The sequence below is a fragment of the Metapseudomonas phytobenefica genome, assembly GCF_043392685.1.
In the GTDB taxonomy this organism is placed as follows: Bacteria; Pseudomonadota; Gammaproteobacteria; order Pseudomonadales; family Pseudomonadaceae; genus Metapseudomonas.
In genome coordinates this window covers 112,751-170,421 of the sequence record NZ_JBHZGM010000003.1, presented here as the reverse complement: position 1 = coordinate 170,421, position 57,671 = coordinate 112,751, and the positions used below count along the sequence as shown (strand labels likewise).

Sequence of the window (57,671 nt, the reverse complement as noted above, 5' to 3'; positions counted from 1 at the left end):
CCCAGGGCGGTGGCAATGGGATAGCCATAACTGGGCGGCGGCGGATAGTAGGGGGGCGGGTAGGACGGGTAGGACCAGGTGCCGTAGACCACGGTCGGGTTGTAGCTCGGTACGTAGACCACCTGCGGGTTGGTGGGCTCGATGACGATGGTCTGGCTGCTCGCGGCCGGCTGCACCACGGTGGTGGAGCTGGTTGGCGGAGCCGCCTGCACGGTGACCGTCTGCTGTTCGTTGGACTCCAGGTTGCCGGCGGCCTGGGCCTGGCGGCGCAGGCGCTGGACCGAATCCATCACGTCATTGGGCTGGGCGAGGAAGGCATCCCCCACGCGCTGCACCCAGGCCGGGTCCTGGCCAAGGGTGGCGAGCACCTGCGGAAAGGCCACCAGGGACTGCACGCTGGGGTCCCAGGGCTGCTCGGCCACCTGCTTCACGGCGTCATCGCCCTTGGCATCCGGGTGGGTCTTGGACCAGGCGACTGCGTCAGCCACGTTGCCCGGGTAAGTCGCGGCCATCAGCACCTGGGCCAGCAGGGAATCGGGGTAGAGGGCGATGGGTGCCATCATCTGGTCGAGTTCTTCGACACTGAAAACCGCCTGGGTGGCGGCCGGCTGGGGAGCCGGTGCGGGGGCCTCTCCCGGAACAGCGGAAACACCGGCAGCGGGCGCGTCGTCTGCGGCCGCCGAGATGCCAGCATCCGTGGCGGCAAGAAGCGGACTACTGGCCAGCAGGGCAAGCATGACAACACTGAATCGGTTGCGGATCGGCATGATGCAACTCCCGCCGTTGGGCTGGTTGTCGTGAAACCGGGCAAGGGCCTGCGCGCTACCACTGCCGTTGGAAAACAATAGCCCAGCGGCCGCCACTGGGCCGGCCAAACTGACAGAAATGTAATCACCTGCCGATTACCGATGTGGCAGCTTTGCACTGGAACCGTGCAGCGACCGATTGCGCGGTGCCTCTTTCGACTGACTGGATTGAAACGGCATGCAGTGCAAAACCTCGCGGCGGACCTTCGTCAAGGGCCTGGCCGCCAGCGGCATACTCGGTGGCCTCGGGCTGTGGAAAACGCCCGTCTGGGCGGTGACCAGCCCCGGCCAGCCCGCGGTACTCAGCGGCACCGAGTTCGACCTGTTCATCGGCGAGACGCCGGTGAACTTCACCGGCAAGGCGCGAATCGCCAAGACCATCAACGGCACCCTCCCCGGCCCGCTGCTGCGCTGGCGCGAAGGCGACACCGTGACCCTGCGGGTGCGCAACCGCCTGGACGAAGACACCTCCATCCACTGGCACGGCATGATCCTGCCGGCCAACATGGACGGCGTGCCGGGCTTCAGCTTCGCCGGCATCGCCCCGGACGGCATGTACGAGTACCGCTTCCAGGTGAAGCAGCACGGCACCTACTGGTACCACAGCCATTCCGGCCTGCAGGAACAGGTGGGCGTGTACGGCCCCATCGTGATCGACCCGAAGGAGCCGGAGCCCTACCAGTACCAGCGCGACTACGTGGTGATGCTGAGTGACTGGACCGACGAGAACCCGGCCCGGGTGATCGCCAAGCTGAAGAAGCAGTCGGACTACTACAACCGGCACAAGCGCACCGTCGCCGACTTCATCGATGACGTCAGCAAGGACGGCTGGGCCGCTACCGTGGCCGACCGCAAGATGTGGGCGGAAATGAAGATGAGCCCCACCGACCTTGCGGACGTGAGCGGCGCCACCTACACCTACCTGCTCAATGGCCAGGCGCCGGACGGCAACTGGACCGGGTTGTTCCAGCCGGGCGAGAAGATCCGCCTGCGCTTCATCAACGGCTCGGCCATGACCTACTTCGACGTGCGCATCCCCGGCCTGAAGATGACGGTGATCGCCGCCGACGGCCAGCCAGTGGAGCCGGTGAGCGTCGATGAGTTCCGCATTGCCGTGGCCGAAACCTACGACGTGCTGGTGGAGCCCGCCGGCGACGAGGCCTACACCCTCTTCGCCCAGTCCATGGACCGCTCCGGCTACGCCTGCGGCACCCTGGCCGTGCGCGAGGGACTGAGCGCCCCGGTACCGCAGCCGGACCCGCGCCCGCTGATCAGCATGGCCGACATGGGCATGGATCACGGCAGCATGGGACATGGCGACATGGCGGGAATGGATCACTCCCAAATGGCCGGGATGGACCATTCCAGCATGGCGGGCATGGTCCATTCCCAAATGGCCGGGATGGATCATTCCAGCATGGCGGGCATGGATCACTCCCAGACAGGCGGCCAGATGCAGACCCATCCCGCATCGGAAGCCAACAACCCGCTGGTGGACATGCAGACCATGACGCCCACGCCGAGGCTGGCCGACCCCGGCATCGGCCTGCGCGAGAACGGCCGCCGCGTGCTGACCTACGCCGACCTGCGCAGCACGTTCCCCGACCCGGACGGCCGCGAACCGGCCCGCACCATCGAACTGCACCTGACCGGGCACATGGAGCGCTTCTCCTGGTCGTTCAACGGCATCCCCTTCGCCGATGCCGAACCGCTGCTGCTCAAGTATGGCGAGCGCCTGCGCATCACCCTGGTCAACGACACCATGATGACCCACCCCATCCACCTCCACGGCATGTGGAGCGACCTGGAGGACGAGGCAGGCAACTTCCTGGTGCGCAAGCACACCATCGACATGCCACCCGGCACCCGCCGCAGCTACCGGATCACGGCCGACGCCCTCGGGCGCTGGGCCTACCACTGCCACCTGCTGTTCCACATGGACATGGGCATGTTCCGTGAAGTCCGTGTGGTCGAATGAAGGAGATCCCCATGAACGAATCGATGAAGTCCCTCAGCGCCGCCACACTGGCCTTCACCCTGCTGGCGCCCGCCGCCTGGGCCGGGCAGGACGCGCCTGCAGCCCAGCAGAACGCCCCGGCGAGCGAAGCGGGAAAGATGGGCCATGGCCAGATGAACCACGAGCAGATGGATCACAGCCAGATGCCAAAAATGGACCACGACAAGATGCCGCACATGGGCAACGGTCAGATGCAGGACATGGATCACGGCGCCATGCACAAGGACGCCAAGCCCAAGGCGGAAAGCAACGATGATCGATAGTCCCAGGCACCCTGCCCTGCTCGCCCTGGTCGCGGCCCTTGCATTGGCGGGTGGCGTGCAGGCCGCCGAAAGCATGGATCACGACGCCATGGGGCATGGGCAGATGGACCCCGGCACTCTGGATCACAGCCAGATGAACCACAGCCAGAAGGCGCAGACCAGCGACTATGGCAGCCGCACGCCCATTCCCGTGCCCACCGATGCCGACCGCGCCGCCGCCTTCCCGGCGCTGCCGCCCCATTCGATGCACGCCGGTAGCATCAACAGCTTCTTCCTGCTGGATAAGCTGGAGTATCAGGACGCCGACGATGCCAGCGTGCTGAGCTGGGACGCATCCGGCTGGGTCGGCAGCGACATCAACCGCTTCTGGTTCCGTTCCGAGGGCGAACGTGCCAACGGCAAGACCGAGGAAGCGGAGGTCCAGGCGCTCTACGGTCGCGCCATCAGCCCCTGGTGGGACCTGGTGGCCGGCGTGCGCCAGGACTTCAAGCCGGGCTCGCCGCAAACCTGGGCCGCCTTCGGCGTGCAGGGCATGGCACTGTACGGCTTCGAGGCACAAGCCACGGCATTCCTCGGCGAAAACGGCCAGAGCGCCCTGCGCCTGGAAGGCGACTACGACATCCTGCTGACCAACAGGCTGATCCTGCAGCCCACGGCTGAAGTGAACGTCCATGGCCGTAACGACCACGAACGCAGCGCCGGCTCGGGCCTTTCCAACACTGAAGTGGGACTGCGCCTGCGCTACGAAATCGTCCGCGAGTTCGCGCCCTATATCGGCGTGACCTGGAACCGCAACTACGGCAACACCGCCGACTTCGCGCGCGAAGAAGGGGAAGACAACAACGAGGCACGCCTCGTCGCCGGCATCCGCATCTGGTTCTGAGCCAAAGGCATGCCCCGCACCGGACAAACCACAGGATGGATTGAACCTGCGATACCCAGCCTACGAAGCTGTGGGAGCGAATTCATTCGCGAATGAATTCGCTTGTATGACCATGGGCGCGCCAGATTCGTAGATACCGTCTTGCCCGCTAGCGGGCAAGACGGTATCTACGCACTCGCTCTGCCTGCAACAGCCTTGTAGGAGCCAGCTTGCTGGCGAACAGGGGCCATTCGCTGGCAAGCCAGCTCCTACGGGCCATCCAGTTCTACTTCGCGCCGATATCCCCACTCGCCCAGCGTGACTCGTTGCTCTGCAGCGCGCTGGCGATGGTGGCCAGCTTGTCGTCCGGCAGGGATTCGGGCAGCGGATCGACGCCGGCGCTGACGAACAGCTGGGCATAGGCATTGCGCAGTTCGGCATAGGCCAGGTCGCGCTTGAGCTGCGCCTGCAGGGTATTCAACTCGCCCTGGATCAAGTCCAGTTCGCCGATGCTCTGGGTCTTGTAGCGGTTGCGCAGCTGCTCGGCGATCTGCCCGTCCAGCTCGGCCAGTTGCTGGCTGGTCTGGAACTGGCGCTGGGCCTCGTGGTAGTTGGCGTTGGCCACGTAGAGCTGCGCCAGCACGGCCATCGACATGGCCTGGCGGCGCGCCGCGGCAACCGACTCGCCGGCCTTGGCGACCTTGATGGCGGTCGGCGCGGAGATCGCATTGAACAGGTTCCAGGTGACCTTCACGCCATAGTCGGCCCAGCTCTGGTTCACCAGGAAGGAGTTGCTGTCGTAATGGCCGCCGGCGGAGAACTCCAGGCCCGGCAGCAGGCGCAGCATGGCCTTGCGTGTTTCGGCGGCGCTGATGCGTGCCTGGTAATCCTGCTCGCGCAGCTCCGGGCGGCTGGCCAGGGCTTCTTCTTCCAGGCGGGTGAGGTCCACCTTGAGCTCGGGCACCTGGTAGCTGTCATCCGCTGCCAGGGTGATATCGGTGTTCAGCGGCAGGTTGATCAGCGCGGCCAGCTCGGTCTTGGCCAGCGACAACGCGCGGCGCTGTTCTTCCAGCTGGCGGGTGGCTTCGATCAGGGCCCGCTGGTAGCTCAGCGACTGCACCGGGTCGCCGATGCGCTCGCTGCTCATGCGCTGGCTGCTGGTGCGCGCGTCGTCGACGCGGGCCATCAGGCTGTCGATCTGTTTCAGCAGGCGCTCGGCGGCCACGGCACGCCAGTAGGCCGAACGCACGTCCTGGATGATGGTGTGGACCACCTTGCGGCGACGCTCCTGCACGATCAGGCGCTGATCGGCCTGCTGCTTGGCGCTGACGTAGCTGACGCCGAAGTCCAGCACGTTCCACACCATGGTCAGGTCCGCCACGCCACGGTCGCGGTCCTGGGAGGTGGACGGTTCCAGGGACTGGGTGTTGGTCAGCACGCTCTGGCTGCTGGAAGCACTGACATTGCTGCGCCCGGCGTAGCCCGCTTCCATGGCCATGCGCGGCAGCATGTCGAAGCTGGCCAGATCTACCTGGCGCTTGGCCAGGGCTTCCTCCATCACCTTGAGGCGCGCCTCGAGGTTGTACTTCACGGCGCGGGCCATGGCCTCGTGCAGGGTCAGGGGTCCGTTGAGGGGTTCCTGGTCCTTGAACATGCTCGCCATGTCCTGGCGGGCACGCTGCTCGCTGACGCTGCGGTCGATGGGCTGGCTGGTCACCGCGCATCCGGTGACTGCCAGTGCCAGCACGCTGACGGTGAATAGCTTCGCTGCTTTGCTCATCCTTGGGCCGCCCCCTAGACACGGCACTTACAGTTCTCTGATTCGTTGTTGTTCAAGCCTGCAGGCGATCCGCCTGGATCTGTCCCAGTGCCGTGGCCAGGTCCCGCAGCTGACGCAGCTCCTGTTCCTGCATGTCGTGCAATTGCTGCGTCAGCGTCGGCGCGCCGAAGCCGCCACCGATCCCCTGGCCGCCCTCCCCGGCGCCACGCCATTGCTTGCCATCGAACAGCTTCATCTCCTCACCGTCCTGCGGCATCGCCCTGTTGAAGAAGCCGGACAGGCTACTGCTGCCGAACACATTGGCATCGCCGCCACCGAAGCCGAGGAAGCCCCGGCCCGAACCGTCGCCGAAACTGCTGCTGCCGGCGAATACCTGGGCGATGACACTGGGTACCGGGGTCTCCCGATTACCGAAGATATGGCTCAGCGTCGGAATGTCGCTGCCCAGGGTCGGCTGCTCGAACAGTGGCTGCGGAACGAGCGGCGAATCGAAGAGTGACGGCGGCACGCTCGGTGGCACCGGTTTGACAAGAGGCATGGGCTCCGGCCGTGACTTGAGCGGCTCATAGGCGCGGAACTCCGGATCGCCATCATTCTGCGACGGGATGTAGGTCTGCGCGGCAAGCCCGCTGACTATGGCGTTGCCGGCGTTATCGGTGATCAGGGTGCCGGTGGCGTTCAGCGCCAGGCTGAGGGTACCGGCGCCGGCGACGTTGCTGACCGTGACCAGGAAGGTCCGGCTGTCCACTTGCACCAGCGATTGCAGGGTGCCGGTGACGTTGCCGGTGGTCACCAGGTTGAAGTCTCCCAAGTCCACGCCGCTGACATTCTCGTCGAAGGTCACGGTGTACTGCACGCTGCCCGGCGTGGCGAGTCGCGTGACGGTCGCGCTGGCGTTGGGCGCCGTGGTATCGACGAGCACGCCGCTGGTGTCGCCGACGCCGTCCAGTGTGAGGTCCATGGCATTGCCGGTGGCGTCCCGCAGGGTCGCGCCGTTGGCCACCAGGCCAGTGATGGCGATGCCGTTGGCATCGTTGTCGCCCGCCTGGACGCTGTACTGGAACACCAGGGTCGAGGTTCCGGAACCCGCCACGTAATCGGCGAACACCGTGGTGCCCCCCATATCGATAGCCAGGCGCGGGGTGCCGTTGACGATCACCGCTTCGCTGGCATTGACCACGAAGGTCAGGGTATCGCCGGCGTTGTAATGCACGCCGGCCGGTACGCTGACGCTGGCCACGGTCGGGTGCTGGGTATCGATGGCGTAGTTGTTGGAGGTGGTGTTCGCCCCGGTGTTGCCCGCTGCGTCGGTGTAGCCGTTGCCACTCAGAGTGATCAGGTTGGCGGTGGAGGTCACGCCTGCGGTCGGCGTCAGCACTGCGGTCCAGGTGATACCGCCGTCGCTGGAGCTGAGATTGCTCAGCACGCCATTGGCCACGGTGAAGTCGGCTGTGGTCAGGCCCGTGACTGCCTCGCTGAAGGTGATGGTGACGGTGCTGGTCTCGCCCGCCGCCAAGGCAGTGTCCGCGACCGTGATGGTGGCGGTTGGGCGGGCGGTATCGATGGCGTAGGCGTTGGAGGCGGTAGTGCTCAGCCCGGTGTTGCCCGCCGCGTCCTGCACACCGGTGTTGTCCAGCGTGATCAGGTTGCCGGTACTGGTCGTACCCGATGTCGGCGTCAGGGTGGCGGTCCAGGTGATACCGCCATCGCGGGTGCTGAGGTTGCTCAGCACGCCATTGGCCACGGTGAAATCGGCGATATCCAGGCCGCTCACTGCCTCGCTGAAGGTGATGGTGACCGTGCTGGTCTCACCCGCCGCCAGCGCGCTGTCCGCGACCGTGATGGTGGCGGTCGGGCGTTGGGTGTCGATGGCGTAGGTGTTGGAGACGGTGGTGTTCGCCCCGGTGTTGCCCGCTGCGTCCTGCACACCGGTGTTGTCCAGCGTGATCAGGTTGCCGGTACTGGTCGTACCCGATGTCGGCGTCAGGGTGGCAGTCCAGGTAATGCCGCCGTCGCGGGTGCTGAGGTTGCTCAGCACGCCATTGGCCACGGTGAAATCGGCGATATCCAGGCCGCTCACTGCCTCGCTGAAGGTGATGGTGACCGTGCTGGTCTCACCCGCCGCCAGCGCGCTGTCCGCGACCGTGATGGTGGCGGTTGGGCGGGCGGTATCGATGGCGTAGGCATTGGATGTGGCGGTGCTAGCCCCGGTGTTGCCCGACGCGTCGGTGTAGCCGGTGGCGTCCAGGGTGATCAGGTTGCCCGCACTCTCGCTGTTGGCCGTTGGGGTCAGGGTCGCGGTCCAGGTGATACCGCCGTCGCTGGTGCTGAGGTTGCTCAGCACGCCATTGGCCACGGTGAAATCGGCGATATCCAGGCCGCTCACTGCCTCGCTGAAGGTGATGGTGACCGTGCTGGTCTCACCCGCCGCCAGCGCGCTGTCCGCAACCGTGATGGTGGCGGTCGGGCGTTGGGTGTCGATGGCGTAGGCGTTGGAAACGGTGGTGTTCGCCCCGGTGTTGCCCGCCGCGTCCTGCACACCGGTGTTGTCCAGGGTGATCAGGTTGCCGGTACTGGTCGTACCCGATGTCGGCGTCAGGGTGGCGGTCCAGGTGATGCCGCCGTCGCTGGAGCTGAGATTGCTCAGCACGCCATTGGCCACGGTGAAGTCGGCTGTGGTCAGGCCCGTGACTGCCTCGCTGAAGGTGATGGTGACCGTGCTGGTCTCGCCCGCCGCCAAGGCAGTGTCCGCGACCGTGATGGTGGCGGTTGGGCGGGCGGTATCGATGGCGTAGGCATTGGATGTGGCGGTGCTAGCCCCGGTGTTGCCCGACGCGTCGGTGTAGCCGGTGGCGTCCAGGGTGATCAGGTTGCCCGCACTCTCGCTGTTGGCCGTTGGGGTCAGGGTCGCGGTCCAGGTGATACCGCCGTCGCTGGTGCTGAGATTGCTCAGCACGCCATTGGCCACGGTGAAATCGGCGATATCCAGGCCGCTCACTGCCTCGCTGAAGGTGATGGTGACCGTGCTGGTCTCACCCGCCGCCAGCGCGCTGTCCGCAACCGTGATGGTGGCGGTCGGGCGTTGGGTGTCGATGGCGTAGGCGTTGGAAACGGTGGTGTTCGCCCCGGTGTTGCCCGCTGCGTCCTGCACACCGGTGTTGTCCAGGGTGATCAGGTTGCCGGTACTGGTCGTACCCGATGTCGGCGTCAGGGTGGCGGTCCAGGTGATGCCGCCGTCGCTGGAGCTAAGGCCGCTCAAGACAGCATTGGCCACGGTGAAGTCGGCTGTGGTCAGGCCCGTGACTGCCTCGCTGAAGGTGATGGTGACGGTGCTGGTCTCGCCCGCCGCCAAGGCAGTGTCCGCGACCGTGATGGTGGCGGTTGGGCGGGCGGTATCGATGGCGTAGGCATTGGATGTGGCGGTGCTAGCCCCGGTGTTGCCCGACGCGTCGGTGTAGCCGGTGGCGTCCAGGGTGATCAGGTTGCCCGCACTCTCGCTGTTGGCCGTTGGGGTCAGGGTCGCGGTCCAGGTGATACCGCCATCGCTGGTGCTGAGATTGCTCAGGCTGCCATTGGCCACGGTGAAGTCGGCGATATCCAGGCCGCTTACCGCCTCGTCGAAGGTGATGGTCACCGTCGCTGTCTCGCCCACCTTCAGGTTGCTGTCGCTGAGCGAGATGCTGGCGGACGGCCGTACGCCGTCGACCACCAGGGCCTTGTTGGCCCCCAGAGAACCCGCGGCGCCGGGGGCAGCCAGGGTGAGGATAGCGTCCTGGCCGGCAGCGCCCTTGATAGTGCCGCCGTTGAGGGTAAGCGCTGTAGTGGCGGCATAGTCGAGATCGGCCGAAACGTCACCCGCCTGCACCGTGTAGCTGAAGGTCAGGGTATTGCTGCCCGAACCAGAAACGTAGTTGAGGGTCCGGTCGGTGACACCGGTCTCCAACAGCAGCTGGGGGGTGCCGGTCACGTTGACATTGGTGTCGAAGGACACCGTGATGGTGATGACATCGCCGATGCCGTACTGGCCATTGCCGTTGCTGGACGTCACGCCCGTCACCCTCGGGAAGCTGGGTGCAGTCAGAGTGACGTCATTGCCGGTGCCGCCGATGTAGCTGGCGCTCAGCACGGTGCCGTTGCCAGCGGAGGCCTGGATGCCGCCTTCGGGGAGACCACTGAAGTTGCCGGTCATGCCATCGGCGAGATCATTGTCGATGATGGTGTAGGCATCGCCCTCCCCCGCCGCGTAGCCGTGGGTGACGGCCAGGGTGGCGCCGCTCACGTCCACGGCTCCGTTCACCACGATCTGGTCATGGCCGGAGCCCGCGGTCGTGCCGTTGATCTGCAGCGCCAGGGTGCTGCCGGCAGCCATGCTGAGCGGGCCATTGATGGTGAGGATGCCCGTCGCGTTACCTCCCGGGGCCAACGTACCGCCGCTCTGCACCGTCACCGCACCGCCCAGCGTGCCGATACCGGCCAGGGTGGCACCGCTGCCCACGGTGGTAGCGCCGGCCGTGCTGCCGTTGACCACCAGGGTACCGGCGGAAACATGGGTGGTGCCGCTGTGGGTCTCGGTGCCGGTCAGCGTCAGGGTCTCGCTGCCGCGCTTGGTCAGCGTGGCGCCGCCGGAAATCACGCCGGACAGCGTGGTCGCCGCATCGGTCTGGATGGTCGCCCCGCCCAACACGTTCACGTTGTTGTCGATGGTGGTAGCGCCGCCGATGGTCAGCGTTCCGCCGGCAAGCACCAGGTCGCCGCCGCCAAGGTTGGCGTCGGACGCCACCTTCAGGGTGCCGCCGAGCAGCGTGGTCGTGCCGGTGTAGGTGTTGTTGCCGGACAGGACCACGTCGGTGTGGTTGCCGGCGACCGAGTAGCCGTTCACGGTCAGGTTGCGCGCGCCGCCGCTTTCGCTGATGACGCCGCTGAAGGTGATGTTGTCGGCGCCCGTGGCCGGGGAGCCGGTGCGCAGCGTGGCATCACCGAGCAGCACGATGTCGTTGCTGAAGGTGCGGCTGCTGCCGGCCACGCCGAGCGTGGAGCCTGCGGTCAGGTTGATCGTGCCACTGCCCAGGGTGCCGGAGCCGATTGCGGCCACCAGGCCGGCGCCGCCGCTCGAGGACAGGGTGAGATTGCCAGTCAGGTTGCTGGCGTTGCTCAGGTAGATCTGGCTGTCGCCGGCATTGAGGCTGAACGCGCCACTCCCGGTCATCGGGCCGCCGAGGCTGATCACCACGCCGGTGCCGCTGCCGGTGGCGTCGATGGCGACCGTGTCGATCACCTGGGTCGTGCGGTCGAGGGTGAAGCTGCCGTTGGTGTTGATAGCCAGGGTGCCGCCGGCGAGCTTGAGGATGCCACCACCGATCTGGTTGGCCGAGGTGACCACCGTCTTGCCGTTGACCTGGCCGAAGGTCCAACCGCTGGCGCTGTTGCCAGTGTTGGTCAGGTTGAGCGTGCCGCTGCCGCTCTTGAAGAAGTCGCCGCTGCCGGTGATCAGGCCCGACAGCGTGGCCTCGATGCCGAAGCCCAGTTCGATGGCGCCGGAGCGGCTGGTGATGTCGAACGCGTTGTCGATGGTCTGACCATTGGTGGTGACCGAGAAGGTGCCGCCATAGACGCTCACCAGGCCGCTGCCGAGGTTGCTGTCGCTGCCGACCGCCAGGATGCCCTCGCCCAGCGTGGTGGTGCCGGTGTGCGCGCTGGTGCCGCTCAGTGTCAGGGTGCCGAAGATGCCGGTCTTGCTCAGTGTGCCGCTACCGGAGAACACACCCGAGGCGGTCCAGTCGACGTTGGCATTGAGCGTGCCGCCGCCGCTGCCGAAGGCCATGGCGTTGTCGACGGTTACGCCGCCGCTGGTAACGTCCAGCGTGCCGCCGTCGAACTGCAGCGCACCGCTGCCGAGGGCGTCGTCGTTGCCGATCGCCAGGGTGCCGCCGTTGAGTGCGATGACGCCCGAGTAGCCGGCCTCGTTACCGGTGCTGGTCAGGGTCAGCGTGCCGGCGCCGGTCTTGGTCAGCGTGCCGCTGCCGGCCAGCGTGCTGGCGATGGTGGCCGTGTCGGCCTGGCCGTTGTTAAGGGTGAAGGCGCCGCCCAGGGTGATGGTGCTGCCGGTGATGACGAGGCCGTTGGCGCCGTCGAGGTCGAGGGTATCGCCCGCGCCGCCGGTGACGCCACTGCCCAGGGTGATGGTGCTGTTATCGGCCAGTACCACGCGAATAGTGTCGGCGCCGCCCTGGGCCGCACCGCGCGCCAGCGCTTCGCGCAGGCTGAAGCCGTCCGCCGCGTCGCCGCCGGCGTCATCGTTGCTCTGGTCGACGTAGATGGTGTTGCAAGTGAGCGTGACGTCGCTGTTGACTGTGCCGCCCAGGCTGTCGGTGAGCGCGAAACGGATGTTCGCGTCGCCGTAGGGCGTGGCGTTGCTGTAGCTGATGTGGCGGACCACGTCCTGCACCAGCGCGGTGGACGCCGGAACGCCGCTGCCGGTGAAGCTGATGGTGAGCACGCCGCCGGCGTAGTTGTAGGTCGCGAAGGTGAGACCGGAGAACTGCAGATTGCCGCTGAAGGCGTTGCCACTGACGCTGAAGTTGGCGTTGCCGAGGTCGAAACCGAACAGGTCGTTGGCGCTCGGGTCGGCGCTACCGCCGGTATAACGCTGCACCACCAGGCTGCCGCCGTTCCAGTTCGCCAGGTCGTCTTCGGCATCGCTGACCACAGCGTCGCCGCCGGCGTCGAGCACCACCGTGGTGCCGGGGGTATAGGGCGTGCTATCGCCGTCGAGGCCCGTCACTACCGGCGTGCTGTTGGTGGGTGCCGTCAGGGTGAAGTCGTTGCCGGTGCCGCCGGCGTAGCTGGCAGTCAGCACGGTACCGTTGCCGCCGGCGGTCAGGGTGCCGCCTTCGATGAGGCCACTGAAGTTGCCGGTGACGCTGTCGCTGAGATTGTTGTCGATCAGGGTATAGACGTCGCCGAAGCCGGGCGCGTAGCCATGGGTGACGGCGAGGGTGGCGCCGGAAACGTCCACCGTGCCGTTGACCACCACCTGGTCGTACTGGGTGCCCGCCGTGGTGCCGTTGATCTCGACCGCCAGGGTACTGCCCGCGCCCATCACCAGGTTACCGTTCACCGTCAGGGTGCCGGCGCTATTGCCCGGCGACAGGGTGCCGCCGCTCTGGACAGTCACATTGCCGCCCAGGGTGCCACTACCGGCCAGGGTGGCCCCATTGCCCACAGTGGTCGCACTGGTGGTGGTGCCGTTCACCGACAAGGTACCGGCGGAAACGGTGGTGGTACCCGAGTAGTTGTTGCCTCCCGACAGGGTCAGCGTGCCGCTGCCGGTCTTGGTCAGGGCGCCGCCACCGCTGATCGCACCGCTCAGGCTGACAGCCAGACCGGAACCTACCGAGATACTGCCGGCGCTCGCCCCCAGCGTGATCGCATTGTCGACGGTCCCGGTGCTGGTGACCGACAGCGTGCCGTCGTTCAGTTGCACAGTCCCGCTGCCCAGATTGGCGTCGCCGGCGATCGAAACCGTGCCGCCGCTCAACACCTGCATTCCCCAGGCCTGTCCACTGTTGGTGCCAGACAGCGTGAAGGTGCCGCCGCCATCCAGCGTCAGGGTGCCGGAACCGGTGATGGCGCCGGAGAAGGTGCTGCTGGTGCCGTTGATGCCGATCGTCAGCGCGGAAGTGCCAAGGGCCACGGTGCCGGCGCCGGACAAGGCGTCGATGGTTTCGCTGGCAGCGACCGTCAGGGTCGCGCCGGACGCCACCGTCACCGACGTGTTGTCGTTCAGCGCGCCGCCGACGCGGTTGAGCGTCAGCCCGCCCGCCGACACGTTGGTGGCGCCGGTGTAGCTGTTGTTGCCGGTCAGCGTCAGCGTGCCGCTGCCCAGCTTGGTGATACCGAACCCCGAGCCCGAGATCACACCGGCATAGCTGGTGCTGGTGTTGTCGCCGCCAGTGGTCAGCGCGGCGTTGAGTACCACGCTGCCGGTACCTGCGAGGGAGCCGATAGTCTCGGCGGTAGAGACGGTCAGCGTGGTGCCGGCCGACTGCGTCACCGCACTGCTGTTGCCGAGCGCCGAGCCGCCGCTCAGGGTCAGCCCGCCGGCTGTGAGGTTGACGGAACCACTGTGGGTGTTGCTGCCGGAAAGGGTCAGCGTGCTGGCGCCGGACTTGGTCAAGGTGCCGCTGCCGCTGAGTGTGCCGCTGACGGTGGCATTGGCGCTGGTGGAAATGGCCGAAGCGGAGGCCAGCGCGATCGCATTATCGATCGTGGTGGCCCCGCTGATGCCCAAGGTGCCGCCGTTCAGCGTGATCGTGCCGGAACCCAAGTGGTCGTCGTTGGCGATCGACAGCGTACCGCCGGTGACGGTGGTGTCGCCGCTATGGCCCGCCTCGTTGCCGCTGTTGGACAGGACCAACGTGCCGGAGTCGGTCTTGTTCAGGCTGAACGCCCCATTCAGGGCGCCGTTGAGAGTCAGGGTGCTGCCGGAGGCCGCGCTGATGTCGGCAGCCCCCGTCAGCGTCACTGTGCCGCTTACGGTAGTGCTGCCGCTCGTCAGGTGTAGCGCGCCGTAGTTGACGGCAGACACCGTCTTGCCGGTGCCGGCGATACTGAAGGACTCGGCGACCGTGAGCGCTCCGGCAAGGCGCACGGTAGCGCCACCGCTCACCGTGGTAGCGCCAGCGGTGGTGCCAAGCGCGTTGGCGTGGCTCGCGATGACGGTGCCGGCAGTCACGTTGGTGGCGCCGGTGTAGGTGTTGTTGCCGCTCAGTTCCAGGATGGCCTGGCCATTCTTGGTCAGGCTACCGCTGCCCGAGATCGTGCCGGACAGCACGACCGTGGTGGCGTCACTGCCCCCACCGATATTGAAGGTACCGCCGGCCGCACCCAGCACGATGGCGTTGTCGATGGTCATCGCGGAGGTGTTGTTGGTCAGCGTGCCACCGTTGAGCGTCAGCGTGCCGGAGGACAGGTGATCGTCGCTCTGTACCTGCAAGGTGCCGCCGGTGACGGTAATGCCACCTGACATGTTCGCCTCGTTGCTGACGCTTGACAGTGCCAACGTGCCAGCGCCGGCCTTGCTCAACGCACCGCTGCCGCCGAGCGTGGCGGCGATGGTGACGGTGCCGGTGGAATTGGTGAAGCTCAGCGTGGTGCCGCCACCCAGGGTGATGGTGTTGCCGCCGTTGATGGTCAGGCCCGAGGCCGAATCGGCATTGAAGGTCAGGCTTTCGTTGATGGACAGGTTTCCGGCCAGCGAAACGGGGCCGCTGAAATTGCTGCCGAAAACCAGCGTCTGGCTGCCCGTGGCGTCTGCAGCGGCAATCGCCACCGCCTCGCTGATGCTCACGCCGTTAGACGCGTCGATCGTGGCGGTGTCGGTGGTGTTGGTGACGTAGATGGTGTCGCTGGTGACCGTGGTATCAGCCGTGGCGCTGGAGGCGCCATCGCTCAGGGTGAAACGCACCGTAGCATCGCCCGCCGGGGTGTCGTTGCGGTAGGTGATATGTCGCGCCACGTCGTTGACCAGGGCGGTGGTGGCTATTGCGCTGCTACTGGTGAAGGTGACGGTCAGTACACCGCCGGTATTGGTGAAGGTGGCGAAGGTGTTGTTATTGAACTGCAGGTTGTTGCCGCTGACGGTGAACAGCGCGTCCGCGGTATTGAAGCCGAAGATATCGCTGGCAACCGCGGTGCCGGGGCGCTTCAGGGTGAGGCTGGCGCCCGCCCAGTCACCGTTGCCACCGTTGAGGGCGTCGAACTCGGCATCCGCCAGTACGGCATTGGCACCGTCATCCAGCATCACGACATTGCCGACGCCCGCCCAGGCGACGCTGCCATCACTGACGTTGACGATGCTAGGCGCGGCATTGGCGGGCGAGGTGGTGAAGTTGAGGAAGTCCATGTTGGAGGGCTCGCCCTGAAGCGAGCCCGTGTCGACGAAACGTATGGTGAAGGACGTGATGTTCAGCAGATTTGTGCTGATGGCGATGGGCTGGTTGGGCTGGTTGCTGATCAGGTCGCTGGTGACCTTGGCCGCATAGTTGCCGGTGGGATAGATCTCGAACTGAAAGTCGTTGCTGTCGTTGAACGGGCGTACCGTAATGCTGTCGAGATTGAACGCAGTGCCGGAAACACTGGAGATGGTGAACTCGACGGGTGTCGGACCAAACGCACTGGTATTGACGTTCAGATAAATGCCATTACCCTCGCTCTGCAAGTCGCCGGCGGTCTGATTGTCCGAATAGCTCCAATCGTCGGCGTTATTGTCCAACCAGCCCTGGTTCAGCGTCACGGTGGCCAGCAGGCCGTCATAGCCGGGCGCCGCATCCTGCCAGAGCGAAGCGGTCTCCAGGCTTCCCACCTGCGCCTCAAGTGACCAGTCCCCACCCTTGGCAAGCCCCCCGGTGGCATCGCTGGAAGCCGCCACATCGGCTGCCGTGAGGCTGGCGATCTGCTGGATCAGGGTCTGCCCCGAACCCTTGGCCACGTCGCAGCCATAGATCAGGATGTCGCCATCGGCCTTCAGCGAATCGCCGATGGCGGCCAGGTCATCCGCACGCTGCTGGACGCTGCCCATATCCAGCACCGAAGTGCCGAGCAGCACCTGCCCTTCCGAGCCATGGCTGATGATATGGATGGCATCGATGCCACTGCGGCCGTCCAGGTAGTCGGCGATCTGCTGCAGACCATCCTTGCTGCCATCCAGCACTACCACCTCCGTGCCCGGCTTGATGGCCGCAACCAGTTGCTGGTAATCCTTGACGCCGTTGTCGACGAACACCACTTCCTGGCGCTGGTCGCTGGTGCCTCCAGTGGGGGCGGCGGCCAGACTGTCATGGGACGAGTTCCCGGCCGCAGCGGTGTCCTGCGCATCAGGGGTGTCGGTGGGCTGGCTCGCCGCGGTATCGGCGACAGTGGCAGCGACAGCGCCGTCGAACATCATGCGAGGTTCGAGGGGCAGAGCCAGGGGAGAACGGACGTCGGCCTGGGACGGGCGGCCGGATACTTTATTCTTGTTCGACCAGAACATGCTGTGCGCTCCCTGTCGGTGACTCTGCACTGCCTGAATAGTCCGACGATGTTATTTGCTTTTTCCTACTCTGAAAATGGCTTTCAGCCATCAGCCCGCCATCAATGACCAATGAGTCTCAAACAGTCCCGCCTTACTTCGTTTGAATCACAGAATCGACGTATCCCTGTGCTAAAGAACATGAGGCGAAAGGAAATTTCGTCTATCGTTCACCGCGCGCAGGGAAGTGCCAGTCTATCGCCAGTACTTCCTTGCCTATTCCAATAAAGCCTCACATACGCAAGGAAGGAATCAGTTCATGAGTGACCAGTCCTATCTCGGTTCCATCAGCGGTTGGGCCCCCAACTTCGCGCCCCGTGGCTGGGCGTTCTGCCAGGGGCAGACAATCTCCATCGCTCAATACAGCGCCCTGTTCTCGCTCCTCGGCACCGTCTACGGCGGTAACGGCCAGACCACCTTCTGCCTGCCGAACCTGCAAGGTCGCGTGCCCGTCGGCGCCGGCCAGTCCCCCGGCACCTCCATGTACACCCTGGGCGAGATGGCCGGTACCGAGTCGGTCACTCTGACTACTGGCCAGATGCCCGCCCACACCCACGTCGCTACTGCAACCGCCACCGCCTCGCTGCCCGCCAGTACCGATGCGGCGACTTCGGCGACACCAGATGCCAACAGCGTGCTGGCCGCCGCCAATGGCGCTTCGGGCCGCACGCCCGTGGATGTGAAGATCTACGCCCCGGCCCCCGGCTCGGTGAACCTCCCCCTGTCCAGCTCAGCCACCGTCAACGTCCAGGCTGCCGGCAATAACCAGCCTTTTTCCATCCTGCAGCCGTTCACCGTGATCAACTACATCATCTGCATGGAAGGGATCTTCCCTTCCCGCAACTGACGGCGCGAGGACTCAAGAATGGATATCGAAAGTTACCTCGGCGTGATCGCGCCCTTCGCCGGCAACTTCGCACCTCGGAACTGGATGACCTGCAGCGGCCAGTTGTTGCCGATCCAGCAGAACCAGGCGCTATTTGCCCTGCTGGGTGTCACCTACGGCGGCAATGGCGTCCAGACCTTCGGTCTGCCCAACCTCAACGGACGAGTAGCGGTCGGGCAAAGCGACCAGTATCCGCTCGGCCAGGTGGCTGGTTCGGAAAACGTCACGCTGACCACGCTCAACCTGCCCACCCATATCCACGGCGCTACCGCCGAGGCGACCGTGGTACTGCAGTCGTCCACTACCGAGGCCGCCTCCGATCAGCCTGCGGCGGACGCCACCCTGGCCCAGGCGCAGGGCACCTCGGGCCGTACCGGCGTAACCGTGCAGATCTACGCTCCGGCGCCGGGAAGCGTGGAACTGCCAGTGCAGGCGAGCCTTGATGTGCAACTGGGCCTCAGCGGCCAGAACCTGCCCATCGGCGTGATGCAGCCGTTCCTGGCACTGACCCAGTGCATCTGCACCCAGGGCGTATTCCCGAGTCGCAACTGACTCAGGCTGTCCGCTGCCAGGCCTAGTTGAACTGGGCCTGGTAGTGGCGCTGACCGTCGAGGGGAGAAACGATCGGGCTCAGATGCAGCAGATACTCCTTGCCGCTGGCGCTCTTCAGGCGGTACTGCGCTTCCAGCAGGAGAACGCTCATCGGCGTAGTGAAGATCAGCGAGAACGGCGTGCGGAATCCCGGGTTGGGAGCACTGCCTTCCACCAGTCTCAGCAAGGTCAGCTGCACAGGTTCGGGCACCGTCTCGGCGGTGAAGACCTGGCCAACCTCGGAGGCGAACATCTTTGCGGTAAGGCCCTGGGTTTCGATGAACATCTGGTCACTCCCTGATCGTTAGGAATTCAGGCACGGGCCTGAGCGGTAGAGGAAAGTACAGCAGCGCATGATCGAGATAAAGACGGCTGAGATGCTGACCAAGCGGGTAGCCAATGCGGCCGACGAGCCCTGGATGCGTCAGCTATTCGCCCAGTTGCGCGGGCTGGACCCGGCCATGATTGCCGCCTGCCCCGCCCTTCTCGAACAGCAGTGGCAGCTCCAGCAGCAAGTCTTCGCCAGCCACTATCCCGAAGCCCATACGGAACTGGTGCTGCTGGACGACGCGCCCATCGGGCTGATTACCCTTCATGAAGGCGCCAGCACCATTCGCGTGCTGGAACTCGGCCTGGAAGCCCGTTACCGGGGGTGCGGCTACGGCCAATGGCTGCTGGAAGAGCTCACCCGCCGCGCAGACCGGCAATGCAAGGCGCTGGAACTGGCGGTCATGGCGCACAACCCAGCCATTCGTCTTTACCAGCGCCTGGGATTCCGCACCCTGCCCGCAAGCGCGGTCGAGGTGCAGCTGCAGATGCGCCGCGAACCCGTTCAGCGCAACTGACCCAGACGCAGCGCCTCCAGCGCCTGATACGGCCGCTCCGCCCAGCGGGACACCGCATCGCGCAATGCCGCCGGGGCCGAATCGCGTTTCTGCTGCGTGTCCGCCGCGAACGTCTCGCCCGGCCGCTTGGCATTCTGCCGGCTGGCAGCCATGACCACTTCCAGTTGATCCGGAGCCAGCCGCAAACTCTCGCGCAGCCGGCCCACCGCAGCGTGGGGCAGCTCGCTGTAATTGAGCGCCAGCCCGCCGTAGTCCCGGCACATCACGGCCGCCTGCTCCAGCAGGCGCCCCAGCCGTCGGGCGATGTAGTCCTCACGTGGCACCGTGGCTTCTTCCGCCTCGTTCAGTGGTGAAGCCCCGAGCTGTCCGGGAATCATATGCATGCCGGGCATCCGCAAGTGCGACGCCGCGATCTCCAGAGGATCGCGATAGAGGAACACCCAGGGCGTATCCGGGAAGCAGCGCCGCAAGATAGGTAATTCGAACAGGTTCCAGGCATCCAGTTTCACCACCAGGTGCCGCGCCGAAGGCGATGGAGCCTGCCCCAATGCCGAAAGCATCGCGACAACGGCAGCCTCCTGGGCACAACCGGCAAGTTCGTCCTCATAGTGCCCACGCAGCAGGCTGTCCAGAGGCGGAGGCTCGGACAGGACCACATGGCTGTCCAGGCAGGCCAGCATCTGTGCGATCAAGGTGGAACCGCAGCGGGAGGCATGAAAAACGAAAGCATCAGGCGCCAGGCCGGGGCTGGCGGCCTGCCAGTCGAGCAGCGCCTGGATGCCGGTCTCGCGCCGAAACGCCTGGTTGAAGGGCAGGCGCAGCGCCAAGTCGACGTCGTCGCGGAAGAAGGGCCGGGTCAGCCGCTGTTCACCGAACCAGCACCAGTCCAGGCACCATTCGCCATCGCGGCGCCAGGCGCGGATGGGCAACCAGCCATGCATGTCCCGCACACTCATGCCTTCCACTGCTCGCTCCATGCCTGTTTGCCCTGGCGCATGGCGGAACGGACTTCCGCCTCGGAAAAGTGCAGATCATGCGCTGCGCCCAGCGCTACCGATTCCCGCAGGAAGTCGCGGGTATCGGTCAGCGCCTGCAACCGCCGCGCAAGCTCCGGGTCCCGCTCCAGCAATCGGCGAAAGGCAGCAAAGGCCTGCCCCGCCCTCCCCGGCTGCAGAGCAGGCGTATCAGGCAGTCCCCGTTCGATGAGCCCGAGCAGCCAGTCGTTGCGCTGGCAATCCAGCACCAGGTGAATACGCTGGCCCGGACCGGGGTTGTCCACCCGGTGCGGACGGGCCAGGTCGAGGAACCAGCATTCGCCCGGTTGCATGGGCGCTTGCAGGCCATCGACGAGGAACTCCACGCCTGCCGGACTCAGCAGCGGCACATGCAGGCGCAGGTCGCTGTCGGGCAGGCCGAGGTCCGGATCGCAATGCTCAAGGATGCGCGAGCCCGGCCCCAGGCGCAGCAGGCGTGCACTGCGCACGGTGGTGTGGAAGGCTTCCAGCAGCTCGTTCCAGGCGGCCTCCCGCTGCCACCAGCCGTTGCGAACCGGCGCGCCCTGGCCGGGTGCCAACGGCAGCGGTGCGTCGTCCGGGGCGACCAGGGCGACACCGCTCCAGTCGCCCTCGTAGTAGCCGGTATTGAAGTGGCCCTGCCACGCGGCATCGTCGATTCGCTCCAGGGCGTCCAGCAGAGGCGCCAGCGCGAACGCCAGAGGCAGGCGCGAACAGATCGGCAGTGGCGGCATCGGCATTGAATCGTCCTTGTTCCAGGCTGTTGTTCAGAACCCGCTTTCCCTTACCCCCAGCGCCGCCAGCCGGCGCCAGGCAAAACCGAGGACCGACTCCCCTTCCCCATCCAGCACCACGACGCCGCGCAGGGGCTGGTCCGGGTGGATGGCGTCGTCCAGCAGGCTCAGGCGCACGCCGTACTGGGCCTGCACCGGCTCGGCGCGGTGCTGGGCATCGCGGCGCACGGCGATGGGACCATGATGGTCGGAACTGAGGGCTTCCAGCTCCAGATAGGCGACGCCGGTGGCATCCACTTCATCCAGCCGCACCGGAATCGCCGGGCGCGCCGGGTCGTCGGCGATGAAGCGCCCTTCCGCCCCCGGCTGCACGCGCCAGAGGTATTCCTCGGCCAGGTAGCCGCGCAGGCGCTGGCCCGGCTCCACCACTCGCGCCAGGGTCTCCCGGGGGCTCAGCCAACGCCCGACCGTGAGATCGGGCAGCAGGTCGCGCACGACGCCAGCCTGGGGCGCGCGCAGTTGCAGGCGTTCGCGCTGGGCGGCCAGGCCGCGGTATTCGGCCACGGCCTCGGCCAGCCGCTGTTCGAGGATGCCGGCATCGGCGGCGGTTTCGCTACGTCCGGCCTGGCGGCGCAGCTGCAGCTGGAGGATTTCGATTTCGCGACGAACGATGCCCTGGCGCGAGTCCAGGTCAGGGGATTCCAGCTCCAGCAGCAGCGCGCCCTGCTCCACCGCCTGCCCGTCCTTCACCTGCAAGGTCTTCAGGCGCGCCGCCACAGGCGCATGCATCGCAGTTGTACGCGAGGCCTCCAGCAATGCGGGCACCTCGACCGAGCTGCGCCACGGCAGTACCAGCAGGGCCAGAGACACCAGCATTCCACTGCCGGCCAGCAGCACCTTGCGCGGGTTCGCCTGGAAACGCCGCTGCCACCACTCCTTCAGTTCCGTCCAGATCGGCAGGCCGATGAACCACAGCAGCTCCACCAGCATCAGGAAGATGCCCAGCACCTTGAAGAACAGGTGATACACCGCCAGCGCGATACCGAAGAACAGCACCGCGCGCCACAGCCAGGACCCGTAGCCCCAGATCAGCAGGCGCCTGGCCATGGCCGGCGACCAGGGTTCCGGCACCGGCTCGCCATAGCCGAACAAGGCTTCGCGCAGCCGCCAGCGGCACAGGGCGAAGGCCCGCGTCTGCAGGTTATCCACCCCCCAGAGATCGGAGAGCAGGAAGTAGCCGTCGAAACGCATGAAGGGGTTGAGGTTGATGATCACCGTGGTGATCCAGGTGGCGCTGGCCAACATGAAGGCCGAAGTGCGCAGCGGCCCGTCCGGCAGCAGCGACCAGGCCAGCAGAGCCAGCACCGCCAGCAGCAGTTCGGCGAGCACGCCGCCGGCACCGATCAGCAATCGTGAGCGCCGGTCGTTGACCCGCCAGGCATCGCTGACGTCGGTGTAGAACATCGGCAACAGCACCATGAAGGCCAGGCCCATGCTCTGCACCCGGCAGCCGGCGCGCTTGGCCATGAAGGCATGGCCGAATTCGTGACAGAGCTTGGCGAAGGTCAGGGCCACGCCGAAGGCCGTCGCCCCGCCAAGGCTGAACAGGTGCGGAAAGGTGGCGATGAAGCGCTGCCAGTCGCGCGCCACCAGGAACAGGCCAAGGGCGAACAGCAATGGCAGCCCCCAGCGCAGCAGCCACGGGCCGTTGCGCTCCAGCAGCGGCCAGGCGCGATTGAGGAAAGCGTCTGGGCGCCACAGCGGAATGCGGAAGAACAGGTACTGGTGCAGCACCCACTTGCCCAGGCTCTGCTGCCGGGCGGCGGACTTCATTCCGTAGCTGGCGCGCTGCTCCTCATCCGACGCGGCGATCAGGTCGTGCCCACGCAGAAAGCGCAGCATCTCTTCCAGCTCGGCACCGCCCAGGGGCAGACCCGGCTCGGCGTTGGCGGCCTCCAGTACCCGCTGCGGATCGCTCAGCGCCCAGTGGCGCAACAGGCGCACGGCGGCAGCGCCCAGCTTGAAATAGCGACCACGCAAGGGGTCGGCCAGGGTCCACTGGGGAGCGCCGTCCAGGCCGGGCGCGGCCGGTGACAGCTGCAGGTCGGGACGCAGCGCCGGCAGCATCAGAAGCCCAGGCTCTGGCGCAGCGCAGCGAGCGGCCGGCGCAGCAGGTAATAGGCCAGGGGCGCGCGGTCGCCGAACAGCTTGGCGGTCCCCCGCAGACCGATGCGCGGCGGCGCGTCGAGGAAGGCCGCGTCGAGGCGATAGGCCAGTTGCCCGGCGGCTGTGCCCTGGGCTTCGTACGCCGCACGTTCGAGGCGCGCGGCATGACGGTTGAGCGGATCGCTGTCGAGGAACAGCGCCACCTCGGCACCGGGTTGCAGGGCGATGGCGTCCCCCACCGGCAGTTCGATGCGCAGTTCCGCCTGGGCGGGGTCGGCGATCTGCATCAGCCGCTCGCCGGTCTGCACCGGCTTGCCGGTCCAGCGCTCGGCATCGGCGAACACCGCGATACCGGCACGCTCGGCGCGCACCTCGCTGCGGGCCAGGAGCTCGCGGGCGTAGTCGCGTTCGGCGCGTTTCTGCTCCACCCGCGCGGCCAGCAGGTCGATGCGCGAACTGGATTCGGCATCGGCGAAAGCGCGCTGGGCATTGGCCTTGAGCTCAGCCTCGGCCACGCCCAGAGCGCGCTCGGCGACGTCCGCCTGGGCCTTCAGGCTGGTGGCGTCGAAGCGCACCAGCAGGTCGCCGGCGGCCACGCGCTGGTTGGGTTTGACCAGGAACTCGGCGATCACGCCGTCCAGTGGCGCCGCCACCACCCGGCCGCCCAGTGGCACCACTTCGGCCGGTGCCAGCACCGACTGGCGTACCGGAATCAGCAGCAGCAGGCACAGGCCAGCGGCGATGGCCAGCAGCTTCTTCTTCGGCCAGCGCAGGCGCCAGGGCTTGCGCGGCTGCAACGCCAGCCAGGCGTGGGCGTAGGTATCGCCGAGCTGGGCCAGCAGGGTCAGCTCGGCCTCGTTGAAGGGCTGTTCGCGGGCAAGCCAGAGTCCGCCGAAGACTTCGCCCAGGCGATCCTTCAGGGGCACCCAGCAGGCCTGGGGGGCAGACAGCGCCTGCCAGTCGGCGCGGGACTGCTCGTCGAGCAGCGCGGCATCGACGCTGCAGGTCTCATCCAGCGCCCCCTGCCCCAGCAGTCGCCCGGCGGCACGCTCGACGAAGGCCACGAAGGGGGCGTTGGGCTCCACTACGCTGATGCCGGTCAGCGCCTGTACCTTGCCGGCGACCAGCAGCGCCGCATGGCGGAAATTGAACAGCGCCTGGCCGTCGTTGACCATGGCGAAGGCCAGTTGCTCGGTGCTGGCCGCCTGGCGTGCCTGCTTCTCCAGCCCGAGAAAGAGCGCAAAAACGCGCTCGGCCGCACCGGGTGTGGCGGCGTTCATGGCGTCTCCGGGAAATGCGCGGTGCCGCTCATGCCGGCCAGCAGGCCGTCGGCATCGACCGGCAGGCCGCCAATCAGCAGCAGGGTCTGGCTGCCTTCGTCGATCCGCGCCCCCAGGCGCTTGATCACCGCCTGCAGCGGCCTGCCGGTTTCATCGGGAACGAATTCGAAGGCCTGCTCGGGCTTGAGCCGGTTCAACCAGCGCGAGGGCACCAGCAGGTGGATCTCCAGGGTGCGGTTGTCCACCACTTCCAGCAGCGGCGCGCCGCTGGCGACGCTCTCATGGGGCTGCACCTTGCGCGCCACCACCTGGCCGTCGAAGGGGGCCTTCACCTGGCAGCGCTGTACCTGCACCTGGTAGACCTGCGCCTCGGCCCGGGACTGCGCCTGACGCGCCTCGGCCAGCGCCACTTCGAAGCGCCCCACCGAGTTCAGGGCGGCGAGCTGCTGCTTGTTCTTCAGTTCTTCGCCGGCGGCACGCACGGCGGAGTTGGCGGCGTTGAGCTGAGCCTGGTAGGCGCTGCAATCGAAGCGCACCAGCACCTCGCCCTTCTTGAACGCCTGGCCTTCGGCATAGGGCATTTCGACAATGCGCCCGGCCAGCTCACTGGCCAGCACCGCCTGGTTACGCGCACGCAGCACGCCTCGGGCTTCGCTGCCGGAAGCGGTCGCCGCTACGGGGACGTCGAGCAAGGGATCCTGCACAGGCGGCTCCTCCGCCCATGCGCCCGCCACCAGTCCCACCAAGCCGAACAACATCCACTGCGTGCGATTCATCGAGGCCATTCCCTGGATTTACGTGCGCAAGAGTCTATGAGAGCTGTCGGATAATAGGAATCTGTTCCAAGGAATTATCCTGCCATCAGGCAGGACTCCGCTGCGGATTCGCCCTACGCAGCGTTGGGCCTCGTTCCTCGGACCAACCTACGAAAAACCGCTCACCCAGGTTGGTCCGGGCGGCGCTCCGCGAGCGCAGCGAAACCCAACGCTGCGGACTCATCCTGCACTTTCGCCAGCGAGCTGCCTCCGGCAGTCGGTAGCCCTTCCGGCCTCAGACCATTTCCAGCGGGCGCTTGCGGCGCGGCGGCGGGTAGCTGTGGTCGATCAGGGCGAGATCGTCGGCGCTGAGCTGGAGCCTGTGGGCCTCGGCGTTCTGTTTCAGGTGCAGCGGATCGACCGCCTTGGGAATGACGATCACCCCTTGCTGGCGCAGGGCCCAGGCCAGGGCCACCTGGGCCGGGCTGGCCTGATGGCGGCGGGCGACCTCCCGGATCGCTTCGTTGCGCAGCAGGCTGCCGCCCTGCCCCACCGGGCAGTAAGCCATCAGCGGTATGCCCTGTTGCTGCTGGAACGGCAGCAGGTCGAACTCGATGCCACGCGCCTCAGGGTTGTAGAGCACCTGGTTGGCGGCGCAACCGGCAGGCAGTTCGTGGAGATCGTCGAGGTCGAGGTTGGACACGCCCCAGCGAGCGATCTTGCCCTGCTCGCGCAGGCGCTCGAAGGCTTCCACGGTTTCTTCCAGCGGATGCTCGCCGCGCCAGTGCAGCAGGTAGAGGTCGAGATGGTCGGTGCCCAGGCGCTTGAGACTGCGCTCGCAGGCCAGGGCGGTGCCTTTGCGGCTGGCGTTCCAGGGGTAGACCTTGCTGACCAGGAAGACCTGCTCGCGCAGGCCGGCGATGGCCTCCCCCACCACTTCCTCGGCGCCGCCTTCGGCGTACATCTCGGCGGTGTCGATCAGCTTGAGGCCCAGTTCAAGTCCCTGGCGCAGCGCGGCGACTTCGCGCTTGCGCTCGGCGGGCCGCTCGCCCATGTGCCAGGTGCCCTGGCCGATGGCGGGCACGCGAGTGCCGTCGGGGAAGGTGATGCATTGCATGGCGTATTCCTCGGAAAGTCCGTTCAGTCGGGATTGCCGGCAGCTGGGGCGCGATCTTCCGGCAAAGGGCCGAACGGCTCAAGCCCAGGGGTCGTAGGAGCCGATGCTCCACAGGTGGCCTTCCGGGTCGCGGCAGGTGAATCCGCGTCCGCCGTAGTCCTCATCCTTCAGCGGCAGGACGATGGTGGCGCCGGCAGCCAGGGCGCGGGCGTGCACGGCGTCGACATCCGCAACCACCAGGTAGATGCCCTGGGTGCCGAGCCCACCGTTTTCGTCGGGCTGGCGCAAATGGCGGCCGTAGTCGTTATCCCGTACCGAACCGAGCATGATCATTCCGGTGCCAAGGTTGAGCTGGGCATGGGCGATGCTGCCGTCCTTCTCGGCCACCACCAGGTGCTCGACGAAGCCGAAGGTATTGCACAACCAGGTAATGGCCGCGGGCGCATCGCGGTAACGCAGACAAGGAATGGCAGCAGATCCGGCCATGGCGATGACCTCCCTTTTTTGAACAGCGATGGGTTCAGCCTAGTCTCTTCATAGACAATCCAGACGCCTGAAATGCATCGGGCCCGCACATGGCGGGCCCGATGTTTCATCGTGAAGGCAGGACTCAGGCGGCGTCGCCGAGCACTTCCATGTCCTTGGCCGAAGCCAGGTTGAACACCTTGTACAGCACCACCAGCAGCGCCAGGAAGGCCGGGCCCACGTAGAGGGCGATGCGGGTTTCGGGGAAGTAGGCCATCAGGCCGACTACCAGCACCAGGAAGGCCATGGCCAGGTAGGAGCTCAGCGGGAACAGCCACATGCGGTACTGCAGCTTGCCCTGCTCGGCCGGGGTGAGGCTGCGGCGGAACTTCATCTGCGCCAGCAGGATCATCACCCAGGTCCAGATGGCACCGAAGGTGGCGATGGAGGTCACCCAGACGAACACCTTCTCCGGTACCAGGTAGTTGGCCAGTACGCCCAGCAGCAGGGCGACGCCGGATACCAGCAGCGCACGGCGCGGCACGCCGTTGGAGGTGACCGCGAAGGCGCGCGGCGCCTGGCCTTGCTGGGCCAGGCTGTAGAGCATGCGGCCGGTGCTGAAGATGCCGCCGTTGCAGGAGGACAGCGCGGCGGTGATCACCACGAAGTTGATGATGCCGGCGGCGGTCTTGATGCCGAGGCTTTCGAAGGTCATCACGAAGGGGCTGCCCTGGGAGCCGATCTCGTTCCACGGATAGATGGAGAGGATCACGAACAACGCGCCGACATAGAACAGCAGGATGCGCCAGAACACCGAACCGATGGCCTGGGGAATGGTCTTCTGCGGGTTCTTCGCTTCGCCGGCGGTCAGGCCGATCATCTCCACGCCGAGGTAGGCGAACATCACCATCTGCAGGGACATCAGCACGCCCTGCACGCCATTGGGCATGAAGCCGCCGTGTTCCCATAGGTTGGAAATGCCGGTGGCGATCCCCTCGTTGCCCAGGCCAAAGACGATCATGCCGGTGCCGGCCAGCACCATCGCGATGATGGTGACGATCTTGATCAGGGCGAACCAGAACTCGAACTCACCGAAGGCACGCACGGCGATCAGGTTCACCCCGCCCATGCTGACCAGCGCCGCCAGGGCCCAGATCCAGCGCGGCACGTCAGGGAACCAGACGCCCATATAAATAGCCACGGCGGTGATTTCCGCCACGCAGGTCACCAGCCAGAGGAACCAGTAGTTCCAGCCGGTAAGGAAGCCCGCCAGCGGGCCGAGGTAGTCCTGGGCGTAGCGGCTGAAGGAGCCGGCCACCGGGTTATGCACAGCCATCTCGCCGAGGGCGCGCATGATCACCAGGATGGCGAGTCCACCGATGATGTAGGAGAGCATGATGGCCGGACCGGCCATCTGGATGGCCTTGGCCGAACCGAGGAACAGGCCGACGCCAATGCAGGCGCCCAGGGCCATCAGGCGGATGTGACGCTCACCGAGGTCTCGGTGCAGCGATTCATGTTGTGGCTGATGATCAGCAACCGACATGGGGATACCTCATCTTGTAGTTGTCGAGGAGTCAGCCGCGTAGCCGAAAAACCGGGTCGTGGTAACGACCCTTGGCCGCCTGAAAGGCCCGTCCTTGTGGGGCGGAACAGTCCGGCGGAGCACACGCGTCCGAGATCGGCGGCGAGTCTTGCACAAAGATGAAGCGACGTCATGCCTACTTTTGGTGCACATCCGTACCAGATGGAGCGGGAATGGCGGCGATGCATGCCATCGGCCCAAAAGACCGGAAAGGATCGACAGGATGTCCCGTATCAGGGCCGGAAAACCCCAGAATCACCCATGGGCTTTCGGCCGAACGGTCGCGGGTATCCGGATGGGCCGGCTCGCGCAGGGCCTCGATCAGGGCCCGGCCGGTGGCCACGGCATTCCCTCAGCCCGCGAATGCAAGCCTGGGCGTTGGCACGCCGGCTGTGGCCGAGTCGAACCCGATTGTCGCCTGTCATTGATTCGCGCTTGTTTTGCCGCCACTGCGCCATGCAGCCCGCCAGCGACCTACTAAGATTGCAAGCAAGAGCGGTAACAGGCCAGGCCGGTGGACTATGGGCGCAATATGGCAATCCGACACAGCAAGGAAAGAGGTACCGCAAGGCCCTCTCAACGGGGCAGGCGTTCCGCCGGAAAAACCGCCGCGCCGCAAGAACCGCCTCCTGTTCTGGAGCGTTTTCCTGGTGACCGCCGGCATCGTTGGCGCTGCCGTTATCCATGAAATGCACACCTCGCGCTTCCAGGCCCGGGAAATCAGCCGCTACGCCGCAACGCTCAGCTACACGCTTGAAGATGGCCCCAGCAAGGCGATTCGCTACCCCGATTACGGCCCGTTCGATCGCCGTCTGGGCTACACCTCCCTGCCGCAGATGCTCGAACGCCTGGAAAAGCGCGGCTATCAGGTGCAGCAACAGACACGCTTCTCCCCGGAACTGATCAGCTATGTCGATCACGGCCTGTTCCCGCCTTACCGCGAGAAGATCCAGGCCGGCATCAACATCTGCGACTGCCGCGGCCTGCCCTTCTACCAGTTCAGCTATCCGCAGCAGCGCTACCCGGACTTCGCCAGCATTCCGCCGCTGCTGGTCAACAGCCTGCTGTTCATCGAGAACCGCAAGTTGCTGGACCGCGAAACGCCCCTGGCCAACCCGGCAGTGGACTGGCTGCGCTTTTCCAAGGCCGCGCTGACCCAGGTGGGCAAGGTTATCGACTTCGACGGCCAGTCGGCCGGCGGCAGCACCCTGGCCACCCAGCTGGAGAAATACCGCCACTCGCCGTTCGGGCGTACCGTTTCCGCTTCCGAGAAGATTCGCCAGATGGTCTCCGCCAGCGTGCGTGCCTACCAGCAAGGCCCACAGACCCTGGCCGCGCGCGAACGCATCGTCACCGACTACCTGAACAGCGTCCCGCTTTCGGCGGCGCCCGGGCACGGCGAGGTGCACGGCATCGCCGACGGCCTGCGGGTGTGGTACGGCGCCGACTTCAATCACGTCAACAAGGTCCTGGCGGACGAGGGCAGCGACCTGGCCGAACGCGGCCTGGCGATGCGCCAGGTGCTCTCGCTGTTCATCGCCCAGCGTCGCCCGTCCTATTACCTGTCCAACGCCCATGTAGAGCTGAACGCCCTTACCAACAGCCACATCCGCGTACTGGCCAACGCCGGCATCATCGATAAGCAGCTGCGCGATGCCGCCCTTGCCGCCAAGCTGCGATTCCGCAACTGGGTGGAAGAACCGGTGATCCAGGCGGTGGAATCGAACAAGGGCATCAGCGTTGCCCGCAGCCGGCTCTCGGGCATGCTGAACATGCCGCTATACGATCTCGACCGCCTCGACCTGACCGCCAGCAGTACCCTGCATAGCGAGCTGCAGAACGCCGTCACCGAGTACCTGCGGCAACTGGCCGATCCGGCCTTCGCCGAACAGGTGGGCCTGTATGGCGAGCGCCTGCTGTCACCGGAAAAGACCCGCGAGGTGCGCTACAGCTTCACCCTCTTCGAGCGCACGCCATCGGGCAACCGCGTGCGGGTGCAGACCGACAACACGGACCAGCCCTTCGACATCAACGAGGGCAGCAAGCTGGAACTGGGCTCCACCGCCAAGCTGCGGGTGCTGGCCACCTACCTGGAAAACGTCGCCACCCTGCACCAGCGCTACGCCGGCCTGCCCGTGGCCGAACTGCGCAAGGTGCCGGTCGACCCGCTGGACTTCATCAGCCGCTGGGCCATCGACTACCTGATCCAGACCAAGGACCGCGACCTCAACGCCATGCTCCAGGCGGCCCTGGACCGCACCTACTCTGCCAGCCCCTACGAAGCCTTCTTCACCGGCGGCGGGCTGCACACCTTCAACAACTTCCGCAAGGAAGACAATGGCCGCAGGCCGACCCTGCGCGACGCCCTGCGTGAGTCCATCAACCTGCCGTTCGTGCGGCTGTTGCGCGATGTGGTGCGCCACGACATGTACCGCCCCGACGGCGGCAAGATGCAGCTGCTGAGCGACGACAAGGACCCGCGCCGCCAGGGCTACCTGGACCTGTTCGTCTCCCGTGAAAGCCAGACCTACCTGCGCCGCTTCTGGAACAAGTACAAGGGCAAGGATGCGGACCAACGCCTGGCCACCTTCCTCGATGGCCTCAACCCCTGGGGCGCGCGGATGGCCGCGATCCACCGCTATCTCAAGCCCCAGGCTGACCTGGCCACCTTCGCCGCCTTCATGCGCGAGCGGGTGCCCAAGGCCAACCCGCCACTGACCGACAAGCGTATCGAAGATCTCTACAAGCGCTACGGGCCGGGGGCCTTCAACCTCAACGACCAGGGTTATGTGGCTCGCGTCCACCCGCTGGAACTCTGGTTGCTCGGCTATCTGCAGGCGCACCCGACGGCGACCTACCGCGAAGCTGTGGAAGCCAGTGGCGAGGAGCGCCGCGAGGTCTATGGCTGGCTGTTCAAGTCCAAGCGCAAGTACGCCCGCGACAAGCGCATCCGCATCATGTTGGAGGTGGAGGCCTTCCTCAATATCCATGAGCACTGGAAGTCCCTGGGCTATCCCTTCGACCACCTGGTGCCGTCGCTGGCTACCGCCCTGGGCAGCTCCGGCGACCGTCCGGCGGCACTGGCCGAACTCATGGGTATCATCCTCAACGACGGCGTGCGCCAATCCACCCTGCGCATCGACCAGTTGCATTTCGCCGCCGATACACCCTACGAAACCCTGGTGGCACAGCAGACCAGCGAAGGTAAACGGGTGATGACCTCGGAAGTGGCCGCAACCCTGCGCGACGCCCTTTCCAAGGTGGTGGAAGGCGGCACCGCACGGCGCCTGCAAGGCAGCTTCACCCTGCCCGACGGCCAGCCGCTGGTGATGGGCGGCAAGACCGGCACCGGCGACAACCGCATCCAGACAGTGACCCGCTGGGGCACGGTGAAGAGCTCCAAGGCCATGAACCGCACCGCCACCTTTGTCTTCTATCTGGGCCCGCGCCACTTCGGCACCCTCACCGCTTACGTCGAAGGCAGCCAGGCGGACAAGTTCAGCTTCACCTCCGCACTGCCCGTGCAGGTGCTCAAAGGCATGGCGCCGATCCTCCAGCCCTATCTCGTCCCCGGTCAGAACACCCTGTGCCAGGACCTGGCCCCGGCGGTGCAGGTCAGCCGCCGGTAGGTTGCGCCTCGTTGCGCTCGGAGCAACCTACTTGAGCCCCGCCACGCCCACGATGATCAGGACCACCGACACCAGCTTGGCCGGCGTCAGCGTCTCGCCCAGCAGGAGGAAGCCCAGCAGCACCGTGCCCAGCGTGCCGATGGCGGTCCAGATGGGATAGGCGATGCTCACCGGCAATACCCGCATGGAGAGGGTCAGGAACCAGATCCCGGCCACTGCGGCCACCACCACCAGCAGGCTGGGCCAGGGCCGGGTAAAGCCGTCGGCGTACTTCATGCCCATGGCGAAGAGCACTTCGAAGAACGCCGCTATGAGCAGGAATATCCAGGCCATGGCCGTCTCCTCAGAAGCTCTCCGCCAGGTCCGCCAGCGCGCGCTCGGCACGCTGGTAGGACTGCGCGAAGGCCTCGCCACCGAACTCGTCGTTTTCCACCGCCACCACCGTCACGTCGGTGATACCGATGTACCCCAGCACAGTGCGTAGATAGTTGTCGGCGTGGTTCATGTGGGCGTTGGCGCCGCCGGGGCCGTAGCCGTGGTCGCCACGGGTGGTGATGATCAGCGCCTTGCGCCCCAGCACCAGCGGGGTATAGGGGTTGCCCTGCTTGTTCGGGTCGAAGTCGAACGTGCGGCGAATGCGCACGATCTGGTCGACCCAGGCCTTGACCCCGCTGGGTACGCCGAAGTTGTACATGGGCGCGGAAATCACCAGGCGGTCGGCGGCGAACAGTTCATCCACCAGCAGGTCGCTCACGGCGAGGTCGGCCTTCATCACTTCGCTGCGCGCCTCGGGCTGCGGATGGAAAGCCGCAGCGATCCAGCCTTCGGTGACCGCCGGAATCGACACCCGCCCCACTTCGCGACGCAGGACCTGGCGGCCCTCCTCGCGCACCTGCCAGGCCTTGAGGAAGGACTCCTGCAGGCGGCGGGAATGGGAGCGTTCGCCACGGGGGCTGCCTTGCACGGAAAGAATGGTGCTCATCTCGATCTCCTCGGCGACTGTGCTTCCAGAAGCACATGAATTGGCTGAAACTCAGGCGCTAAGCTAGCTACGCCAGCCAACCCGGACAAATGAGCATTTGTTCATCTGGATGAATTCAATTCACCCGTGGAGCTTTCCATGTTTTCCAGCCTGCCCCTCACCGCCCTGCGCACCTTCGAGTCCGCCGCGCGCCTGTCCAGCTTCAAGGCTGCCGCCGAGGAACTGGCGGTGACGCCCACGGCGGTGTCGCACCAGATTCGCGGCCTGGAAAGCTGGCTGGGGGTGCCACTGTTCCACCGCCTGTCGCGCAGCGTGCGCCTTACCGATGGCGGCCAGCGCCTGTTCGGCAGCCTCCATGGCGCCCTCTTGGAGATCACCCAGACCCTCGACCAGCTACGCCCGCAGCGCAGCAGCGGCAATCTCACCCTGTCCACCACCCCGGCCTTCGCTGCGCTCTGGCTGATCCCCCGGCTTGGCCGCTTCTATGCCGAGCACCCGGAAATCAGCGTGCGCCTGGACACCAGCAATACCCTGATCGACCTGCACCAGGACGCCAGCGTCGATTTCGTGATCCGCTACGGCACGGGCCAATACCTCAACCTGCACAGCCAGTGCCTGCTGGACGAATGCTTCGGTGTCTATGGCTCGCCGGCGCTGGTGGCCAGCCTGGACGATCGCCTGCCGACCCTGATCACCATACGCTGGCGCAATGCGCTGCTCTACGAACTGGGCTGGAAGGCCTGGTGCCAGGCGGCGGGAGAAGAGCACCTGCTGGAGAGCGCGCCGCAGCGGGAGTACGACGAAGAGCACTACGCCCTGCAAGCCGCCATCGCCGGCCAGGGCCTGGTACTGGCCAGCTCCGTCCTGGTATCGGAAAGTCTCGCCAGCGGCCTGCTGGTGCCCTACCGGCCGGAGGTCAGCGTGGCCGGCGCGGGCTACTCCACCCTCTGCGTCCCCGGCCGGGAACGCCACCCGCCGGTGAAGGCCTTCTTCGACTGGTTGAGCCGGGAAGTGGGATGAGGCCGGTGGGGAGAATTAAATGGTTAGGTCTGCGTTAGCGGTTGCAGTGCTGACGGGAATGTTCTGGCACCAGATATCTCGGACTCCGCGCCAGCCGATACCGCCCTCTCCCCCGGCCCCTCTCCCTGAAGAGGAAAGGGGTGACTCGCGCCGGCAGGTACAAGTCATCCTGAAGCAACCTGCGGCCTGAAACTTGGCTGAAGCGGTGGGCAGCGACTCCGTCCCACTCAAAAATCCCGGGCAAAAAAAAAATGGGCGACCAGTTGGCCGCCCGCCCAATCATTCCGGGAGTGGAATGTCAGAAACGCTTGTGTCCGCATCACGCAAGATTCAGACAGGACCCTTTTTACGCGTCCCCCCTCCCCCGAACCATTCAACGATGGTCTAACTCTCCTCCTTCCCCAACCCGTGCAGCTTCAGCTTGTTGGCAATGGTGGTATGGGACACCCCGAGCCGCTTGCCCAGCTGGCGGCTGCTCGGATGCTCGGCGTAGAGCCGCTCCAGCACCGCCTTCTCGAAACGGCCGATGATGGCGTCCAGCCCCCCATCCAGGGAGAAATCCCCCAAGGGTTGCGGCGCGCCGTAGTCGGGCAGGCGGATGTGTTCGGGACGAACGGTACCGCCGTCGCACAGGGAAACCGCCTGGAACAGCACGTTCTCCAGTTGTCGCACATTACCCGGCCAGTGGTAGTGGCTGAGCTTGTCCATCACCTGGGGCGCCAGCTTCGGCAGACTGCAGCCGATCTGCCGGCTGGCCGAATCGAGGAAGTGCTCCACCAGCGGCGGCAGTCCGTCGAGGCATTCGCGCAGCGGCGGGATATGCAGCGAGAGCACATTCAGGCGGTGATAGAGGTCCTGGCGGAATTCGCCACGGGCGCAGAGTTCGGAAAGGTCCACCTGGGTGGCGCAGATCACCCGCACGTCCAGGTACACCTCCTCGTCGCTGCCCACGCGACGGAAGCAACCGTCCTGCAGGAAGCGCAGCAGCTTGGCCTGCAGGCGCGGGCTCATCTCCCCCACCCCATCGAGGAACAGCGTGCCGCCGGCGGTGAGTTCCAGCAGGCCCAGCTTGCCCTCTGGCCGAGCCCCTTCGAAGGCGCCCGGGCCGTAGCCGAACAGCTCGGTTTCGGCCATGGATTCCGGCAGGCCGGCGCAGTTCAGTGCCATGAACGGCGACTGGCCGCGCGGGCTCGCCAGGTGGCAGGCGCGGGCCAGCAGTTCCTTGCCGGTACCGGTCTCGCCCTCGATCAGCAGCGGCGCATCCAGGGGCGCCATGCGGCGGGCCTCGCGCACCACGGCGGCCATCACCCTGGAGCTCTGGAAGATGCTGTCGAAGCCACGCAGCTCGTGCTTGCGCACGTGGTAGATGCGCTCACCCACGCGGTCGGCGCGGTGCAGCGTGAGCACGGCGCCGGCCAGGGCTTCGCTTTCGTCATGTTCCGATTGCAGCGGCGCGATGTCGGCGAGGAAGGTATCGTTCTTGATCTTGATCCGCAGGCCGTTGATGCGCGCCTTGTTGGCCCGCACCAGCTCCGGCAGGTCGAAGTCCTCGACATAGCGGGCCAGGGGGATGCCTGGCACTTCGTCCACCCGTACGCCGAGCAGCTGGGCGGCGGCACGGTTGGCGGCGACGATGGAGCCGCCCATGTCGATGGACAACACCGGGAAATCAAGCGCACCGAGCAGCGCGTTCAGCTCCAGGTGGCGGCGCTCGCTGGGCATCAGGCCCACACGCTTGACGCCGAACACCCCCGGAATGGCTTCCAGCTTCGGCCGCAGGGACTGCAGTTGCAGGTTGACCATGTTCGGGCAGAGCAGATAAATGGCGTTGCCCTGGTCACCCCCCACTTCGCCACGATTGACGTTGATGCCGTAATCGACGAGCAGGTTGAGGATGTCGCGCAGGATTCCCACGCGGTTCTGGCAATGGACTTTGATACGCATCAGGCACCCCTGGGTCGGGTTTTTCCTTGGGTAGTCGGAGAAAAATTCCGTTCTCGACCCTATTTTTCCGTCAAGAATATGTGACATTTCAGCGCAGCGACAAGGCGATGTATGGCCGTCTCGCCGCCATCGTAAAGTTTTCCTTACGCTTTCAATGTGGTGTGAATGCCCGTGCAGACCGCGCTCCTGCTGCGCTGCGGCGTGCTCTGCGCTATCGATAAGGCAACACAACAACGAAGCCCCATTCTCAGGAGGCCGAATGAAAGCGACGCAGTACGTGGCCCGTGAACCCGACGCCAACGGTTTCATCCACTATCCCGAAACCGAGCATCAGGTGTGGAACACCCTGATCACCCGCCAGTTGAAGGTGATCGAAGGCCGCGCGTGCCAGGAATATCTCGACGGTATCGAGCAGCTCGACCTGCCCCATGACCGCATTCCGCAACTGGGCGAAATCAACAAGGTGCTCCAGTCCACCACCGGCTGGAGTGTTGCCCGCGTCCCGGCACTGATCCCCTTCCAGACCTTCTTCGAACTGCTGGCCAGCCAGCAATTCCCGGTAGCCACCTTCATCCGCACTCCGGAAGAGCTGGACTATCTGCAGGAACCGGACATCTTCCACGAGATCTTTGGCCACTGCCCGCTGCTGACCAACCCCTGGTTCGCCGAATTCACCCACACCTACGGCAAGCTCGGCCTCAAGGCCACCAAGGAAGAGCGCGTCTACCTCGCCCGCCTGTACTGGATGACCATCGAGTTCGGCCTGCTGGACACTCCCCAGGGGCGTCGCATCTACGGCGGCGGCATCCTCTCCTCGCCGAAGGAGACCGTCTACGCTCTGTCGGGCGAGCCCGAGCACCAGCCCTTCGACCCGCTGGAATGCATGCGTACCCCGTATCGAATCGACATCCTGCAGCCGCTCTACTTCGTGCTGCCGGACCTCAAGCGCCTGTTCGACCTGGCCCACGAAGACATCATGGCGCTGGTGCACAAGGCGATGAGCCTGGGCCTGCACGCGCCGAAATTCCCGCCGAAACCGAAAGCCGCCTGAAGCTTTTCGTAGGTTGGCGCAGAGCGCAGCGAAGCCCAACATTACCGGCTTGCCGGCTCCGCTCGTTGGGCCTCGCAGGCTCGGCACCAACCTACAGAACCCCTTATCTGGAGAACCCTCATGACCGTCTTGTCCCAAGCCCATTGCGAAGCCTGCCGCGCCGATGCCCCGCTGGTGTCCGACGAAGAACTGGCCGTACTGATCAAGCAGATCCCCGACTGGAACATCGAAGTACGCGACGGAATCATGCAGCTGGAGAAAGAGTTCCGTTTCAAGAACTTCCGCTATGCCCTGGCCTTCACCAATGCCGTGGGCGCGATCGCCGAAGAAGAAGGCCATCACCCCAGCCTGCTCACCGAGTGGGGCAAGGTCACCGTGACCTGGTGGAGCCATGAGGCCAAGGGTCTGCACCGCAACGACTTCATCATGTCCGCCCGCACCGACCAGGTAGCGGCAACCGCCGAGGGCCGTAAATGAATCACTTCGCCAAGGTGGGCCGGGTGCCCGGCGACCCCATCCTCGGCCTGATGGACGCCTACCGCCTGGACCCCAACCCGGCCAAGCTCGACCTCGGCGTGGGCGTCTACAAGGACGCCCGCGGCCTGACGCCGATTCCCCATGCGGTGAAACTGGCCGAGCAGCGCCTGGTGGACACTGAAACCACCAAGACTTACATCGGTGGCCACGGTGACGCAGCCTTCGGTCGCCTGCTGCTGGACCTGGTACTGGGCACCGGAAACCCGCTGGAAGCCGCCGGCCGCGCCGGCTCCACCCAGACGCCGGGCGGCACCGGAGCACTGCGCCTGGCTGCGGAGTTCATCGCCAGCAACCTGCCCGGCCGCGGCGTGTGGCTGAGCGACCCGACCTGGCCGATCCACGAAACCATCTTCGCCGGCGCCGGCATCAAGGTTGCGCACTACCCCTACGTGGATGCGAGCAACCGCCTCGACGTCGACGCCATGATCAAGGCCCTGGAACAGGTGCCCAGCGGCGATGTGGTGTTGCTCCACGCCTGCTGCCACAACCCCACTGGCTTCGACCTGTCCCGGGACTACTGGCGCAAGGTGCTGGAGGTGATCAAGGCGCGCGAGCTGCTGCCACTGATCGACTTCGCCTACCAGGGCTTCGGTGATGGCCTGGAACAGGACGCCTGGGCGGTTCGCCTGTTCGCCGAGGCGCTGCCGGAACTGCTGGTCACCAGCTCCTGCTCGAAGAACTTCGGCCTCTACCGCGAACGCACCGGAGCCCTGATCGTCTGCGCAGCCGACGCGGAAAAGCTGGCCGACGTGCGCAGCCAGCTGGCCTTCCTCGCCCGCAACCTGTGGTCCACCCCGCCGGCCCACGGCGCCGCGGTGGTCGCCACCATCCTCGGTGACACCGCCCTGAAGGCCCAATGGGTCGAAGAACTGGAAGGCATGCGCAAACGCGTCGCCGACCTGCGTCGTGGCCTGGTGGAAGCCCTGCAACCTTTCGGACTCGCGGAACGCTTCGCCCACATCGGCGAGCAACGCGGCATGTTCTCCTACACCGGCCTCTCGCCGGAGCAGGTCGCCAGGCTGCGCGCCGAGTTCAGCGTGTACATGGTGAGCACCGGCCGCGCCAACGTGGCCGGCCTGGACTTCAGCCGGATCGACGATCTGGCCAAGGCAATCGCCAAGGTGTGCTGAACAGGGTTGCATCCGGAGCGCAGGCTGAAAATCGGCCCAGCGCTCCGGATGTAGAGTTTCGAGAATGGCAACTCTGTACGCTCAGTTGAATCGGCTGGCATTCAGCGCCCGACCAGAATCCGGAAGACCTGCGCCAGCGCGAACTGCAGATCCACCTGCAAGAACAGCTGAACGCCAACCAGACGCTGATGACCATGCCCCTGATGTAGGCCCAGCTCTAGGGACTGTGGAAGGTGCCAACACGTAGCAGTGGCAGGCGACCTGGAAACACCAGCTCAGACATGCCCAGGAAAGCCAGCTCCCAACGCTGATGCCGTTTGCCAAACGCCTCAGCGGTCACACTGGCGCGGCATCCTCAGCCGGATGCGCTGGCCCATGCATACCGGTCTATCGGAAGGCATACAAAATCGCATCGAGGTGATCAAGCGCATGGCCTACGGATTCCGGGACACAGCCCATTTCTTCCTGAAAACCAGGACCGACGTGCCCGGGAAAGCGCGATGAATCCAAAAAAGCCCGGCTACGAGGGCCGGGCTTGAGAAAGTCTCCTCACCAGGAGGAGAACGCTAAAGCAGTCGTCGATCAGACAGCGGTTTGCGGTACGGACTGCGGAACGTCCTGTGCTTCGGCCTTGCCGCCGGAAGCCAGCTCGCGCTGCAGGGTGTCTTCGTCCAGCTGCTTGCACCACTTGGCGACCACGAGGGTGGCAACGCCGTTGCCGATCAGGTTGGTCAGGGCGCGGGCTTCGGACATGAAGCGGTCGATGCCGAGGATCAGCGCCAGGCCGGCAACCGGCAGCTGGCCGACAGCGGACAGGGTGGCGGCGAGCACGATGAAGCCGGAACCGGTGACACCGGCGGCGCCCTTGGAGGCGATCAGCAGCACCGCCAGCAGGGTCAGCTGGTGGGTGATGTCCATGCTGGTGTCAGTGGCCTGGGCGATGAACACCGCAGCCATGGTCAGGTAGATGGAAGTGCCGTCCAGGTTGAAGGAGTAGCCGGTGGGGATGACCAGGCCGACCACGGACTTATTGGCACCCAGCTTCTCCATCTTGTTCAACATGCGCGGCAGGGCCGACTCGGAGGACGAGGTGCCGAGCACGATCAGCAGCTCCTCGCGGATGTACTTGATGAAGCGCAGGATGTTGAAGCCGTGGGCGCGGGCGATGCCGCCCAGGACCACCAGGATGAAGAACACGCAGGTGATGTAGAAGCACAGCATCAGCTGGCCGAGCTGCACCAGCGAGCCCACGCCGTACTGGCCGATGGTGAAGGCCATGGCGCCGAAGGCACCGATGGGAGCGACCTTCATGATCATGTTGATGATGCCGAACATCACGTGGGCGATGCGGTCGACGAACTCCAGCACCGGCTTGCCGTAGTCACCCATGCGCTGCAGGGCGAAGGCGAAGATCACGGAGAAGAACAGCACCTGCAGGATGTCGCCCGACGCGAAGGCGCCGACGATGGTGCTGGGAATCACATTCAGCAGGAAAGCGATGGTGCTCTGTTGCTCGCCGGCGGCGGTGAAGGCGGCGATGCCCTTGGTGTCCAGGCTGGCCGGATCGACGTGCATGCCGGCGCCAGGCTGTACGATGTTGACCACCACCAGGCCGATGATCAGGGCGATGGTGGATACGATTTCGAAGTAGATCAGCGCGTAGCCGCCGGTCTTGCCCACTGCCTTCATGTCCTGCATGCCGGCGATGCCACTGACCACGGTGCAGAAGATGATGGGCGCGATGGCCATCTTGATCAGTTTGACGAAGCCGTCACCCAGGGGTTTGAGGGCGACGCCGGTTTCCGGATAGAAGTGGCCCAGCAGAATACCGATGGCGATTGCGACGATGACCTGTACGTACAGGCTCTTGTAGAACGGTTGGCGGGACATGGCAGTGTTCCTTTCAAGTGATCCCGACCTGTTCCGTAAGGCCTGGCGTCACTGTGATCGACATATCTCCCTGCCTGGGAGACTTTTGTTGTTGTGCGGTCCAGTCGAATGGACGGCCCTGTCCCTATAGCAGCCGCTATGCCAAGTCTTATTCACCAAAAAAACTCTTATATATCAATAAGTTAAAAACAAAGCAGAGCAACGAACCGATCGGTATCGGGCGGATTTCCGCCAGGCAGCCAGGGGGATTTCCGCCACGTGCGCCCTTGTGGCCGCCTCCGGCTGCGCCCTACCATCGGCCTTCCCGACCACGGATAGTCCCCATGCGTGAGCGCACCATCGCCAGCCATTTCGTCCGTGCCGCCCTGCGCGGCGCCATGCGCCAGGGCGTGGATTGCGCACCTATCCTGCGGGCAGCCGGCATCCAGCCGGCGCTGCTCGACGAACCACGGGCACGGGTGGCCCCCGAGCAGTTCACCCGGCTGCTGCAATTGCTCTGGGAAGTGCTGGACGACGAATACATGGGCTTCGGCCAGCAACGCAGCAAGCGCGGCACCTTCGCCATGATGTGTCACGCCACCATCCACTGCCGCACCCTGGAAAAGGCCCTGGGCCGGGGCACCCTCTTCTACGGGTTGTTTCCCGACGGGCCACGCATCACCCTTGCGCGGGAGGGTGACTTCGCCGTGCTGACCGCGGACGACGCGACGCTCCAGGACCCGGACCACTTCCTGGTGGAAAGCCTGCTGGTGATCTGGCATCGCCTGGGCAGCTGGCTGATCGGTCAGCGCATCCGCCTGGAGGAAGCCACCTTCAGCTACGACGAACCGGCCCATGCCAGCGAATACGAGCTGCTCTTTCCCACCGCTCGCCAGTTCTCTGCGCCGCGCACCAGCCTGCGCTTCCATGCCCGCTACCTGGCGATGCCGCTACTGCAGGACGAACGAACCCTCAGGCACTTCCTCGAACGTTCTCCGGCCGACCTGCTGGCCCGCCCGGATGGCGGCGACAGCCTCACCAGCCAGATCCGCCGCCTGCTCGGCCGCGACTGCCGCACCTGGCCGGACCTGGAAGCGGTGGCCCAACAGCTGCACACCAGCCCGCAGACCCTGCGCCGCCACCTGCGCGAAGAAGGTTCGAGCTTCCAGGAACTGAAGGACCACCTGCGCCGCGACCTGGCCATCTACCACCTGGGCAGGAATGAACTGCCGATCCAGGACATCGCCGAACAGCTCGGCTTCTCTGAACCTTCGGCCTTCCACCGGGCCTTCAAGAAATGGACAGGACTGACGCCGGGGGCGTATCGGGCGCAAGAGGCCTGAAGAACGCATTTGCTGTGGGGGCGATTGCAATCGCCATGCAGGCCGAAGGCCTGACGTAGGTTGGCGCCGAGGAACGAGGCTCAACATTTCGGACCGCCTATTCAGCCCCAAACCGACCGCCCTCACCCCCGCCCCTCTCCCAGAGGGAGGGGGGAGAAAAGCAGCTCAGATCAACGGAAACCGGATCCGGAACTCCGCCCCACCCAGCGGTGACGCTTCGAGGAACAGCTCACCGTCGTAGCTTTCGATGATGTCCTTCACCACCGCTGTGCCGATGCCCTGTCCCGGATGCTGGGCGTCGAGACGTTCGCCGCGCTTGAGGATGCGCTCGCGCTGATCCTCCGGCACGCCGGGGCCGTCATCTTCCACCTTCAGCTCGCAATAGCCATCGCGCACCTGCGCACTGACGCGGATTTCCCCCAGGCACAGGCGGAAAGCGTTCTCCAGCAGGTTGCCGAGCAGCTCCAGCAAGGCGCCCTGCTCCATGGGGATCATCAGGATCTTGTCGAAATCCCGCTCCACGCGTACGCGCTTTTCCCGGTAGACCTTGTCCAGCGCATCGCAAAGAGTGTCCAGCAACGGCGCCAGCTGCACCTGATGGCGCACCAGGCCGCTCTTGCGCAGGGAAGCGCGCTGCAGCTGGTAGCTGATCTGCTGGCTCATGCGCTCGATCTGGCTCTGCAGCACCCGCGCCTGCTCGCGGTCATCGGGGCGAGCGGCGATGTTCTCGCTCACGCCCTGCAATACCGAGAGTGGTGTCTTCAGGCTATGGGCCAGGTCGTCCAGGGAATGGCGGTAGCGCTCGCGCTGGCGACGCTCGCTATCGAGCAGCCGGTTGAGGGATTTGGTCAGGCGTAGCAGCTCCCGCGGGTGCTCGTCGCTCAGGCTGTCGCGGCTGCCGGCCTCCACCTGATCCAGCTCGGCGCTGAGCCCGCGCAGGCTGCGAAAGCCCCAGGTCAGGCCGAACCAGAGCAGGCCCAGCAACACCAGCAACGCAGCGCCCAACCAGATATAGAGCTGCTTGAGGAAACCGTCGTACATGGACTGGTAGTCGCTCACCGGCTGCATGGTGACGATGCTGTAGGCCGCCTTCTGCCCACGCAGCAGGTCCACCTCCACGTCATAGACGAAGAACTCACGCCCCTTGGCATCCGCGACCCGGATAAACTCGTGCCCCTGGCCGTCGTAGCGCGGGCTGTATTCCACGCGCTCGTCTCGCGACGAAAGTGACTGCCAGACCATCCGGCCTTCGCTGTCATAGATGTAACCCAGCTGGCTGGCTTCCAGGTTGTCGAATTCCTCATTGGGCAGCTTGTCGGGCATCTTCAATTGGCCGCTTTCCACCCGGGCAGCAGCGATCAGCGCGCTGGCGTCGGCGGCCAGGCGCTGCTGGATGGATTGGTCGAGGGCAATGACGAATGCCCCGCGCAGCGCCGGCAGCAGGGCGAGCATGAACAGCACCGCCATCACCGCGGCCCCCAGCATCAGCCGCAGGCGCAGCGACGCCCCCAGCTTGCGCCAGCCACGCATCATCGGCAGCGCTCAGTAAACAGGTAGCCCTGGCCACGCACGGTATCGATGGGTTTGAAGCCGTTGCCTCCCTCCAGCTTGCGACGCAGGCGCCCCACCAACACTTCGATCACATTGGGATCGCGCTCTTCATCATTGGGATACAGCTGCTCCATCAGCCGATCCTTGGCCACCACCTGCTGGTGGTGCCGCATGAGGTACTCGAGGATGCGGTACTCGTAGGCGGTGAGCGCGACCGGCTCGCCATCCAGCTGTGCCTGCTTGCGATTCAGGTCCAGCAGCAGCGGCCCGGCTTCGATGGTGGACTGGACGAACCCGGACGAGCGCCGCAGCAGGGCATTGAGCCGTGCCTCCAGCTCCTCGAACTGGAATGGCTTGACCACATAGTCGTCAGCCCCGGCAGACAGGCCTTCGACCTTGTCCTGCCAGTTGCCGCGGGCGGTGAGAATGAGGATGGGGAAGCTCTTGCCCTGGCCGCGCAACTGGCGGATCAGGTCCAGCCCGCTGATGCCGGGCAGGCCGAGATCGATCACGGCCAGATCATGATTGTATTCGGCGGCGCGATAGAGCGCTTCCTCGGCGTTGGGAACGGCATCCACTACGTGGCCATGCTCGCCCAGGCGGGTGTAGAGGTGATGGCGCAACAGCGCTTCGTCTTCCACAACCAGCAGTTTCATGGGCAGTTCTCCCTTTCAATGAGTTGGCCGGGCAATTGCCCGGCCCGGTGCAGAACAAGGGTGGATCAGAACTTGTAGTTCGCGCCGATGTAGGCCTGGCCACTGCTGTGCAGGTCCAGGGAGCCCAGACGAGGGCCACCGTGTTCCCCCATGTCGGTGCTGACGTTGGTACGCAGGTAACGGTAGCCGGCTTCGATCGAGGCGTTCTTGCTCAGGTCCTGGAGGATACCGGCCTGCAGGCCGGCAGCGTAGTTGATGTTGCTGTCTCGGCTCATGCCCTTGCTTTCCTGCTCCAGCTTCACCAGGCCGAGGGTCGCACCGCCGAACAGCTTGGTGTTGTAGTCGCCCACGGGCACGAACACATCGTAGCTGCCGAGCAGGTTCTGCTGACGCAGCTTGTTGCCGCTGTCGGTGTCGGAGAAGTTTTCGTAGGTCATGTAGTAGCGGCCGCCATCAGTCATCTGACCGGCACGCACGCCCCAGGTGTCGGTCTTGTGGATGACCTTGTCCAGCTTGGGGTTATTCAGGTTCGCGTTCAGCGAATCGGACTTCTGGATGTTGTTGTTGGTCTGGCCCCAGGTCAGTCCAACAAAGTTGTCGCCGGCCTGGGCGCCGGCAGCGGCGAGGGCCAGAGCGGAAGCGAGGGCGATACGGCTGAAGATCGGGTTCATGATGTGATTCCTCTTCGAGTGTTCGAGTAGTTGGCTGAACTCGGGGGCTAGATTGCTCGCCGACCACTGAACCGCTCCTGAACCCTTCTTGAACCTGAGCTGAATGAAATCTCTTACAACGTCCTAAGGCTTTTTTGTAAGACAGGCTTCAGCGCCCCTCCCGAGTTCCCCTTGATTGCGGACAAAAAAAACGGGAGCCCATCCGGGCTCCCGCACTCAATTCAGAGAAAATGTCCGGAACCGGCACTGCCAGGCTTCCGGACTACAACCTCACCTGCGTTCCAGAAGAAACGCCCGGCTAGTCTGGCAAAAACCGTGGCACGGCTTCCGTTTCGCTTTGTTTGCCATTTGCAAACATATGTAAACGGCCACTCTGCTGGCCGATTCCGCCGCCCCCGGGCAGAATGCCGCCATGACTTCGAACCACCCCGCCTGCTGCAGCCCCTTCGACGCCACCTGGCCCTTCCCTGAAGCCTTGCCGGGAGTGGTCATGCGCTCCTGCCGCTTCGACCCGGCCCGGCTCGCCGCCGACGACTTTTCCCGCAGCGCCATCGCCGCACCGGCCAACATCCAGCGCTCGGTGGCCAAGCGGCAGGCGGAATTCCTCGCCGGCCGTCTCTGCGCCCGCTGCGCCCTCCTCGCCCTGACCGGCCGCGCCGACGTGCCCGCCCTCGGCGAAGGCCGCGCACCGGTCTGGCCCGCCGGCATCACCGGTTCCATCAGCCACAGCCACGGCCTGGCCACCGCCCTGGTCGCCCGCAACACACAATGGCGTGGCCTCGGACTGGACCTGGAAGAGCCCCTGGCCAGCACTCGTGCCCTGAGCCTGGCGGAAGAAATCCTCACACCGGCCGAACTGCAACGGCTGGATGGCCTCACGCCCGAGCAGAAGGCCGAGCGCATCACCCTCACCTTCTCCATCAAGGAGAGCCTGTTCAAGGCGCTCTATCCCCTGGTGCACAAGCGCTTCTACTTCCATGACGCAGAAATGCTGGACTGCGACGGCACACGAGCACACCTGCGGCTGCTGATCGACTTGTCGGCAAAATGGAAGGCGGGGACTGAACTGGAGGGGTGGCACTGCCTGTTCCAGGGCAAGGTGCTGAGCCTGGTGGCAGTCGCCGCCTGAGGGGGCAATTTCAATGGCGAATGGATGAGCTCCCGCAAGACATTGGTAGGTATCCGTAGTTCAACCCATCCGAAAGGCTCCAAGGGTGGGCCGGGCGGCGTTCCGCTTCAGCCCATCGCTGGCCCTTCCCGCAGGCACAAAAAAGCCGGGCGATCCCGGCTTTTTCTTGGGTGCGAGAAAGGCCTCAGGCCTTGGGCAGGGTCACCCCGGTCTGGCCCTGGTACTTGCCGCCGCGGTCCTTATAGGACACTTCGCAGGCTTCGTCCGACTGCAGGAAGAGCATCTGCGCCACGCCTTCGTTGGCGTAGATCTTCGCCGGCAGGTTGGTGGTGTTGGAGAACTCCAGGGTCACGTGGCCTTCCCACTCGGGTTCCAGCGGGGTCACGTTGACGATGATGCCGCAGCGGGCATAGGTGCTCTTGCCCAGGCAGATGGTCAGCACATCGCGGGGGATGCGGAAGTATTCCACGGTGCGGGCCAGGGCGAAGGAGTTCGGCGGGATGATGCAGACGTCGCTGTTGATGTCGACGAAGCTCTTCTCATCGAAGTTCTTCGGGTCGACGACGGCCGAGTGGATATTGGTGAACACCTTGAACTCGGCAGCGCAGCGCACGTCGTAGCCGTAGCTGGAAACACCGTAGGAAATCACCCGGCTATCGTCCGCACCGCGCACCTGACGCTCGACGAACGGCTCGATCATGCCGTGCTCCAGCGCCATGCGGCGAATCCACTTGTCCGATTTGATAGTCATGGCGGGCGTCCTGTCAGGGGGCGTGAAAAATTGACCGCGAATCTTACAGTCCGGCGAAGGCCCGGGCAAAGGCCTCGCCGGATGGCCGGACTGTCAGTCGTCGCTGACAGTGATGTTCGGCATGGCGCTGGCCGCCTGGCCGGACAGCGCGATACGCGCCCCGACGCAGCGGGCCGCCTGCTGGTAGATCATGGCGATCTGGCTTTCCGGGTCGGCGATGGTGGTCGGCTTGCCGCCATCGGACTGCATGCGGATGGCCATGGACAGCGGCAGCGACGCCAGCAGTTCGACGCCGTACTGCGCGGCCAGCTTCTCGCCACCGCCCTCGCCGAACAGATGCTCGGCGTGGCCGCAGTTGGAGCAGATGTGCACGGCCATGTTCTCCACCACGCCCAGCACCGGGATGTTCACCTTGCGGAACATCTCCACGCCCTTCTTGGCGTCCAGCAAGGCCAGGTCCTGCGGGGTGGTGACGATCACCGCACCGGCCACCGGCACCTTCTGCGCCAGGGTCAGCTGGATGTCGCCGGTGCCCGGCGGCATGTCCACCACCAGGTAGTCCAGGTCGTCCCACGCGGTCTGGGTGATCAGCTGGATCAGCGCACCGGAGACCATCGGGCCGCGCCACACCACCGGCGTGTTGTCGTCGGTGAGGAAGGCCATGGACATCACCTGGACGCCATGCGCTTGAAGTGGAATGAAGAACTTCTGGTCGCGCACCTTGGGCCGCGTGCCCTCGGGAATACCGAACATGATGCCCTGGCTGGGGCCGTAGATATCGGCGTCGAGGATGCCCACCCGCGCGCCTTCACGAGCCAGCGCCAGGGCCAGGTTGGCAGCGGTGGTGGACTTGCCCACGCCGCCCTTGCCGGAGGCCACGGCGATGATGTTCTTCACGTTGGCCAGCGCCGGCACCTGCTCCTGGGCCTTGTGCGCCTCGATTACGCAATCCACCTGCACATCGGCACTGTCCACGCCGTCCAGGTTCTCCAGCGCCATCTTCAGCATCTGGGCCCAGCCGGCCTTGAACAGGTCCGCGGCATAGCCCAATTCCAGGCGCACGCGGACCTTGCCGCCCTGGATGTCGACTTCGCGCAGGCAACCGGCGCTGACCGGGTCATGATCGAGGTGGGGATCGGTGAACTGGCGCAGGGTCGCTTCAACCTGGGCGCGGGAAACGGTGCTCATGGCAAGACTCCGGGAAATATCCGAGCAAATCAGGCGGCTATCCTACCCGACCGCCCGGCCGCTTGGTCCTGTACGCGTGAAAAAATCGCGGCGGACCTATATAGTTGCCGACTTCCCTTCTGTTCCATATCCGGTAACCGAGCACCATGACCGAGCCCCGCAAAATCCTTGTGACAAGCGCCCTTCCCTATGCCAACGGGTCCATCCACCTCGGGCATATGGTCGAATACATCCAGACCGATATCTGGGTGCGCTTCCAGAAGATGCGAGGCAACCAGGCTGTCTACGTCTGCGCCGACGACGCCCACGGTTCGGCGATCATGCTGCGCGCCGAGAAGGAGGGCATCACCTCCGAGCAACTGATCGACAACGTCCGCGCCGAGCACACCGCCGACTTCGCCGACTTCCTGGTGGACTTCGACAACTACCACTCCACCCATTCGGAAGAGAACCGCGTCCTGTCCAGCAGCATCTACACCAGGCTGCGCGACGCCGGCCACATCGGCACCCGTCCGGTGACCCAGTACTACGACCCGGAAAAGGAAATGTTCCTGGCCGACCGCTTCATCAAGGGCACCTGCCCGAAGTGCGGCACCGAAGACCAGTACGGCGACAACTGCGAATCCTGCGGCGCGACCTATTCACCCACCGAACTGAAGAACCCGAAGTCCGCCATCTCCGGCGCTACGCCGGTGCTCAAGGAATCCCTGCACTACTTCTTCAAGCTGCCGAACTTCGACGCCATGCTGAAAGAGTGGACCCGCAGCGGCGCCCTGCAGGAGTCGGTGGCCAACAAGATCGCCGAATGGCTGGATGCCGGCCTGCAGGAATGGGATATCAGCCGTGATGCCCCCTACTTCGGCTTCGAGATCCCGGACGCGCCCGGCAAGTACTTCTACGTCTGGCTGGACGCGCCCATCGGCTACATGGCCAGCTTCCAGAACCTCTGCGCACGTCGTCCGGAACTGGACTTCGACGCCTTCTGGAACAAGGACTCCAAGGCCGAGCTGTATCACTTCATCGGCAAGGACATCGTCAACTTCCACGCCCTGTTCTGGCCCGCCATGCTCGAAGGCGCCGGCTACCGCAAGCCCACCGCACTGAACGTGCACGGCTACCTGACCGTGAACGGCCAGAAGATGTCCAAGTCCCGCGGTACCTTCATCAAGGCACGCACCTACCTGGAGCACCTGCAGCCGGAATACCTGCGCTACTACTACGCGTCCAAGCTGAGCCGCAGCGTCGACGACCTCGACCTGAACCTCGAGGACTTCGTGCAGAAGGTGAACTCCGACCTGGTGGGCAAGGTGGTCAACATCGCCAGCCGCTGCGCCGGTTTCATCCACAAGGGCAACGCCGGCAAGCTGGTGGCCGAGAATGCCGCGCCGGAACTGTTCGCCGACTTCGCCGCGGCCGTCCCGAGCATCACCGAAGCCTATGAGAACCGTGACTTCGCCCGCGCCATGCGCGAAATCATGGCGCTCGCCGACCGCGCCAACGCCTGGATCGCTGACAAGGCGCCCTGGGCCCTGGCCAAGCAGGAAGGCAAGCAGGCTGAGGTACAGGCCGTCTGCGCCGCCGGCGTGAACCTGTTCCGCCAGTTGGTGATCTTCCTCAAGCCCGTGCTGCCACAACTGGCTGCCGCCGCCGAGCAGTTCCTCAATGTCGGCCCGCTGAGCTGGGACGACCACAAGGTGCTGCTGGCCGACCACCAACTGAACACCTTCAGCCCGCTGATGACCCGCATCGAGCCTGCAAAAATCGAAGCCATGATCGCCGCTTCCAAGGAAGATCTGGCCGCCGCCTCCTCGCCCAAGGGCAACGGCGAGCTGGAGAAGGACCCGCTGGCAGCGGAAATCGCCTTCGATACCTTCGCCGCCGTCGACCTGCGCATCGCGCTGATCGAGAAGGCCGAGTTCGTTGAAGGCGCCGACAAGCTGCTGCGCCTTACCCTGGACATCGGCGATGCCAAGCGCAACGTCTTCTCCGGCATCAAGAGCGCCTACCCGGACCCGAGCAAGCTGGAAGGCCGCCTGACCCTGTACGTCGCCAACCTGGCGGCGCGCAAGATGAAGTTCGGCGTTTCCGAAGGCATGGTCCTGGCCGCCGGCCCCGGCGGTGAGGAAATCTACCTGCTCAGCCCCGACAGCGGCGCCAAGCCCGGCCAGCGCGTCAGGTAACGCACCGCCTCGAAAACGCCCGCATCTGCGGGCGTTTTTGCTTCTGCCGAATCCGCATGGACCTGAGCTAGCCTTGTAGCAGGGCGCTGGCCATCGCGGCCGCGCCCCTGTACCGCTCCGGCTGCATCCCGGATAATACGCGGCCCATTTTTCAGCCTGGCGACGCCACGCCCTATGACCGACTTCATCTTCGCCCTGCTCGGCGCGGCTCTGGTCAACAACCTCCTTCTCGGCCTGCCCCTGGGCGCCGACAGCCTGCGTCAGCCGCACAGCCGTGCCCTGGCCCTGACCGGCGGTGCGCTGATCGCGCTGGCCACGCCCATCGCCTGGCTGCTCGAACAGCTGGTGCTGGCCCCGCTGGGGCTCGAATCGCTGCGCCTGTTCCTCTTCCTGCCGTTGCTGGCGCCCCTTGCCTGGCTATGCCTGGAAGGGCTGGCCCGCGTGCGCCCGAACCTGTCGCGGGATGGCCTCTGGCCCCTGCTGCTGGCCAACGGTGCGGCCCTGGGCGCCATGCTGATCGGCACTGCCGGAGGCTTCGGTTCGGCCCTCGGCCTGGGCCTTGGCGGTGGCGTCGGTTTCTGGCTGGTGCTGACCCTGTTCGACGACCTCTTGCAACAAGTGGATGAAGCCAAAGTGCCCGCCGTCTTCCGTGGCGCCCCGATGCTGCTGATCTGCGCCGGCCTGATGGGCCTGGCCTTCCTCGGTTTCAATGGCATGGGGGCGCAATGAACCAGGCCAGTCTGATCCAGCGCATCGACGCGCTGTTGCCCCAGACCCAGTGCGGCAAGTGCGGCCACCCTGGCTGCAGGCCCTACGCCGAAGGCATCGCCCAGGGCGAGGCGATCAACAAGTGCCCGCCCGGCGGCACCTCCACCATCATCGCCCTGGCCGACCTGCTGAAGGTCCAGCCGCTGCCCCTGGATGCGCCCAACGGCCCGGTGCCGCCGCAGATCGCCTTCATCCGCGAAGCCGAATGCATCGGCTGCACCAAATGCATCCAGGCCTGCCCGGTGGATGCCATCGTCGGCGCGGCCAAGCAGATGCACACCGTGATCACCGCCGAATGCACCGGCTGCGAACTCTGCGTGGCGCCCTGTCCGGTGGATTGCATCGACATCCTGCCCCTTGCCGAACCGGCCGCCAGCGCCCAGCGCCAGCGCGCCGACCAGTTCCGCGAGCGTTTCGAATTCCGCAATGCGCGGCTCGCGCGCGAGGAAGCCCGCCGCCAGGCCGAACGTGAAGCCCGTGCTGCCCGCGCGGCCCAGGCCCAGCAGAACACCGCCGCTGCGCCGCAGGACGCCGTGCAGGCAGCCATCGAACGGGTGAAGGCGCAGAAGGCCGCCACCCCGAGCCTGAGCGACCAGCAGAAGCGCCTGAAGATCGAAGCCGCCATGGCCCAGGTGGCATTGAAGAAGGCCGAGGCGCAGCTGGAGGTATATGGAACCTCCGATCTCCAGGCCCTGGTTGCCGAACTGCGCGCGGCCAACGACAAGGCCCAGGCAGCGCTCCAGGCCGCCATGGCAGCCCCGCCCGCGCAGGTGGACGAAGCGGCCCTCAAGCAGGCGAAGATCGCCGCCGCCATGAGCCGCGCCCAGCTGAGCAAGGCCGAGAAGGCCTTCGGCGAATCCCCCACTGCCGAGCAGCAGGCGCAGTTGGCTGAACTGCGCGCCGCCGTGGAGCAGGCACAGCAACGTCTGGACGCCGCTCAAGGCACCCCGGCCGCGCCCGTGGTCACTGAAGGTGAAGCGCGCCTCAAGCAGGCCAAAGTCGCCCTCGTCAACCGCCGTGCGGAGCTCAGGGGCGCCGAACAGCGCGGCGCCAGTGAAGCGGAACTGGCGCCGTTGCGCCAGGCGCTGAGCGACGCCGAGGCCGCGCTGCACGCCGCCGAGGACGCCTCCGGCAAGCAGCCGCCGAACCTGCAGCGCATCGACAAGCGCCCCGTGGACCCGGCCGTGCGTGCGCTGAAAACCGAACTGGCCTACGCCCGAGCCGAGGTCAGCAAGCTGGAACGCCAGGCCAACGCCGACCCGGCACTCCTGGCCCGAGCCCGCGAACGGCTGGCCCGGGCTGAGCGAAACCTCAATGAGCAGCCCTGAACAGCGCCCCTGCGTTTGCCTGCGGGTCCGGCCATGACCACGCGCCCGGCCTTCGACCCGCGCCCCAGCATGCAACTGGTGCTGGTCGCCTGCCTGCCGGGCCTGCTCGCACTGTTCTGGCAATACGGCTGGGGCAGCCTGCTGCAATTGCTGGTGGCCCTGCCGGTCGCCCTCGCCTGCGAAGCCCTGGTGCGCCGCCTGCGCCAGCAGCCCGCCCTGCCTGCGTCGTCGCTCCTCAACCAGCCTTTGCTGGGTGAAGGCAGCGCCCTGGTCAGTGCCGTGCTGCTCGCGCTGGCCCTGCCGCCCTACTCGCCCTGGTGGCTGACCGCCAGCGCCTGCGCCTTCGCCCTGCTGTTCGGCAAGGCAGTGTTCGGTGGCTTCGGGCAGAACCCGTTCAATCCGGCCATGCTGGGCTACGCCCTGGTACTGGTGGCCTTCCCCGCCCACTTCAACCAGTGGCCCACACCGGGCCAGCACCCCGGCCTCGGCGAATCCCTGCAACAGGTGCTGGGCGTCGGTGGCGGGCTGCTGGACGGCTGGAGCCAGGCCACAGCGCTGGACAGCCTCAAGCACAACGACCGCCTGACCATCGACGAACTTTTCGCCGGCCACGCCGCCTTCGGCAGCGTCGGCGGGCGCGGTGCGGAATGGGTCAACCTGGCGTTCCTGCTAGGCGGCCTGTTGCTGCTGCAGCGCAAGGTGATCCGCTGGCACGCGCCGGTCGGCCTGCTCGCCGGCCTCTTCGTCATCAGCCTGTTGTGCTGGAACGGCAGCGGTTCGGACTCCAACGGCTCGCCGCTGTTCCACCTGTTCAGCGGCGCCACCATGCTCGGCGCCTTCTTCATCGCCACCGAGCCCGTGTCCGGCGCTGGCAGCGACCGTGGCCGCCTGATCTTCGGCGTCGGCGCCGGACTGCTGGTCTACATGATCCGCACCTGGGGCGGCTACGCCGATGGCATGGCCTTCGCCATCCTGCTGATGAACCTGCTGGTGCCCACCATTGACCGCTACGCCCCACGCAATGCGGAGGCACAGCCATGAAAGGCCGCGGCCTGGCCATCCTGGTCGCGCTGGCGGCCTTTAGCCTCACGGTGCTGATCGCCGCCGACCAGCTCCTCGCCGGACGCATCGATGCCGAACGCCAGGCCGCCGATGAGCGCGCGCTGCTCGACCTGCTTCCCCCAGGCAGCTACGACAACCATCCCCTCGCCCAGCCCATCGCCCTGCCGGATAGCGAATTGCTGGGCAGCCCCGCCCCGACGCAAGCCTGGCTGGCCACCCGCGAAGGGACGCCAGTGGCCGTGCTGCTGCCGGCCACCGCCAAGGGCTACGAAGGCCCGATCCGCCTGTTGCTGGCCATTCGCCCGGACGGACGGCTGCTGGCCACCAAGGTACTGGGCCATCGCGAAACGCCTGGCATCGGCGACCGCATCGAGCCAGACCGCAGCGCCTGGCTGCGGATATTCACCGGCGCCTCCCTGGCCAGCCACCCCGAGGCAGAGTGGCGGGTGAAAGCCGACAAGGGCGAGTTCGATGAAATAGCCGGTGCCACCATCACCTCCCGCGCCGTGGTCAGCACCACCCAGCACGCGCTGCAGTTCTTCGACAGCCACCGTCTGTTGCTGCTCGGGGAGAAAGTGCCATGAGACCCTGTCACTTCGACTTGATGGGCCTGGCCCTGCTGCTGGGAGCCACCGACCTGCTGGTGAAGGGGCTTGGCCTGGCCATCACTGCGTTGCCCGTGCTGCTGCTGTTCGGCGTTGCCCTGCCAGCCCTGCGCCGTCACCTGGAAGGCGCAGGCTATTGGCTTGGCGCCCTGCTGCTCTCTGCGCTGCTAGCGAGCTTCGCGAGCCTGCTGCTGCAAGCCGGTGCCTTCGAACTGCACCGCGCCCTGGGCCCTTACCTCTACCTGCTGGTATTGCCCTGCCTGCAACTGGCCGCAAGCGAGTCCACGGGTAGGCTCGACGGTTTCGGCGCCGGGCTGGCGTTCGCGTTGCTCGCCGTTCTGCTGGGCGCGCTGCGGGAAGTGCTCGGCCACGCCAGCCTGTTCGCCCACTTCGACTGGCTGCTGGGTCCCGTCGCCCAGGGCTGGCGCCTGCAATTCGGTGCCGACGGCATTCCCCTGTTCGCCGTCGCGCCCGGAGCCTTTATCCTGCTGGGTACGCTATTGGCGTTGCTGCGCCACTTGACCAACCGGACCACTGATTCCTGATGAATGCCGCGAAACGCTACGAAATCTTCCGCCGCCTCCACGACGACGACCCCAACCCCACCACCGAACTGGCCTACAGCACGCCCTTCGAGCTGCTGATCGCGGTGATCCTCTCTGCCCAGGCCACGGACGTCGGCGTGAACAAGGCCACGGCCAGGCTCTACCCAGTGGCCAACACCCCGGAAGCCATATACGCCCTCGGCGTCGATGGCCTGTCGGAGTACATCAAGACCATCGGCCTGTACAACAGCAAGGCCAAAAACGTCATCGAGACCTGCCGCATCCTCATCGAGAAGCACGGCAGCCAAGTGCCGGACAATCGCGAGGACCTCGAAGCCCTGCCCGGCGTCGGACGCAAGACCGCCAACGTGGTGCTCAACACGGCCTTTCGCCAGCCCACCATGGCGGTGGATACGCATATCTTCCGGGTGAGCAACCGTACCGGCATCGCCCCCGGCAAGAACGTGCTGGAGGTGGAAAAGAAGCTGCTGAAATTCGTGCCAAAAGAATTCCTGCTGGACGCTCACCACTGGCTGATCCTGCATGGACGCTACGTTTGCGTGGCCCGCAAACCTCGCTGCGGCGCGTGTCGCATCGAGGATCTGTGCGAGTACAAGGCGAAGACTTCGGACGATTGATAGCCTATTAATTCGCTCAAGAATCCGATTGAAAAAATCTTTTTTACCGACCCTGGCTTTGTGGTTATAAGGTGCGCCAATAGCGCCCCGCTTTGTGGAGTGACCCTATGAGCACAGCCAAAGACGATATCGAGCTCGAAGAAGAATTCGTTACCGAAGATGCCGAAGAGGCGGAAACCCCGGTAGAAGCCGCCAAGGCCAACCTGACCAAACGCCGCATCATCGACAACTACCTCGAAGAACGGCGTTTGCAGAAGCAGCTTTCCGATTACGACTTCGACCTGTAATCGGCGCCTTGCCCGAAAGCCCCGCGATGCGGGGCTTTTTGTTTGCTCCTGGGGGAGCGAATTCATTCGTGGCTGACCTGCAAAGGTCCCTCTCCCCCAACCCTCTCCCTGAAGGGAGAGGGGGCTGTTCGTGCCTGCGTCCAGCGACTGCGCAACCCTGTAGGGGCGAATTCATTCGCCAAGGGCCGCGCAGCGGCCCCTGGGAAACACCGCCTTCAGAAGTAGTAACCGATGTTCAGGTTGGTGCGGAAAATCCACTCGTCGCTGCGCGAGGAGGTGGTGCTGGTGAAGCCGGTGCCGCTCTCGGCGCCGCCGTAGGGGTTGGCGTTACGGCCCCAGGTGAAGTCCAGCCAGCCCATGATCGGCATGGCGATGAACTGCACACCGGCGGTGTACATCTGCGAGTCGTCCCAGCCGCTCTTGTCCTTGAACATGCGGCTGTAGTCGTTATAGAAGCGCAGCTTCTTCAGCATGCCCATGTTCGGCGTCGGTACGTCGTAGGCGACGTTGAAGGACGCCACGGTGGCTTCGGAGGCGATCAGGAAGGCCGGCGTCAGGCCATTGGTACCCATAAGAATGGCGTCGTCGCTGACCCCGGCCGGGTTCTTCGGATCGAACTCGTAGCGGATGCCCTGGGTGGTCACCGTCCAGTTGCCGCTGTTGATCACCGCGTGTAAGCCACCGGCCCAGTAGTCGCCATCGTCACCGGTAGTGGCGTTGTGCAGGCGTGCCGCTGCCAACGAGCCCCCCACCTCGGTCTTCCAGCCGTCACCGGCGAAGTTGCGCGCCACCCGCAGGTTCACCTGGTCACGCTTCTCGTTGTCCTGACGCGAGTGGATGGCCGGGATGGCATTGTCGTTCAGGTCGGAGAAACGTCCCACTTCGGGGGAATAGCGCAGGTCGCTGGGTAACATGCGCGGGAAGTAGCCGGCCTGGATATTCCAGTCGGCATCCTTGTAGATGTACTTGACGCCGGTACCGGCATTGACGCCGTACCCCAGGAAGAACGGGATGTGGTAGCTCCAGCCGAACTGCGGATAGGGCTCCAGGCCGAAGGGCTTGAAGGGTGCGCCCAGTTGCAGACTGGAGGTGTCGTTGAACTTGTAGCCGATGTAACCACGGTCGATGGACTGTTTGCCATCATCCTGGAACCAGTAGCCCAGGTCAGAGAAGAAGTTGTGGTGGGTGGCCTGCACGTCCAGGCGGAAGGTATCGAAGAGGAAGCGGCCGTTGTTCTCGGTGGTGTCCCAGTCTTCGTAGCGGTAGTTCATGCGCAGGGCACCACCGATATCCAGGGAGCTCTTGCCGTCGTCGCTGCGCAGGCCGATATGGGGAAACGGCTTGGGCTGTGCGGCGACCGGTGCCGTGGGTGCCGCCGGCCCGGCGGACTGGTCGGCCAGTATGGAATGGGTGCAAAGCGCAAGACCAATGGACAGCACGTACTTTTTCATCAAGACCTCATCTGCTAGTTCGCAAAGGCAGAGTTCTTGAGCAAAGCGAGACTCGCCACCTGAACCTCTCGAACAACTTGAAAGTTGCATTATCGAGAAGAAAAAGGCGCCTCGCTTATTGCTCTTTAATTGTTTTCGGCCCTTCCATTTGCCTGTTCAACTGTTACCCGGCGAAACTGCCGAGCGGACAACTTGATCGCATCTTTGTTTCACCTGCGATACGTTGTTTTGAGCATGAACCATGCCACTGCATCGCGAACAGGCATTAACTTTAAAAACCCCTTAAATTCAATTGTTTATATATAGAACATGGGCTTTTGTATCACCCTTGAAACCCGACATTTCCGGGGTAACGAAAGCATACGAAGTGTGTGCACGGAATACTCACGGTGACACTTGACGGTGAGTTTTGTCGTTTCACACCGGAAACATGACTTGATAGTCACTGACATTTCGCAGTCCGTAGCCGGATGAAATCCGGTAACGGCTTGGCAGAATTCGCCGAATATCATCCGGGTTACATGTCCGAGGAATTTCCCACGGGCAAAAAAAACCGGCGTCACGAGCGCCGGTCAAATGGTGAGCAAAGGAACAACAGGGGATCAGAGGTCCAGCACCAGCCGCGAGCCCTTGCAGCCGGATACGCAGACCATCATGGTCTGGTTCGCCGCCTTCTCGGCCTTGGTCAACACGCCGTCGCGGTGCTCGGGTTCGCCTTCCAGCACGCGGGTCTCGCAGGCGCCGCAGACGCCTTCGCGGCAGCTGCAGTCAACTTCGATACCGGACTCCAGCAGCGCATCCAGCAGGGATTTTCCGCTCGGTACTTCGATGCTCTTGTTGCTGCGCGCCAGCTTCACCTCGTAGCTGCCCTGGGGCGCCGCTGCAGGCGGGGCCGCTGCGGCGAAGCGTTCGATATGTACGTTCGGATGGCCGAGGCTTTCGCAGAGGTTCTCGAAGGCGTCGATCATTGGCGTTGGGCCGCAGCAGTAGAAATGCGCCGTGGACGGCCGCGCGGCGAGGAAGGCCTTGAGGTCGATGGGGCCGCCGCTCTCGTCGTCGAAGTGCAGCTTGATATTGGCGCCGCTGGCGGCCAGCTCCTCGACGAAGGCAGCCTCCTTGC

At 65.3% G+C, this 57,671-nt stretch carries 45 protein-coding genes (2 of these 45 running past the window's edge); 22 read left to right on the top strand and 23 right to left on the bottom strand.

Going from position 1 to position 57,671, the window contains the following annotated elements; genetic code table 11:
* A protein-coding gene (locus tag ACFW0B_RS04100) for a DUF3300 domain-containing protein (protein WP_449146678.1) crosses the window boundary here: on the bottom strand, nt 1–767 show its 5' portion. Its footprint begins 706 nt before the window's first position; 767 of the gene's 1,473 nt are visible here — the first part of the coding sequence; its start codon is at nt 765–767; its stop codon lies off the left edge, out of view.
* 217 nt (nt 768–984) lie between these two features.
* Between ACFW0B_RS04100 and ACFW0B_RS04095 the strand changes: the two genes are divergently transcribed.
* From ACFW0B_RS04095 to ACFW0B_RS04085, 3 genes are read left to right on the top strand one after another with little or no spacing between them, the layout of a single operon-like run.
* Nucleotides 985–2,784 carry a copper resistance system multicopper oxidase gene (locus ACFW0B_RS04095; protein WP_449146677.1) on the top strand — a complete coding sequence of 600 codons (1,800 nt, stop codon included), beginning with the start codon at nt 985–987 and terminating at the stop codon, nt 2,782–2,784.
* Between the two features lie 11 nt (nt 2,785–2,795).
* Complete coding sequence (locus tag ACFW0B_RS04090) at nt 2,796–3,086, top strand: hypothetical protein (protein ID WP_449146676.1); 291 nt, start codon at nt 2,796–2,798, stop codon at nt 3,084–3,086.
* A complete protein-coding gene (locus ACFW0B_RS04085; RefSeq protein WP_449146675.1) occupies nt 3,076–3,969 on the top strand; it encodes a copper resistance protein B in 894 nt (297 codons plus the stop codon). Before ACFW0B_RS04090 ends, ACFW0B_RS04085 begins: the two co-directional genes overlap by 11 nt.
* Nucleotides 3,970–4,234: 265 nt before the next feature.
* Here ACFW0B_RS04085 and ACFW0B_RS04080 read toward each other — a convergent pair whose 3' ends face one another.
* Complete coding sequence (locus ACFW0B_RS04080; RefSeq protein WP_449146674.1) at nt 4,235–5,728, bottom strand: TolC family protein; 1,494 nt, start codon at nt 5,726–5,728, stop codon at nt 4,235–4,237.
* A gap of 52 nt (nt 5,729–5,780) precedes the next feature.
* Nucleotides 5,781–16,760, bottom strand: a complete 10,980-nt coding sequence (locus ACFW0B_RS04075) for an Ig-like domain-containing protein (protein ID WP_449146673.1) — start codon at nt 16,758–16,760, stop codon at nt 5,781–5,783.
* A gap of 298 nt (nt 16,761–17,058) precedes the next feature.
* Here ACFW0B_RS04075 and ACFW0B_RS04070 point away from each other — a divergent pair, with 298 nt between their 5' ends.
* A complete protein-coding gene (locus tag ACFW0B_RS04070) occupies nt 17,059–17,646 on the top strand; it encodes a phage tail protein (RefSeq protein WP_449146672.1) in 588 nt (195 codons plus the stop codon).
* 18 nt (nt 17,647–17,664) lie between these two features.
* Nucleotides 17,665–18,237, top strand: coding sequence for a phage tail protein (locus ACFW0B_RS04065; RefSeq protein ID WP_449146671.1), 573 nt, complete (start codon nt 17,665–17,667; stop codon nt 18,235–18,237).
* 22 nt (nt 18,238–18,259) lie between these two features.
* Here ACFW0B_RS04065 and ACFW0B_RS04060 read toward each other — a convergent pair whose 3' ends face one another.
* A complete protein-coding gene (locus tag ACFW0B_RS04060; protein ID WP_151132449.1) occupies nt 18,260–18,562 on the bottom strand; it encodes a DUF6916 family protein in 303 nt (100 codons plus the stop codon).
* Between the two features lie 67 nt (nt 18,563–18,629).
* Here ACFW0B_RS04060 and ACFW0B_RS04055 point away from each other — a divergent pair, with 67 nt between their 5' ends.
* Nucleotides 18,630–19,121, top strand: a complete 492-nt coding sequence (locus ACFW0B_RS04055) for a GNAT family N-acetyltransferase (protein WP_449146670.1) — start codon at nt 18,630–18,632, stop codon at nt 19,119–19,121.
* On the opposite strand, the gene ACFW0B_RS04050 is transcribed toward ACFW0B_RS04055, so the two are convergent.
* From ACFW0B_RS04050 to ACFW0B_RS04015, 8 genes are all read right to left on the bottom strand, one after another.
* Entirely contained in the window at nt 19,109–20,050 is a 942-nt protein-coding gene (locus ACFW0B_RS04050; protein ID WP_449146669.1) for a sulfotransferase family protein, read from the bottom strand. The genes ACFW0B_RS04055 and ACFW0B_RS04050 overlap by 13 nt on opposite strands.
* A 23-nt stretch (nt 20,051–20,073) precedes the next feature.
* A complete protein-coding gene (locus ACFW0B_RS04045; protein WP_449146668.1) occupies nt 20,074–20,874 on the bottom strand; it encodes an aspartyl/asparaginyl beta-hydroxylase domain-containing protein in 801 nt (266 codons plus the stop codon).
* Between the two features lie 27 nt (nt 20,875–20,901).
* Nucleotides 20,902–22,998: an HlyD family efflux transporter periplasmic adaptor subunit gene (locus ACFW0B_RS04040; RefSeq protein ID WP_449146794.1), complete on the bottom strand. Its 2,097-nt coding sequence runs from the start codon at nt 22,996–22,998 to the stop codon at nt 20,902–20,904.
* Complete coding sequence (locus tag ACFW0B_RS04035; protein WP_449146667.1) at nt 22,995–24,314, bottom strand: efflux RND transporter periplasmic adaptor subunit; 1,320 nt, start codon at nt 24,312–24,314, stop codon at nt 22,995–22,997. Before ACFW0B_RS04035 ends, ACFW0B_RS04040 begins: the two co-directional genes overlap by 4 nt.
* Nucleotides 24,311–25,090 carry an efflux RND transporter periplasmic adaptor subunit gene (locus tag ACFW0B_RS04030; RefSeq protein WP_449146666.1) on the bottom strand — a complete coding sequence of 260 codons (780 nt, stop codon included), beginning with the start codon at nt 25,088–25,090 and terminating at the stop codon, nt 24,311–24,313. The genes ACFW0B_RS04035 and ACFW0B_RS04030 overlap by 4 nt, the downstream gene beginning before the upstream one ends.
* 274 nt (nt 25,091–25,364) lie before the next feature.
* Entirely contained in the window at nt 25,365–26,186 is an 822-nt protein-coding gene (locus ACFW0B_RS04025; protein ID WP_449146665.1) for an aldo/keto reductase, read from the bottom strand.
* A 78-nt stretch (nt 26,187–26,264) separates the two neighbouring features.
* The gene (locus ACFW0B_RS04020; RefSeq protein WP_449146664.1) at nt 26,265–26,672 is read right to left on the bottom strand and encodes a VOC family protein; all 408 of its coding nucleotides are present in this window, start codon (nt 26,670–26,672) and stop codon (nt 26,265–26,267) included.
* Nucleotides 26,673–26,796: 124 nt separating this feature from the next.
* Complete coding sequence (locus tag ACFW0B_RS04015) at nt 26,797–28,197, bottom strand: amino acid permease (RefSeq protein WP_449146663.1); 1,401 nt, start codon at nt 28,195–28,197, stop codon at nt 26,797–26,799.
* Between the two features lie 560 nt (nt 28,198–28,757).
* On the opposite strand from ACFW0B_RS04015, the gene ACFW0B_RS04010 reads away from it, so the two are divergent.
* Nucleotides 28,758–31,865 (top strand): transglycosylase domain-containing protein, encoded by a 3,108-nt coding sequence (locus ACFW0B_RS04010; RefSeq protein WP_449146662.1) that lies wholly within the window; start codon nt 28,758–28,760, stop codon nt 31,863–31,865.
* A gap of 27 nt (nt 31,866–31,892) precedes the next feature.
* Here the strand turns inward: ACFW0B_RS04010 and ACFW0B_RS04005 are convergent, their stop codons facing one another.
* Complete coding sequence (locus tag ACFW0B_RS04005) at nt 31,893–32,198, bottom strand: DMT family transporter (RefSeq protein WP_449146661.1); 306 nt, start codon at nt 32,196–32,198, stop codon at nt 31,893–31,895.
* A gap of 10 nt (nt 32,199–32,208) precedes the next feature.
* Nucleotides 32,209–32,847 carry an FMN-dependent NADH-azoreductase gene (locus ACFW0B_RS04000; RefSeq protein ID WP_449146660.1) on the bottom strand — a complete coding sequence of 213 codons (639 nt, stop codon included), beginning with the start codon at nt 32,845–32,847 and terminating at the stop codon, nt 32,209–32,211.
* A 138-nt stretch (nt 32,848–32,985) separates the two neighbouring features.
* On the opposite strand from ACFW0B_RS04000, the gene ACFW0B_RS03995 reads away from it, so the two are divergent.
* Nucleotides 32,986–33,867, top strand: coding sequence for a LysR substrate-binding domain-containing protein (locus ACFW0B_RS03995; protein WP_449146659.1), 882 nt, complete (start codon nt 32,986–32,988; stop codon nt 33,865–33,867).
* A 384-nt stretch (nt 33,868–34,251) separates the two neighbouring features.
* Here ACFW0B_RS03995 and ACFW0B_RS03990 read toward each other — a convergent pair whose 3' ends face one another.
* Nucleotides 34,252–35,811 carry a sigma-54-dependent transcriptional regulator gene (locus tag ACFW0B_RS03990; protein ID WP_449146658.1) on the bottom strand — a complete coding sequence of 520 codons (1,560 nt, stop codon included), beginning with the start codon at nt 35,809–35,811 and terminating at the stop codon, nt 34,252–34,254.
* Between the two features lie 259 nt (nt 35,812–36,070).
* Here ACFW0B_RS03990 and phhA point away from each other — a divergent pair, with 259 nt between their 5' ends.
* The 4 genes from phhA (at nt 36,071) to ACFW0B_RS03970 (ending at nt 39,033) form a co-directional block, all read left to right on the top strand.
* Entirely contained in the window at nt 36,071–36,862 is a 792-nt protein-coding gene (phhA, locus tag ACFW0B_RS03985; protein WP_449146657.1) for a phenylalanine 4-monooxygenase, read from the top strand.
* Between the two features lie 120 nt (nt 36,863–36,982).
* Entirely contained in the window at nt 36,983–37,339 is a 357-nt protein-coding gene (locus ACFW0B_RS03980) for a 4a-hydroxytetrahydrobiopterin dehydratase (RefSeq protein ID WP_449146656.1), read from the top strand.
* Entirely contained in the window at nt 37,336–38,529 is a 1,194-nt protein-coding gene (locus ACFW0B_RS03975; RefSeq protein WP_449146655.1) for an amino acid aminotransferase, read from the top strand. Before ACFW0B_RS03980 ends, ACFW0B_RS03975 begins: the two co-directional genes overlap by 4 nt.
* A gap of 249 nt (nt 38,530–38,778) precedes the next feature.
* Nucleotides 38,779–39,033, top strand: a complete 255-nt coding sequence (locus tag ACFW0B_RS03970; RefSeq protein ID WP_449146654.1) for a transposase — start codon at nt 38,779–38,781, stop codon at nt 39,031–39,033.
* Nucleotides 39,034–39,111: 78 nt separating this feature from the next.
* Here ACFW0B_RS03970 and ACFW0B_RS03965 read toward each other — a convergent pair whose 3' ends face one another.
* A complete protein-coding gene (locus ACFW0B_RS03965) occupies nt 39,112–40,419 on the bottom strand; it encodes a dicarboxylate/amino acid:cation symporter (protein ID WP_449146653.1) in 1,308 nt (435 codons plus the stop codon).
* A gap of 323 nt (nt 40,420–40,742) precedes the next feature.
* Between ACFW0B_RS03965 and ACFW0B_RS03960 the strand changes: the two genes are divergently transcribed.
* Complete coding sequence (locus tag ACFW0B_RS03960) at nt 40,743–41,741, top strand: AraC family transcriptional regulator (RefSeq protein ID WP_449146652.1); 999 nt, start codon at nt 40,743–40,745, stop codon at nt 41,739–41,741.
* Nucleotides 41,742–41,906: 165 nt separating this feature from the next.
* On the opposite strand, the gene ACFW0B_RS03955 is transcribed toward ACFW0B_RS03960, so the two are convergent.
* From ACFW0B_RS03955 to ACFW0B_RS03945, 3 genes are all read right to left on the bottom strand, one after another.
* The gene (locus ACFW0B_RS03955) at nt 41,907–43,274 is read right to left on the bottom strand and encodes an ATP-binding protein (protein ID WP_449146651.1); all 1,368 of its coding nucleotides are present in this window, start codon (nt 43,272–43,274) and stop codon (nt 41,907–41,909) included.
* A complete protein-coding gene (locus ACFW0B_RS03950) occupies nt 43,271–43,948 on the bottom strand; it encodes a response regulator (RefSeq protein ID WP_449146650.1) in 678 nt (225 codons plus the stop codon). Before ACFW0B_RS03950 ends, ACFW0B_RS03955 begins: the two co-directional genes overlap by 4 nt.
* A gap of 65 nt (nt 43,949–44,013) precedes the next feature.
* Complete coding sequence (locus ACFW0B_RS03945; RefSeq protein WP_449146649.1) at nt 44,014–44,619, bottom strand: hypothetical protein; 606 nt, start codon at nt 44,617–44,619, stop codon at nt 44,014–44,016.
* Nucleotides 44,620–45,031: 412 nt separating this feature from the next.
* Here ACFW0B_RS03945 and ACFW0B_RS03940 point away from each other — a divergent pair, with 412 nt between their 5' ends.
* Entirely contained in the window at nt 45,032–45,748 is a 717-nt protein-coding gene (locus ACFW0B_RS03940) for a 4'-phosphopantetheinyl transferase family protein (RefSeq protein WP_449146648.1), read from the top strand.
* A gap of 184 nt (nt 45,749–45,932) precedes the next feature.
* On the opposite strand, the gene dcd is transcribed toward ACFW0B_RS03940, so the two are convergent.
* On the bottom strand, nt 45,933–46,499 hold the full coding sequence (dcd, locus tag ACFW0B_RS03935; RefSeq protein ID WP_449146647.1) for a dCTP deaminase: 567 nt from the start codon (nt 46,497–46,499) through the stop codon (nt 45,933–45,935).
* 93 nt (nt 46,500–46,592) lie between these two features.
* Complete coding sequence (gene apbC / locus ACFW0B_RS03930; RefSeq protein ID WP_449146646.1) at nt 46,593–47,687, bottom strand: iron-sulfur cluster carrier protein ApbC; 1,095 nt, start codon at nt 47,685–47,687, stop codon at nt 46,593–46,595.
* 146 nt (nt 47,688–47,833) lie between these two features.
* Between apbC and metG the strand changes: the two genes are divergently transcribed.
* The 8 genes from metG to ACFW0B_RS03890 all read left to right on the top strand — a co-directional run bounded on the left by metG (nt 47,834) and on the right by ACFW0B_RS03890 (nt 55,100).
* Nucleotides 47,834–49,867: a methionine--tRNA ligase gene (gene metG, locus ACFW0B_RS03925; RefSeq protein WP_449146645.1), complete on the top strand. Its 2,034-nt coding sequence runs from the start codon at nt 47,834–47,836 to the stop codon at nt 49,865–49,867.
* Nucleotides 49,868–50,041: 174 nt separating this feature from the next.
* Complete coding sequence (locus ACFW0B_RS03920) at nt 50,042–50,596, top strand: Rnf-Nqr domain containing protein (RefSeq protein WP_449146644.1); 555 nt, start codon at nt 50,042–50,044, stop codon at nt 50,594–50,596.
* Nucleotides 50,593–51,963, top strand: coding sequence for an electron transport complex subunit RsxB (gene rsxB, locus ACFW0B_RS03915; protein WP_449146643.1), 1,371 nt, complete (start codon nt 50,593–50,595; stop codon nt 51,961–51,963). The genes ACFW0B_RS03920 and rsxB overlap by 4 nt, the downstream gene beginning before the upstream one ends.
* A gap of 33 nt (nt 51,964–51,996) precedes the next feature.
* Nucleotides 51,997–53,004 carry an RnfABCDGE type electron transport complex subunit D gene (locus ACFW0B_RS03910; RefSeq protein ID WP_449146642.1) on the top strand — a complete coding sequence of 336 codons (1,008 nt, stop codon included), beginning with the start codon at nt 51,997–51,999 and terminating at the stop codon, nt 53,002–53,004.
* Nucleotides 53,001–53,609, top strand: a complete 609-nt coding sequence (locus tag ACFW0B_RS03905; RefSeq protein ID WP_449146641.1) for an RnfABCDGE type electron transport complex subunit G — start codon at nt 53,001–53,003, stop codon at nt 53,607–53,609. The genes ACFW0B_RS03910 and ACFW0B_RS03905 overlap by 4 nt, the downstream gene beginning before the upstream one ends.
* A complete protein-coding gene (locus tag ACFW0B_RS03900; protein ID WP_449146640.1) occupies nt 53,606–54,175 on the top strand; it encodes an Rnf-Nqr domain containing protein in 570 nt (189 codons plus the stop codon). Before ACFW0B_RS03905 ends, ACFW0B_RS03900 begins: the two co-directional genes overlap by 4 nt.
* Nucleotides 54,175–54,813, top strand: coding sequence for an endonuclease III (gene nth, locus ACFW0B_RS03895; protein ID WP_449146639.1), 639 nt, complete (start codon nt 54,175–54,177; stop codon nt 54,811–54,813). Before ACFW0B_RS03900 ends, nth begins: the two co-directional genes overlap by 1 nt.
* A 107-nt stretch (nt 54,814–54,920) precedes the next feature.
* On the top strand, nt 54,921–55,100 hold the full coding sequence (locus tag ACFW0B_RS03890; RefSeq protein ID WP_449146638.1) for a PA3496 family putative envelope integrity protein: 180 nt from the start codon (nt 54,921–54,923) through the stop codon (nt 55,098–55,100).
* Nucleotides 55,101–55,315: 215 nt separating this feature from the next.
* Here ACFW0B_RS03890 and ACFW0B_RS03885 read toward each other — a convergent pair whose 3' ends face one another.
* The gene (locus ACFW0B_RS03885; protein WP_449146637.1) at nt 55,316–56,551 is read right to left on the bottom strand and encodes a hypothetical protein; all 1,236 of its coding nucleotides are present in this window, start codon (nt 56,549–56,551) and stop codon (nt 55,316–55,318) included.
* A 602-nt stretch (nt 56,552–57,153) separates the two neighbouring features.
* Nucleotides 57,154–57,671: the 3' portion of a PDR/VanB family oxidoreductase gene (locus ACFW0B_RS03880; protein WP_449146636.1), read on the bottom strand. 439 nt of this gene lie beyond the right edge of the window; 518 of the gene's 957 nt are visible here — the last part of the coding sequence; the start codon falls outside the window, past its right edge; the stop codon is at nt 57,154–57,156.

Bases quoted from the DNA above. Each gene is read 5' to 3' on its own strand.
- ACFW0B_RS04095 (WP_449146677.1), top strand. From the start codon at position 985: ATGCAGTGCAAAACCTCGCGGCGGACCTTCGTCAAGGGCCTGGCCGCC.
- ACFW0B_RS04090 (WP_449146676.1), top strand. From the start codon at position 2,796: ATGAACGAATCGATGAAGTCCCTCAGCGCCGCCACACTGGCCTTCACC.
- ACFW0B_RS04085 (WP_449146675.1), top strand. From the start codon at position 3,076: ATGATCGATAGTCCCAGGCACCCTGCCCTGCTCGCCCTGGTCGCGGCC.
- ACFW0B_RS04080 (WP_449146674.1), bottom strand. From the start codon at position 5,728: ATGAGCAAAGCAGCGAAGCTATTCACCGTCAGCGTGCTGGCACTGGCA.
- ACFW0B_RS04075 (WP_449146673.1), bottom strand. From the start codon at position 16,760: ATGTTCTGGTCGAACAAGAATAAAGTATCCGGCCGCCCGTCCCAGGCC.
- ACFW0B_RS04070 (WP_449146672.1), top strand. From the start codon at position 17,059: ATGAGTGACCAGTCCTATCTCGGTTCCATCAGCGGTTGGGCCCCCAAC.
- ACFW0B_RS04065 (WP_449146671.1), top strand. From the start codon at position 17,665: ATGGATATCGAAAGTTACCTCGGCGTGATCGCGCCCTTCGCCGGCAAC.
- ACFW0B_RS04060 (WP_151132449.1), bottom strand. From the start codon at position 18,562: ATGTTCATCGAAACCCAGGGCCTTACCGCAAAGATGTTCGCCTCCGAG.
- ACFW0B_RS04055 (WP_449146670.1), top strand. From the start codon at position 18,630: ATGATCGAGATAAAGACGGCTGAGATGCTGACCAAGCGGGTAGCCAAT.
- ACFW0B_RS04045 (WP_449146668.1), bottom strand. From the start codon at position 20,874: ATGCCGATGCCGCCACTGCCGATCTGTTCGCGCCTGCCTCTGGCGTTC.
- ACFW0B_RS04035 (WP_449146667.1), bottom strand. From the start codon at position 24,314: ATGAACGCCGCCACACCCGGTGCGGCCGAGCGCGTTTTTGCGCTCTTT.
- ACFW0B_RS04030 (WP_449146666.1), bottom strand. From the start codon at position 25,090: ATGAATCGCACGCAGTGGATGTTGTTCGGCTTGGTGGGACTGGTGGCG.
- ACFW0B_RS04025 (WP_449146665.1), bottom strand. From the start codon at position 26,186: ATGCAATGCATCACCTTCCCCGACGGCACTCGCGTGCCCGCCATCGGC.
- ACFW0B_RS04020 (WP_449146664.1), bottom strand. From the start codon at position 26,672: ATGGCCGGATCTGCTGCCATTCCTTGTCTGCGTTACCGCGATGCGCCC.
- ACFW0B_RS04015 (WP_449146663.1), bottom strand. From the start codon at position 28,197: ATGTCGGTTGCTGATCATCAGCCACAACATGAATCGCTGCACCGAGAC.
- ACFW0B_RS04010 (WP_449146662.1), top strand. From the start codon at position 28,758: ATGGGCGCAATATGGCAATCCGACACAGCAAGGAAAGAGGTACCGCAA.
- ACFW0B_RS04005 (WP_449146661.1), bottom strand. From the start codon at position 32,198: ATGGCCTGGATATTCCTGCTCATAGCGGCGTTCTTCGAAGTGCTCTTC.
- ACFW0B_RS04000 (WP_449146660.1), bottom strand. From the start codon at position 32,847: ATGAGCACCATTCTTTCCGTGCAAGGCAGCCCCCGTGGCGAACGCTCC.
- ACFW0B_RS03995 (WP_449146659.1), top strand. From the start codon at position 32,986: ATGTTTTCCAGCCTGCCCCTCACCGCCCTGCGCACCTTCGAGTCCGCC.
- ACFW0B_RS03990 (WP_449146658.1), bottom strand. From the start codon at position 35,811: ATGCGTATCAAAGTCCATTGCCAGAACCGCGTGGGAATCCTGCGCGAC.
- phhA (WP_449146657.1), top strand. From the start codon at position 36,071: ATGAAAGCGACGCAGTACGTGGCCCGTGAACCCGACGCCAACGGTTTC.
- ACFW0B_RS03980 (WP_449146656.1), top strand. From the start codon at position 36,983: ATGACCGTCTTGTCCCAAGCCCATTGCGAAGCCTGCCGCGCCGATGCC.
- ACFW0B_RS03975 (WP_449146655.1), top strand. From the start codon at position 37,336: ATGAATCACTTCGCCAAGGTGGGCCGGGTGCCCGGCGACCCCATCCTC.
- ACFW0B_RS03965 (WP_449146653.1), bottom strand. From the start codon at position 40,419: ATGTCCCGCCAACCGTTCTACAAGAGCCTGTACGTACAGGTCATCGTC.
- ACFW0B_RS03960 (WP_449146652.1), top strand. From the start codon at position 40,743: ATGCGTGAGCGCACCATCGCCAGCCATTTCGTCCGTGCCGCCCTGCGC.
- ACFW0B_RS03955 (WP_449146651.1), bottom strand. From the start codon at position 43,274: ATGATGCGTGGCTGGCGCAAGCTGGGGGCGTCGCTGCGCCTGCGGCTG.
- ACFW0B_RS03950 (WP_449146650.1), bottom strand. From the start codon at position 43,948: ATGAAACTGCTGGTTGTGGAAGACGAAGCGCTGTTGCGCCATCACCTC.
- ACFW0B_RS03945 (WP_449146649.1), bottom strand. From the start codon at position 44,619: ATGAACCCGATCTTCAGCCGTATCGCCCTCGCTTCCGCTCTGGCCCTC.
- ACFW0B_RS03940 (WP_449146648.1), top strand. From the start codon at position 45,032: ATGACTTCGAACCACCCCGCCTGCTGCAGCCCCTTCGACGCCACCTGG.
- dcd (WP_449146647.1), bottom strand. From the start codon at position 46,499: ATGACTATCAAATCGGACAAGTGGATTCGCCGCATGGCGCTGGAGCAC.
- apbC (WP_449146646.1), bottom strand. From the start codon at position 47,687: ATGAGCACCGTTTCCCGCGCCCAGGTTGAAGCGACCCTGCGCCAGTTC.
- metG (WP_449146645.1), top strand. From the start codon at position 47,834: ATGACCGAGCCCCGCAAAATCCTTGTGACAAGCGCCCTTCCCTATGCC.
- ACFW0B_RS03920 (WP_449146644.1), top strand. From the start codon at position 50,042: ATGACCGACTTCATCTTCGCCCTGCTCGGCGCGGCTCTGGTCAACAAC.
- rsxB (WP_449146643.1), top strand. From the start codon at position 50,593: ATGAACCAGGCCAGTCTGATCCAGCGCATCGACGCGCTGTTGCCCCAG.
- ACFW0B_RS03910 (WP_449146642.1), top strand. From the start codon at position 51,997: ATGACCACGCGCCCGGCCTTCGACCCGCGCCCCAGCATGCAACTGGTG.
- ACFW0B_RS03905 (WP_449146641.1), top strand. From the start codon at position 53,001: ATGAAAGGCCGCGGCCTGGCCATCCTGGTCGCGCTGGCGGCCTTTAGC.
- ACFW0B_RS03900 (WP_449146640.1), top strand. From the start codon at position 53,606: ATGAGACCCTGTCACTTCGACTTGATGGGCCTGGCCCTGCTGCTGGGA.
- nth (WP_449146639.1), top strand. From the start codon at position 54,175: ATGAATGCCGCGAAACGCTACGAAATCTTCCGCCGCCTCCACGACGAC.
- ACFW0B_RS03890 (WP_449146638.1), top strand. From the start codon at position 54,921: ATGAGCACAGCCAAAGACGATATCGAGCTCGAAGAAGAATTCGTTACC.
- ACFW0B_RS03885 (WP_449146637.1), bottom strand. From the start codon at position 56,551: ATGAAAAAGTACGTGCTGTCCATTGGTCTTGCGCTTTGCACCCATTCC.